Annotated in this window: 53 protein-coding genes and 1 pseudogene (2 of these 54 only partly in view); 20 read left to right on the top strand and 34 right to left on the bottom strand. The window is 45.3% G+C overall.

What is annotated here, in order from left to right; translation table 11 throughout:
- On the bottom strand, positions 1–831 hold the 5' portion of the coding sequence (locus GK047_RS14625; RefSeq protein ID WP_163947788.1) for a Gfo/Idh/MocA family protein. It extends 93 nt beyond the left edge of the window; 831 of the gene's 924 nt are visible here — the first part of the coding sequence; its start codon is at positions 829–831; its stop codon lies off the left edge, out of view.
- Between the two features lie 256 nt (positions 832–1,087).
- Between GK047_RS14625 and GK047_RS14620 the strand changes: the two genes are divergently transcribed.
- A complete protein-coding gene (locus tag GK047_RS14620; RefSeq protein ID WP_163947785.1) occupies positions 1,088–1,645 on the top strand; it encodes a hypothetical protein in 558 nt (185 codons plus the stop codon).
- A gap of 84 nt (positions 1,646–1,729) precedes the next feature.
- Here GK047_RS14620 and GK047_RS14615 read toward each other — a convergent pair whose 3' ends face one another.
- Both GK047_RS14615 and GK047_RS14610 read right to left on the bottom strand, forming a co-directional pair.
- Entirely contained in the window at positions 1,730–3,238 is a 1,509-nt protein-coding gene (locus GK047_RS14615; protein WP_163947781.1) for a leucyl aminopeptidase, read from the bottom strand.
- Between the two features lie 21 nt (positions 3,239–3,259).
- Positions 3,260–4,273 carry an aldo/keto reductase gene (locus GK047_RS14610; protein WP_163947778.1) on the bottom strand — a complete coding sequence of 338 codons (1,014 nt, stop codon included), beginning with the start codon at positions 4,271–4,273 and terminating at the stop codon, positions 3,260–3,262.
- A gap of 241 nt (positions 4,274–4,514) precedes the next feature.
- Here GK047_RS14610 and GK047_RS14605 point away from each other — a divergent pair, with 241 nt between their 5' ends.
- The gene (locus GK047_RS14605; RefSeq protein WP_163947774.1) at positions 4,515–5,678 is read left to right on the top strand and encodes a PepSY domain-containing protein; all 1,164 of its coding nucleotides are present in this window, start codon (positions 4,515–4,517) and stop codon (positions 5,676–5,678) included.
- A gap of 63 nt (positions 5,679–5,741) precedes the next feature.
- Here GK047_RS14605 and GK047_RS14600 read toward each other — a convergent pair whose 3' ends face one another.
- Positions 5,742–7,079 carry an anti-sigma factor domain-containing protein gene (locus GK047_RS14600; protein WP_163947771.1) on the bottom strand — a complete coding sequence of 446 codons (1,338 nt, stop codon included), beginning with the start codon at positions 7,077–7,079 and terminating at the stop codon, positions 5,742–5,744.
- Between the two features lie 29 nt (positions 7,080–7,108).
- Positions 7,109–7,891, bottom strand: a complete 783-nt coding sequence (gene sigI, locus GK047_RS14595) for an RNA polymerase sigma factor SigI (RefSeq protein ID WP_346010341.1) — start codon at positions 7,889–7,891, stop codon at positions 7,109–7,111.
- Between the two features lie 196 nt (positions 7,892–8,087).
- Between sigI and GK047_RS14590 the strand changes: the two genes are divergently transcribed.
- Positions 8,088–8,729, top strand: coding sequence for a helix-turn-helix domain-containing protein (locus tag GK047_RS14590; protein WP_163947769.1), 642 nt, complete (start codon positions 8,088–8,090; stop codon positions 8,727–8,729).
- Here GK047_RS14590 and GK047_RS14585 read toward each other — a convergent pair.
- On the bottom strand, positions 8,706–8,846 hold the full coding sequence (locus GK047_RS14585; protein ID WP_163947766.1) for a hypothetical protein: 141 nt from the start codon (positions 8,844–8,846) through the stop codon (positions 8,706–8,708). The two genes, GK047_RS14590 and GK047_RS14585, sit on opposite strands and share 24 nt — an antisense overlap.
- Positions 8,847–9,264: 418 nt before the next feature.
- Positions 9,265–9,687, bottom strand: a complete 423-nt coding sequence (locus tag GK047_RS14580) for a hypothetical protein (RefSeq protein WP_163947762.1) — start codon at positions 9,685–9,687, stop codon at positions 9,265–9,267.
- A gap of 208 nt (positions 9,688–9,895) precedes the next feature.
- Here GK047_RS14580 and GK047_RS14575 point away from each other — a divergent pair, with 208 nt between their 5' ends.
- From GK047_RS14575 to GK047_RS14545, 9 genes and pseudogenes are all read left to right on the top strand, one after another.
- Positions 9,896–10,402: a DUF4912 domain-containing protein gene (locus GK047_RS14575; protein ID WP_163947759.1), complete on the top strand. Its 507-nt coding sequence runs from the start codon at positions 9,896–9,898 to the stop codon at positions 10,400–10,402.
- A 9-nt stretch (positions 10,403–10,411) separates the two neighbouring features.
- Positions 10,412–13,237 carry a 1,4-alpha-glucan branching protein domain-containing protein gene (locus tag GK047_RS14570; RefSeq protein WP_163947756.1) on the top strand — a complete coding sequence of 942 codons (2,826 nt, stop codon included), beginning with the start codon at positions 10,412–10,414 and terminating at the stop codon, positions 13,235–13,237.
- Between the two features lie 213 nt (positions 13,238–13,450).
- Entirely contained in the window at positions 13,451–15,859 is a 2,409-nt protein-coding gene (locus GK047_RS14565; RefSeq protein WP_163947752.1) for a sugar phosphate nucleotidyltransferase, read from the top strand.
- Between the two features lie 85 nt (positions 15,860–15,944).
- Positions 15,945–16,163 carry a KTSC domain-containing protein gene (locus tag GK047_RS14560; protein ID WP_163947750.1) on the top strand — a complete coding sequence of 73 codons (219 nt, stop codon included), beginning with the start codon at positions 15,945–15,947 and terminating at the stop codon, positions 16,161–16,163.
- 112 nt (positions 16,164–16,275) lie between these two features.
- Positions 16,276–16,803: a DUF4912 domain-containing protein gene (locus tag GK047_RS14555; RefSeq protein WP_163947747.1), complete on the top strand. Its 528-nt coding sequence runs from the start codon at positions 16,276–16,278 to the stop codon at positions 16,801–16,803.
- Positions 16,800–17,558, top strand: a pseudogene (locus GK047_RS30650) (1,4-alpha-glucan branching protein domain-containing protein); the annotation flags it as partial. The gene GK047_RS14555 and the pseudogene GK047_RS30650, both read left to right, overlap by 4 nt.
- Entirely contained in the window at positions 17,512–17,709 is a 198-nt protein-coding gene (locus tag GK047_RS29685; protein WP_240343956.1) for a hypothetical protein, read from the top strand. The pseudogene GK047_RS30650 and the gene GK047_RS29685, both read left to right, overlap by 47 nt.
- On the top strand, positions 17,706–19,838 hold the full coding sequence (locus GK047_RS14550) for a 1,4-alpha-glucan branching protein domain-containing protein (RefSeq protein WP_240343955.1): 2,133 nt from the start codon (positions 17,706–17,708) through the stop codon (positions 19,836–19,838). Before GK047_RS29685 ends, GK047_RS14550 begins: the two co-directional genes overlap by 4 nt.
- A 225-nt stretch (positions 19,839–20,063) precedes the next feature.
- A complete protein-coding gene (locus tag GK047_RS14545; RefSeq protein ID WP_163947741.1) occupies positions 20,064–22,025 on the top strand; it encodes a glycoside hydrolase family 15 protein in 1,962 nt (653 codons plus the stop codon).
- A gap of 214 nt (positions 22,026–22,239) precedes the next feature.
- Here GK047_RS14545 and GK047_RS14540 read toward each other — a convergent pair whose 3' ends face one another.
- From GK047_RS14540 to GK047_RS14520, 5 genes are all read right to left on the bottom strand, one after another.
- Positions 22,240–22,623, bottom strand: coding sequence for a nuclear transport factor 2 family protein (locus tag GK047_RS14540; protein WP_163947738.1), 384 nt, complete (start codon positions 22,621–22,623; stop codon positions 22,240–22,242).
- 244 nt (positions 22,624–22,867) lie between these two features.
- Complete coding sequence (locus tag GK047_RS14535) at positions 22,868–24,541, bottom strand: hypothetical protein (protein WP_163947735.1); 1,674 nt, start codon at positions 24,539–24,541, stop codon at positions 22,868–22,870.
- Between the two features lie 3 nt (positions 24,542–24,544).
- Positions 24,545–25,333: an ABC transporter ATP-binding protein gene (locus tag GK047_RS14530; RefSeq protein WP_163947732.1), complete on the bottom strand. Its 789-nt coding sequence runs from the start codon at positions 25,331–25,333 to the stop codon at positions 24,545–24,547.
- 213 nt (positions 25,334–25,546) lie between these two features.
- Complete coding sequence (locus GK047_RS14525; protein ID WP_163947730.1) at positions 25,547–25,930, bottom strand: glycine cleavage system protein H; 384 nt, start codon at positions 25,928–25,930, stop codon at positions 25,547–25,549.
- A gap of 81 nt (positions 25,931–26,011) precedes the next feature.
- The gene (locus GK047_RS14520) at positions 26,012–26,560 is read right to left on the bottom strand and encodes a peroxiredoxin (RefSeq protein ID WP_163947727.1); all 549 of its coding nucleotides are present in this window, start codon (positions 26,558–26,560) and stop codon (positions 26,012–26,014) included.
- A 123-nt stretch (positions 26,561–26,683) separates the two neighbouring features.
- Between GK047_RS14520 and GK047_RS14515 the strand changes: the two genes are divergently transcribed.
- On the top strand, positions 26,684–26,845 hold the full coding sequence (locus GK047_RS14515; protein ID WP_163947724.1) for a hypothetical protein: 162 nt from the start codon (positions 26,684–26,686) through the stop codon (positions 26,843–26,845).
- A gap of 14 nt (positions 26,846–26,859) precedes the next feature.
- Here GK047_RS14515 and leuB read toward each other — a convergent pair whose 3' ends face one another.
- From leuB to GK047_RS14430, 17 genes are all read right to left on the bottom strand, one after another.
- Complete coding sequence (gene leuB, locus GK047_RS14510) at positions 26,860–27,939, bottom strand: 3-isopropylmalate dehydrogenase (protein ID WP_163947721.1); 1,080 nt, start codon at positions 27,937–27,939, stop codon at positions 26,860–26,862.
- A gap of 152 nt (positions 27,940–28,091) precedes the next feature.
- Positions 28,092–29,210: a Ger(x)C family spore germination protein gene (locus GK047_RS14505; protein ID WP_163947718.1), complete on the bottom strand. Its 1,119-nt coding sequence runs from the start codon at positions 29,208–29,210 to the stop codon at positions 28,092–28,094.
- Positions 29,197–30,306, bottom strand: a complete 1,110-nt coding sequence (locus tag GK047_RS14500) for a GerAB/ArcD/ProY family transporter (RefSeq protein WP_163947716.1) — start codon at positions 30,304–30,306, stop codon at positions 29,197–29,199. Before GK047_RS14500 ends, GK047_RS14505 begins: the two co-directional genes overlap by 14 nt.
- A gap of 30 nt (positions 30,307–30,336) precedes the next feature.
- Positions 30,337–31,455, bottom strand: a complete 1,119-nt coding sequence (locus GK047_RS14495; protein WP_163947713.1) for a Ger(x)C family spore germination protein — start codon at positions 31,453–31,455, stop codon at positions 30,337–30,339.
- The gene (locus tag GK047_RS14490; RefSeq protein ID WP_163947710.1) at positions 31,452–32,552 is read right to left on the bottom strand and encodes a GerAB/ArcD/ProY family transporter; all 1,101 of its coding nucleotides are present in this window, start codon (positions 32,550–32,552) and stop codon (positions 31,452–31,454) included. Before GK047_RS14490 ends, GK047_RS14495 begins: the two co-directional genes overlap by 4 nt.
- A complete protein-coding gene (locus GK047_RS14485; RefSeq protein WP_163947706.1) occupies positions 32,549–34,084 on the bottom strand; it encodes a spore germination protein in 1,536 nt (511 codons plus the stop codon). The genes GK047_RS14490 and GK047_RS14485 overlap by 4 nt, the downstream gene beginning before the upstream one ends.
- Positions 34,085–34,340: 256 nt before the next feature.
- Complete coding sequence (locus tag GK047_RS14480) at positions 34,341–34,610, bottom strand: hypothetical protein (RefSeq protein ID WP_163947703.1); 270 nt, start codon at positions 34,608–34,610, stop codon at positions 34,341–34,343.
- Between the two features lie 207 nt (positions 34,611–34,817).
- Entirely contained in the window at positions 34,818–36,014 is a 1,197-nt protein-coding gene (locus GK047_RS14475) for an aminotransferase-like domain-containing protein (protein WP_163947700.1), read from the bottom strand.
- Positions 36,015–36,108: 94 nt separating this feature from the next.
- Positions 36,109–37,656 carry a 2-isopropylmalate synthase gene (locus GK047_RS14470; protein WP_163947904.1) on the bottom strand — a complete coding sequence of 516 codons (1,548 nt, stop codon included), beginning with the start codon at positions 37,654–37,656 and terminating at the stop codon, positions 36,109–36,111.
- Positions 37,657–37,777: 121 nt separating this feature from the next.
- The gene (gene ilvC / locus GK047_RS14465) at positions 37,778–38,770 is read right to left on the bottom strand and encodes a ketol-acid reductoisomerase (protein WP_163947697.1); all 993 of its coding nucleotides are present in this window, start codon (positions 38,768–38,770) and stop codon (positions 37,778–37,780) included.
- Positions 38,771–38,913: 143 nt separating this feature from the next.
- Positions 38,914–39,402 (bottom strand): acetolactate synthase small subunit, encoded by a 489-nt coding sequence (ilvN, locus tag GK047_RS14460; RefSeq protein WP_163947901.1) that lies wholly within the window; start codon positions 39,400–39,402, stop codon positions 38,914–38,916.
- A complete protein-coding gene (gene ilvB / locus GK047_RS14455) occupies positions 39,402–41,147 on the bottom strand; it encodes a biosynthetic-type acetolactate synthase large subunit (protein ID WP_163947694.1) in 1,746 nt (581 codons plus the stop codon). The genes ilvN and ilvB overlap by 1 nt, the downstream gene beginning before the upstream one ends.
- A 723-nt stretch (positions 41,148–41,870) precedes the next feature.
- Positions 41,871–42,230, bottom strand: coding sequence for a 50S ribosomal protein L20 (gene rplT, locus GK047_RS14450; RefSeq protein WP_163947691.1), 360 nt, complete (start codon positions 42,228–42,230; stop codon positions 41,871–41,873).
- A gap of 44 nt (positions 42,231–42,274) precedes the next feature.
- Complete coding sequence (gene rpmI / locus GK047_RS14445) at positions 42,275–42,472, bottom strand: 50S ribosomal protein L35 (protein ID WP_163947687.1); 198 nt, start codon at positions 42,470–42,472, stop codon at positions 42,275–42,277.
- 31 nt (positions 42,473–42,503) lie between these two features.
- Positions 42,504–43,004 (bottom strand): translation initiation factor IF-3, encoded by a 501-nt coding sequence (infC, locus tag GK047_RS14440; RefSeq protein WP_163947898.1) that lies wholly within the window; start codon positions 43,002–43,004, stop codon positions 42,504–42,506.
- A gap of 223 nt (positions 43,005–43,227) precedes the next feature.
- A complete protein-coding gene (locus tag GK047_RS14435; protein WP_163947682.1) occupies positions 43,228–44,460 on the bottom strand; it encodes a glycosyltransferase family 2 protein in 1,233 nt (410 codons plus the stop codon).
- 334 nt (positions 44,461–44,794) lie between these two features.
- On the bottom strand, positions 44,795–45,973 hold the full coding sequence (locus GK047_RS14430; RefSeq protein ID WP_163947680.1) for a glycosyltransferase family 4 protein: 1,179 nt from the start codon (positions 45,971–45,973) through the stop codon (positions 44,795–44,797).
- A gap of 189 nt (positions 45,974–46,162) precedes the next feature.
- Here GK047_RS14430 and GK047_RS14425 point away from each other — a divergent pair, with 189 nt between their 5' ends.
- Together GK047_RS14425 and GK047_RS14420 are read left to right on the top strand one after the other, a co-directional pair.
- Entirely contained in the window at positions 46,163–46,690 is a 528-nt protein-coding gene (locus tag GK047_RS14425; protein WP_163947676.1) for a phosphatase PAP2 family protein, read from the top strand.
- A gap of 6 nt (positions 46,691–46,696) precedes the next feature.
- Positions 46,697–47,824, top strand: coding sequence for an MGDG synthase family glycosyltransferase (locus GK047_RS14420; protein WP_163947673.1), 1,128 nt, complete (start codon positions 46,697–46,699; stop codon positions 47,822–47,824).
- Between the two features lie 18 nt (positions 47,825–47,842).
- On the opposite strand, the gene trmB is transcribed toward GK047_RS14420, so the two are convergent.
- Both trmB and GK047_RS14410 read right to left on the bottom strand, forming a co-directional pair.
- Positions 47,843–48,586 carry a tRNA (guanosine(46)-N7)-methyltransferase TrmB gene (trmB, locus tag GK047_RS14415; protein ID WP_163947670.1) on the bottom strand — a complete coding sequence of 248 codons (744 nt, stop codon included), beginning with the start codon at positions 48,584–48,586 and terminating at the stop codon, positions 47,843–47,845.
- A 295-nt stretch (positions 48,587–48,881) separates the two neighbouring features.
- Positions 48,882–49,529 (bottom strand): WGxxGxxG-CTERM domain-containing protein, encoded by a 648-nt coding sequence (locus GK047_RS14410; RefSeq protein ID WP_163947667.1) that lies wholly within the window; start codon positions 49,527–49,529, stop codon positions 48,882–48,884.
- A 148-nt stretch (positions 49,530–49,677) separates the two neighbouring features.
- Between GK047_RS14410 and mnmL the strand changes: the two genes are divergently transcribed.
- The 3 genes from mnmL (at position 49,678) to GK047_RS14395 (ending at position 52,317) form a co-directional block, all read left to right on the top strand.
- Positions 49,678–50,649, top strand: a complete 972-nt coding sequence (mnmL, locus tag GK047_RS14405; protein ID WP_163947664.1) for a tRNA modification radical SAM protein MnmL/YtqA — start codon at positions 49,678–49,680, stop codon at positions 50,647–50,649.
- 52 nt (positions 50,650–50,701) lie between these two features.
- Positions 50,702–51,280, top strand: coding sequence for a tRNA 5-(aminomethyl)-2-thiouridylate-methyltransferase MnmM (gene mnmM / locus GK047_RS14400; protein WP_163947660.1), 579 nt, complete (start codon positions 50,702–50,704; stop codon positions 51,278–51,280).
- Positions 51,281–51,351: 71 nt separating this feature from the next.
- Positions 51,352–52,317, top strand: a complete 966-nt coding sequence (locus GK047_RS14395; protein WP_163947657.1) for a type I phosphomannose isomerase catalytic subunit — start codon at positions 51,352–51,354, stop codon at positions 52,315–52,317.
- 94 nt (positions 52,318–52,411) lie between these two features.
- Here the strand turns inward: GK047_RS14395 and GK047_RS14390 are convergent, their stop codons facing one another.
- Positions 52,412–53,911 (bottom strand): IMP dehydrogenase, encoded by a 1,500-nt coding sequence (locus GK047_RS14390; RefSeq protein ID WP_163947654.1) that lies wholly within the window; start codon positions 53,909–53,911, stop codon positions 52,412–52,414.
- 329 nt (positions 53,912–54,240) lie between these two features.
- On the opposite strand from GK047_RS14390, the gene GK047_RS14385 reads away from it, so the two are divergent.
- Entirely contained in the window at positions 54,241–54,594 is a 354-nt protein-coding gene (locus tag GK047_RS14385; RefSeq protein WP_163947651.1) for a c-type cytochrome, read from the top strand.
- Between the two features lie 47 nt (positions 54,595–54,641).
- Here GK047_RS14385 and GK047_RS14380 read toward each other — a convergent pair whose 3' ends face one another.
- Both GK047_RS14380 and GK047_RS14375 read right to left on the bottom strand, forming a co-directional pair.
- Positions 54,642–56,405 (bottom strand): B12-binding domain-containing radical SAM protein, encoded by a 1,764-nt coding sequence (locus GK047_RS14380; protein ID WP_163947648.1) that lies wholly within the window; start codon positions 56,403–56,405, stop codon positions 54,642–54,644.
- Between the two features lie 92 nt (positions 56,406–56,497).
- Positions 56,498–56,722 carry a hypothetical protein gene (locus GK047_RS14375; RefSeq protein ID WP_163947645.1) on the bottom strand — a complete coding sequence of 75 codons (225 nt, stop codon included), beginning with the start codon at positions 56,720–56,722 and terminating at the stop codon, positions 56,498–56,500.
- A 167-nt stretch (positions 56,723–56,889) separates the two neighbouring features.
- Here GK047_RS14375 and GK047_RS14370 point away from each other — a divergent pair, with 167 nt between their 5' ends.
- On the top strand, positions 56,890–57,671 hold the 5' portion of the coding sequence (locus GK047_RS14370; protein WP_163947642.1) for an RluA family pseudouridine synthase. The gene runs 214 nt beyond the window's last position; the window shows 782 of its 996 coding nt (coding positions 1–782); the start codon lies at positions 56,890–56,892; the stop codon falls past the right edge of the window.

The raw sequence follows: 57,671 nt of genomic DNA, 5'->3' as shown, positions 1-57,671 counted from the left end.
ATGTTCAACGACACTGGCGAAGCCTCTTCTTTCCAGTACAGTATCCCAACTGCCAAAAGAACGGAAACTCGGTGCTGCGCCTTTTTCATAAAAAACAGCATGCTCCAAATTGGTAATCTCTACAGATCTGCCGCTTCCATGCAGCTCTACTTTTTCCATATCAAACCCTGCGCGTCTAACCATACTATACGTTCCTACCGCACTACCGAAATCCAGCGTTCCAGATGCATGGAGCAGCTTCCCCTCTGAATCCGCATGTTGGTTGTAAGTTTTCACCTCATAGGGCACTTCTCCTAGCCATATTAGGAGATCTAACATATGAATCAGATCGTCATAGAGCGTTTCTTTGGCGCTATGGCCCTGCTGCTTCGTCCGATGCTTGACCGCTGAAGCCCAATCAAAGCCCCCTGCCTCCTGCAGCCACTGTTTAGCCTCCACATAGCGTGGCGCGAACCTACGATTAAACCCAGTTGCCAATAAGATGCCTTTCTTTTCAGCAAATGAAGCCATCTCAAGTGATTGCTCCCATTGATAGGAAAGTGGCTTATCCACATACACCGCAACGCCCCTTTCTATACTTTGCATCGCAATATCATAGTGCGTAGCTGTTGGACTATGAACGAATACAGCGTCAAGCTCTTGATCGAGCAGTTCATTTAGATCTGTAGTACCGAAAGGAACTCTATACTTCATCATCATCCGATCAACAGTTGTTTGCGTTGAGCTCATGAGTCCCACGATATCAACTTGCTCATTCACAGACAGCAGAGGAAGATACACCTTCTGTGCAATATCTCCCAAACCGATTAAACCGATTCTTTTCTTCGTCATACTGATCACTCCTATGCCCAGCATATTTAATCATGCAGCGATCCCGGTAAAAGCCGTATAGGAAGCGATATGCATGGGTCGTTCCACGTTTTGGCGTATCTCTTAACTTCATTGTCCAGAAATAGTAGAGAGAAAAACTCCTCAATCCACACTTTTGTTGAATGATTGATATTAGAACTTACAATCTATCTGTCGATTATGTTAAAATAGGACTGTCTACCTAATCTATCATGTCAGGCGGGATTATCGAATTACTATGAAATCAAACAAGTTTGGACTTCTCATAAGTTTATTGCTCTTTTTGATTTTTATTGTACTCTCTCTTTTATTTCAGTCAATCACTTATTTGTATATCGCGAGTATTGGCCCGCTTCTCATCGTGCCCTTTCTTCCTGATTTTCGTTCAAATCAGTTTATTAACCCCAATCAAGCTAAAGGCGCGGTTCGTTTAATCAAGATGGAAAATGCCGAAGCTGCGGATTCCGATCTGCTTGTGATCCTTTTTGAACCGGGTTATGTGAAATGGAAGCGTGGCAAGCTATTTTTTAACTTAGAGGACGTTATGAAAGACGTCTATGTCAAGCCCAATCCTTTTGCCGCTTCGTTAACGGTACTAAAGTATGATCTCCAGTATAATGCCAACAAAAAAAACTGGATTGGCATTAACTTGACTCAGCTAGAGCAGCGGACCACACAGCTTTCCTATACGACGAATGAAATTAACCGTCTGGTTATTCGGATGTCGGACTTGAATGAGCTGTTACGTTTACCACAGACGAAGCCTACTTCAGCAGGTCGAAGCCTCGGAGCATAAAAAAGTCACCCTTCATTCTGCGTTTAAGGCTCTCCATGAACATTCATGGAGAGCCTTTGATTTAACTCAGAGCGGGTGACTTTTTTAGTAGATAGCTGAGCCGCATAAATAGCTGGCTAATGTCCGTACCATAACACCTGTTGCGCCTTTAGGCTCGGTACCTTTTTCAGACCACAGCCAAGCGGTACCACCGGTATCCAAATGAATCCAAGGGGTTTCTTCAGCAAAGAAACCGATGAATAACCCTGCTGTAGTCGCGCCTGCCCAGCGGCTTGTCCCTGTGGAGTTCCGAACATCGGCTACATCGCTTTTGAGCATGGCACGATATTCTGGATAGTTCGGCAGCTGCCAAACCTTCTCATCCGCTTGCGCGGCTGCACCCATAAAAGGCTTAAGGAATTCATCATCGTTCGTCACTGCTGCTGTAGCGACATCCCCGAAAGAGATCAGAACCGCCCCTGTCAAAGTGGCAACATCAATTAACCGATTTGCGCCTAGTTGCTTGGCATAAGTAAGACCCTCGGCCAAAATAATACGTCCTTCCGCATCCGTATTCAAAACCTCAACGGAATGCCCGCTAAGCAGTGTAACCACATCGCCAGGACGATAAGCCGCGCCTGAGGTCATATTCTCTGCTGACGGGATGACAACAATTAGATTCACCTTTGGCTTTAGTTGTCCTACGACGTGCATGGCGCCTAGAATCGATGCAGCACCGCCCATATCGCTGATCATTTCTTCCATACCATCAGGGTCTTTCATCGAGATCCCTCCTGTATCGAAGGTCACTCCTTTGCCGACGATTCCAAGCACGTCAGTGGAGTCTGGATCCCCTTTGTATTGCAGGGTGATCAACCGGGGAGGGTTGACGCTGCCAGCGCCAACCGCTGTCAAACCGCCCATCCCGCGGGCGGCAATCTCCTGCTCGTCCAGCACTTCGCAAGCAAAGCCGCAGTGCTGGGCCAGCTTCATGGCTTCCTCTGCGAGGGAAGCCGGAACAAGCTTGTTGCCCGGGAGGTTCGTCAAATCCCGGGCATAGTTCGTGCCCTCCGCAACCGTCTCCGCGGTTGCGATCGCTTGCGCCAGAAGCGCTGCGTCCGCAGCCGCTTCTGTAAGCAGCACGGCCTGACGCAACTCCGCGCGTACAGGCTCATTCTTGCGGTACGACGCGATGCGATACGTACCGAGGAGTAGCCCCTCGGTCAATGCGATAACCGCTGACCGACTGTCAATGCTGCTTGGCAGCTTCAACGCCAAGCGTTCGAGCCGCAGCGCGAGAGCCTCGCGCGCTGCATAGACCGAGGCTGCACGCAGCGTTTCGCGTGAAGTGACGGGGCCTAGCCCCGCCACAAGCACGTAGGCGTACGGCAGCAGCCCATGCGTAGGCAGCGCCTCAAGTTCGCCTGAGGCGCCAGTGAATATGCCCTTCTCTTTTAAGCCTTGAAGAGCCTGATCAAGCTGCGGCTGTCCGAGGACAGCGCCCTGCCGTAGCTCGGATTCGGTTAAGCAGATTACAATTGCGTCTGCCTGCGCCTCATTATTGCTATACGAAGTAAACACCTGTGTGGTTATATCCGTTATCTTAATAAACATATTCGTTCTCCTTGTTTTCATTTAATAGTAAGAAGCAGCCGACTGCACAACCTTTTGCATCGGCAAATGATAAGGACATTTGTCCTCGCAAAGTGGTTTTTCTTTGCAAGGATCATGATCAGCGCAGCCTGTTATCCTATCCTTTTGTTTTTGGAAAAATCCGTCACCTTTCGGCAGCAAACCGAACTTCTCCCTAAACTTGCTAGCGATCATCACATCGGGAATTGAAATTTCAAGCGGGCATGAACAATAATTGCAGCGTCTGCAATCATGCTGACCCAATTCAATCGCCAACTGCTCTAGCTCTTGTCGCTCAGTACTGCCGACTTCTTCTGCCTGAGCGGCCAAATTCTCCTGCACTTCCTTCACGCTCACCATCCCTGAGATCGTCACGTGCACGTCTTGACTGAAAGGATAGCGAATAGCAAGCTCAACAGGCTGGATAAACCCGCCAGATAATGGCTTCATGGCTACCTTCATCAACCCCATTTCGGTTGCTGTAGGTATGAGCGTATCCCTAGCAAACGGCTGTGCCAGGTTCAAATGAAACAGGATTTGGGCGAATTGCCCTTTGGCGATCCACTTCGTCAACAAATCTGGACGATGCCCCGTAATTCCGATAAATCTAACTTTGCCTTCTCTTTGAGCTTCTAAAGCGGCTTCATAAGCGCCGCCTTCCGCCATAATTTCTTGAAACTCGTGCACGTAGTTTACATAATGAATTTGAAGCAAATCTACGTGATCCGTTTTCATTCTTACCAAGCTTCGTTCGATCTCCGATTTGGCTGTCGCATAATCCCTGGCCCCTGTCTTCGTAGCCAAAAAGTAGTCCTCTCTGCGATGCGAAATGCACTCACCGATAATTTCCTCACTGTTGCGATATGCCGCTGCGGTATCTATGTAATTAATGCCATGGTCTAAGGCATAGTTGAGTGTTTCTCTAGCTTGTTCTAGCGGAACACTTGGAAGGTTCATGGCTCCGAATCCAAGTGAGGATACCTTGTAGCCCGATTTGCCGAAAGCTGTGTATCTCAAAGCCAAAGCTCCCTTCCCTCAAAAATGAATGCTCGATTTAAATGCACATGAATGTATTGTAATACAACTCCACCTTTCTTTCCATGAAAGGATGCATATAAGAAGAGTTACCCCTTTTCATGTCATACCATGTTAAGTTACTTGCAAAAAAGTTATTGACATTAGAATTGAGAATTATTATCATGTGAAACGAGACATCATGAGTTTGATAATCATTCTCAAATATTGGGAGGAACATCTTGTGCGCAGAACGCTTTTAAAACTTCATCTTATTGTCAGTTTATTCCTTGGGTTATTCATCGTCGTTATTTGTACGACCGGTAGTATGCTTGTCGTTGAAGATGACATTCAGAAAATGACTCATCCCCTGCTTTATCAAGCTACACCTGGCGATACCCCCATACATACGATCCAGCAAAACGCGGAACAAGCTTATCCTGGCTTTAATGCGGATCGAGTCGATATACCGAATGAAGATGGCCTTTATCATGTTCGTGTAACGAAAGACGTAAATGGTAACACCGCCACACATACCGTTTATGTTGATCCCGGCACAGGTAAAGTTCTAGGACCCGTCGGGCCCGAACGAGATGCCTTTTTTACTAAAGTAGTCCAACTGCACCGTTACTTACTTGTAGGTGACCTCCTTGGTAAAACAAAAGCTTCTTTGATCGGTAGCGTGATGGGACTTGGTTTAATCTTTATTTTAGTTACTGGCGCCTACTTATGGTGGCCAGGCCTTAAAAAATTCGCTAGCGGTTTTCGAATTATCCGTAAGAAGGGTAAGCTTCCTCTCAATCAAGGCCTTCATAAAACCATTGGAATTGTGACGATTCCATTCTTACTTGTATTTGCGATCACGGGTACAGCACTTCATGTAGATAAATATGTGTTTGGTTGGTTTGGCGTAAATACGAAAGCAGAGATACCCGCAGCTTGGACGAAAACAAAAACGAAGGACAAAGAGCCTCTTTCTCTCGATGTGATCGTGCAAAATGCGAAAGAAGCGTTTCCTCAAAATCAACTTATTCGCGTTCAGCTTCCCGTTAAGCCTGATCAGACTTATCAGCTTGCAATGAAAGATGGCTTCAGCCTTAATGGGTCCAACAACGTCACTGTTTATGAAGACCCCTATTCGGGTCAAATTTTAGGTAAAACAAATCCTTATGCAGGTATCACTTTCTATAATGCGTTAAAAAAAGGGCTCCACTACGCAACATGGGGTGGAGAACCCGTTAAAATCTTCAGTGTCATCATGGGGTTAATGCCGCTTTTCCTGATGATCACGGGACTCGTTATCTGGCAGCTGAAAGTTCGCGTCCGGCGGAAAAAGAAAAAAACACCCGCTACTACTCCTGCCTTTCCTCTCAAGGCTCAAATGCCTACTGTCAGTGCGTCTGAGTAAAAGGTAAAATACCCCGTGCCGCTTCTATTTGAAGAAGTGGGCACGGGGTATTTATCTTTTCGGCTAATTTCTTCGATCATCATTAGATCGATCATCTTTGTTGTTATCTCTTCCACGGTTATCTTTAGACCGATCATCTTTATTGCTATCTCTTCCTCGGTTAGCATCCTCATTTTTATCCCGATTATTATCTCTTCCTTTAGAATCGGAATCGTCCCCAGACCCTGGTTTAGTGGTGGGGGACGGCTTTAAGGATGGCTTAGAGGTAGGCTTATTAGAGCTTATGGGTTTGTTCGCAGGTTTTGTACTGGATGGTTGATTTCCAGACGAATCTTTCTTGGGATCTCCGTTATCGTCTTTGTCATCGCGATTGTCGGGTCTCTTCGTTGGTCTAGAATCGTCATTGTTATCCTTACCATCATTCTTGTCGTTCCTCGGTAAAGGGGTTTTAGTTGGCTTCACACTATTCTTGTTGTTATTATTTTTATTGCTATTTTTATCGTTCTTATCATTTTTATCGTTCTTATCTTTGGCTGCTTTATCATTCTGAAGCTGCTCCATTTTTTCATTCAATTTGCCAGATTTCTCATCTTCGACAAGCTTTCTGAGCGTCGTTTTGTCAATTGGCTTTTCTGGCTTCACGAATTTATCGATGCCACCGTTATCTTTGGCAAGCTGATGGATCGATACGGTTTTAATGTCATCAAGCGATACTTTGGTTCCATTGTCCAATGCATTCAGATAGATGGCATATTTGCCCGCTGACACACCGCTCGCTTTGGCTTCCTGCCTCACTTCTTGCGGTGCAGCAAATGCTGTAACTTCATAATTTCTAACCTGGTCAGGATGCGCTTGCTCAATATGCTTGTTGACCTGGACTTTCAGCTTGGTAGCGATCGCCTCATCACTAACAACCGTTTTATCTTGAACGACCGTGCTGCTGATGATAATATCTCCCTCGCCTTTAGACAACGCCCCTTGCTCTGCCTTATCCAGAATCTCAGATGTAACATCTTCCAAAGATTTCCCTTTGAACGCCAACGCTTTAATTAAATTTTCTCCATCCGAATTCAATCCCTGCAGATCCTGAACGACTTCCTGATTATCAATGCCAATTTCTACACTGGGATTAATATCTATCGTAACGTAAGCAACGACTTGACCCCCCGGAACATTTCCTGTCAATGTGGAAACTAATACAAAACATAGAACGATAGCTGCTGCCAATCCCGATGCAATAGCCATTTGCGGTACCTTCAAACGACTATTTATTGGAGCGTAAAGTATTTCTTCCCCAACTTCACAGTTCCGTGTACCTCTTGGAAGCTTATCGAACCGACCGTCTGGACCCATGACGATAATGGAGCTCTCGCTTAATTCCATTACGATTCCCTTGTTCATGCGCTGTTTCTCCCTTTCTTTAACTATAACTAATCGACTCTAATATGTAGATAATCCCGCAAATAAGGGTAAGGACCATTAAAAATAAGTGCTACTGCAATTATAAATTTGCGGTTACGTTCCAGTGTCTTTCTTGAGACCTGTACTTGTTCAAGCAGCTCCTTAATCGGCAGCTGCCGCTTCGTCAGCAGAGTGCGCATAAGCTCTGCGTCCTGTGAAAGGGTAAGACCAATCCCAAACAGCATTTGACGAGAATCATCGTGTTTAGGTGACGTTTCGGTTAATTCAGAAAATGCTATAGCAAAATCTTTCAAGCATCGGGTAAACTCAATAATTTCACTGCGCCGTTCCTCCAGCCCTTTTTGCTTCTCGTAAGCTTCAATGGCTTGATGAACTTCAATTGGATTCATGAAGCTGTCTTCTTCATCCTCCTGATCGAAAGAGCTGTAAGGAATCTGTCCTTTGAATTTCTGCTCTTTTCGCAAGAAATCAATCAGTCTGCGACGAATAACGGTTTCCGCGAAACCCAGGAAGGAGCGGCCCATCACTGCTGAATATTGATTAATCGCTTCATTAAAAGCGCCGAGAGCGATGCTGAATTCATCGTCTCTGGCAGGGTCGATATACCTCTTACAGAACCTGCTTGTGACTTTAGCCACATAGGGCTGATAATCGGAGATGAACTGGTTCCGAAGTCGCAGGTCCCCGTCTTGTATTTGATGTATCATTTCCTCTAATGGAGAGGGTTCAGTATCACTTCGTCCTCCGGCATGCTTCTTGCCGAGAAACTTTTTGAATAGTACAAGTAGCACCGTTCCACCTCGCAATATAGTAATTTCGTCCCTGTTGATAACAATTGGGGGGTACGTTTTTGATATTCAACCAAATAAAAATAAATTTATTATACCATACATGGCTAAATGAGCACCAAATGGGAAATAAAACCTAGCCTACGGTTTCAATTTCATCATTAATCCTTTACAATTATTGAATAGGGAGGTGTTACATTTGGAACCTACAAATAGCTTTGGAAAATTTTTGGAGGAGCTGCGCGGTAAAATATCCTTGCGCAAAGCTGCCGATAAAAGCGGCTTGTCCCATGCTTATATTCGGGATTTGGAGCTAGGACGTAATCGTACCACGAATGATGTGATCAAACCATCCCCTGAAACGTTGAGAAAGCTATCCCTTGCCTATCAATACTCCTATACGGAGTTATTAATGAAAGCTGGTTATTTGGAGGAAAATACGTCCTCGCATACATTTACAGAGATTCAGTTGTCTGACATCTGGTATCTTGAATTTGGCATAAAAAGTGTGCGATATTACACTTATGAAGGTTATTCCGAGGAAATGATAGATTCTCTTGTTGATTTTACTACACTGATTGAAACGTTAACTGACAGGGATTTTGTGAAGTTGGATACAAATTTGTTTGTAAATATGAACAAAATAAATAAGTATGCCCCCGCAGAGGGCAAACTTTATTTTGATTTTAAAAATGAAGAAATCTTTGTCACGATCGCGGCCCTTGCTCAAAAAAAATATCATGAAGCGATTCTTGAATTTGTGGCTGCCAATACAGGTGTGGACATGAAGTTCGAGTCAGAAGCTTCCACTCCATCGTTAAGCTCCCATCTCTTTTCGTAATGTCACATAAATAAAAATTATCGTTGCCATACTTAGCATTTGGTAAGGCATAAGCGTACTAAGCATGTTAGCTTGAAGCGTGTTTCGATAGGCGATACCTAGAATAACCACCAGCATAAATAAGTAAAAACCTGCATTCTCTTTGCACAATTTTCGTATAGTGCGATAAGAAAGTAAAACCAATTCTCAACCTCACCATAGCTACGAGAATGCAGCCATAAAGTGATTATGGTTAGTGGACAACGAATATTGACCATGTGCTGACTTCATTCCATGATCTAGGCTCTCTATACTTTTTAGCAAAACCCGTTCTTTTCCCGAAGTTTCAGATTGCTATCCAGAAAGCAAGGTTTCCCCACTTCACGCAGATTTCTGATTCATATGAAGCATTTGTCTTCGAAAATACCATTAAGCCGGAACTTGCAAAAAGAGTTTGCCAACTTGCTGCAAGACCTCCTGTGTTGATCTTCTACAAAGAAACAGCCGCTTATCCTTCGAATTGGAAGGAAAGCGGCTGTTATATCGAGTGAACCTCCTACATATGCTTGGAGGTTTTTTTATTTTTGAGCCTATCTCTGCGCAAACTAAGCATCTTTAAACGCTTCTTGAGCTGATCTTCCCACTCGGTATCTCCGATTGTTTGAGCAACACTCATCAGGTCCAGTGCCATGTCAATCTGACTGCGTACAATATCTAATGGCTCTTCGCCCTCATGATTTACGCAATTGTCATGCAGCATATGGTCTTTGCCATCTACATATTCAACAAAATCTACCTCGGCTGCCCCATCGCCATGGGCGTATTCCGCTAATATCTCATATTCGTTCTCTACAAGATAATGAACTTCAATGCGGTGACATACCGGGCAAAAGAGTATCGGCACATTGTGGATTTGTGTACGAATGTGCTTCAAAGTTCCTTTCGTTCCGATCATACTGGCTCCACAACAAAAACTCATGGATCTCCCTCCCTTAGAGCTTTCTGTTAAGAAAGCTTGCATCGTAAGCTTAAACTTTTGTTCACCCGGATTACCCCAAATATATTCGTCAGGACACCTTGAAATTCCTTTTTTCCTGTAGGTGTAGATTTTAACAAACAACGCATAAATTTCAAAGCAGAAGCGAATCCTGAAAACAGTCAAATGACTTGAACGAGGAGGACTTCATTTGAAGGCTCTGCCTATCGCCGAATTCGAGATGCCTGATCGCTATCATAAGGACTTGCTTCATCTTATGGCAGTAGATGCTCACACGCTATATGTATACTGGGAAATTAGTGACAGACGGAGATGGCTCATCTCGCAGCACTTTGAATGTGATTATGGAACAATGCCTAAAGTCCTGCGCGTTTACGATGTGACCTGCATCCTTTTTAACGGCAGCAATGCCCATACTTATCAGGACGTAACGACGACACCTGAAGCCCACAATTGGTACCTTCACAATCTTAAAGCCGATCGCACCTATTTGGTCGATATTGGCACTTACTCATGGGAACACGAGTTCATTCCCTTGCTTCGCTCTAACTCCGTGGCAACTCCCAAAGATGCCGTGGCCCTATGGGGGGATCCGATTCAACACGTTGTTACAGAAGCTAATTCAAATCATGTATACAATCGAATTACACCGCATTTCTTCGAAAATATTCAAGCCTATTCTCCCACTATGAGGTGACGATGCTGCATGTTCAATCGGATCAAAAAAAAGCCTGAACTCAATGGCTATTTTGCGCTTGTCCTACATGCGCACCTGCCCTATATTCGTCACGCTGACCGGGATGATTACATCGAAGAACGTTGGTTTCACGAAGCCATGACCGAAACTTATCTACCGCTCGTTGAAATGATGGATCGACTTATCGCTGATCAAGTTGATTTCCGTATTACCTTCTCAATGACACCCACCCTGCTCTCCCTTTTCAGCGATCCCTTGATGCAAGCCAGATATCGTTCTTACCTTGATAAGCTAATCGAGCTTGCCGACAAGGAGCAAATCAGACTGCAAAAAAACAAAGCGCTGCTGCCGCTTGCACAGCGCTATGCTGCGCGTTTCCGGGAAATCCAAGCGCTCTACGAAAGCTGTCATGGCGATGTCATTACAAGGTTCAAACATTTCCAAGATGCGGGTTATATCGAAATCGTCACTTCCGCTGCTACGCATGGCTTCCTTCCTCTCATGAAAACGGAAGAAGCGATCAAAGCGCAAATCGCAACAGCAGTTCGCGATTATGAGCGATACTTCCATACAAAGCCACGTGGCATTTGGCTGCCCGAATGCGGCTTCACTCCAGGCATTGACCGCATTCTGAAACAGTACGGCATTGATTACTTTTTCTCTGATTCCGCTGCAGTCGCTTTGGCTTCTCCGCAGCCTAACCGAGAACTATACGCTCCGCTCATGACGCCTTATGGCGTTAGTGCCTTCCCGCGGGATCCAGAATCAACCAGGCAAATTTGGAGTTCCGAGGACGGTTATCCCGGAGACTTCAATTATCGGGAGTATCACCGCGATTGGGATCTGGGCTGCATCAAATATTATCGCATGACAGTCAAAGGCAGCCACCGAGAGCCCTATCAGCCCGATCGGGCTTCGGAGAAAGTGAGCGAGCATGCCGCCGATTTTCTGTTTAATCGTCAGAAGCAAGCTGAGCATTGGCATCGTTGGCTGGATCGCAAGCCCCTCATCGTGTCACCTTACAATGCAGAGCTGTTCGGCCACTGGTGGTATGAAGGTCCTCTTTGGATCGAAAGGCTATGCCGTAAAATCTTTCACGAACAGCAAACTATTAAAATGATTACGCCCAATGAATATCTTCACGAGTATCCGATAGCTGATGTTGGCAAATTGAATGAGTCCAGTTGGGGGCGAAACCATTCAGCCGAAGTATGGCTGCAGGGAAATAATGATTGGATTTATCGTCATTTGCATCAAGCAGAGGAACGTCTGATTCGATTGGCAACGAAACACGAACACTTAATCAATCATGCGCACCTTCAAGCAAGCTTACTCAAACGGGCTCTAAATCAAGCGGCAAGAGAGCTGCTGCTAGCACAGAGCAGTGATTGGGCGTTCATCATGGATGCACAAACCGTTGTCGATTATGCCGTTAAGAGGACGAAAAACCACTTGGCTTGCTTCCACCATCTATGCGATCAAATTGAGCGAGAACAAGTAGACGAGGTTGATTTAGCCGCTTTGGAAGCGAACGATAACTGCTTTCCTGAAATCAACTATCAAGATTACGTAAGCCTCCATCGTGCCTCTCCGATTCCTATTATTCCAAATCTGGACGATTGGGAAACGCTGTTAGAAGAAACAAAGCACCGCCCGAACGTGTTCATGCTCTCATGGGAGTATCCGCCTAAGAAGGTCGGAGGTCTTTCACGAGCTGTACACGAACTATCCGAAGCACTTGCGGCTGAAGGAGAAGTCGTACATGTGCTCACAACGTCCCATTATGGCGCACCGAGCTTTGAAAAACTAAATGGAGTATACATTCACAGACTCCCTATCGACTCTTCTGGCGATACGCACTTTTATCATTGGACGTTCGAAATGAACCTTGCGATGATTGATCACCTTCTGCTTTGGAAAGAGCACGGAGGGCGGATTGATCTCCTGCATGCGCATGATTGGATGGTTATGCATACGGCCAGAGAAATCAAATTGAGCTTCGACTTACCACTCGTGGCGACCATTCATGCAACGGAATGGGGCCGAAATCAAGGGCGATTAACAACCGACTTCCAACGCAAAATTCATCAGATCGAATGGCAGCTGACTTACGAGGCCAATCGGGTTTATGTATGTAGCACTTATATGAAAGCTGAGGTTCAACACATTTTCAGTCTGCCGCACGAGAAAGTAAACGTGTACCCAAACGGCATTCAAATACCAAGTTCAAATATAGACTTAGTCAAAAATGTTGATTTCTTGAATCATCACGACCGAGTTATTTTCTACATTGGACGCCTCGTGTATGAGAAAGGAATTCAAGTCCTTATCGATGCAATGCCGGCCATTCTTTCTCAAATACCATATGCTCGTCTAGTCATTGCCGGTTCAGGACCTATGGAACAAGAGCTTCGCAAACAAGCGGCTTACTTGGGCGATCGAGTTTGGTTTACAGGTTTTGTTGATGATGCTTACCGCTCTCAGCTTTATCATGCAGCTGATGTATGTGTGATTCCAAGCCTATACGAACCATTCGGAATCGTAGCTTTAGAGGCAATGGCGAACCATAAGCCCCTCGTTGTTTCTGATACAGGCGGTCTAGCGGAAATCATACAGCATGGCATCGAAGGCTACAAAGCACTCCCTGGTCACACCGAATCTTTGGCGTGGCACATTACAGAAATTCTACTGCACCCTGCTCAAGGAGCCAAGATGGCGGATGCCGCCTACTACACCTTACAGGAGCACTACCAATGGAGCAATATCGCAAAGAACGTGCAGCAAGACTATCATAACCTGACATCTCATCAATCAGAATGGGTTGGGAGCACCTGATAGGCAGAAAACACTTGCTAAAGCAATACTAAAGCTCAGTTCATGCTTACGAAGAAAGCTTTCCTAAAGGAAAGCTCAGTGCATGCTTACGAAGAAAGCTTTCCTAAAGGAAAGCTCAGTGCATGCTTACGAAGAAAGCTTTCCTAAAGGAAAGCTCAGTGCATGCTTACGAAGAAAGCTTTCCTAAAGGAAAGCTCTTAGGAGGTTTAACTAATGAAGGCTGTGATTATGGCCGGAGGCAGAGGAACACGACTTCGGCCCCTAACTTGTCATCTCCCCAAGCCCATGGTGCCTCTTATCGGCAAACCCTGCATGGCGTACATTGTTGATCTATTAAAGAAATATGGAATCCACGATATCGCCGTCACGATGCAGTATAAACCTGATGTTATTCGCGACTATTTCGGAGACGGACATGCCTATGGTGTGAATATACAATATTTCGAGGAAACTACGCCCCTTGGTACAGCAGGCAGTGTCAAAAATGCCCAAGCCTTTCTTGACGAAACGTTTATCGTCATAAGTGGCGATGCCTTAACAGACTTTAATTTGGAACAGCCCTTGGCTTTTCACAAACAGAGGCAAGCTAAAGCGACCTTAGTGCTCACACGCGTGAATCAGCCCTTGGAATATGGGGTTGTCATGACCGACGACGAAGGCCAGATTATCAGATTTTTAGAAAAACCAAGCTGGGGAGAAGTATTCAGTGATACCGTTAATACCGGCATTTACATTTTAGAACCAGAGACGATAGAACGAGTCCCGCATGGCAAAGAATTTGATTTTAGCCAACATCTCTTCCCTACATTACTGCAAGAACAAAGTGGCCTGTACGGCTATATTAGCTCTGGCTACTGGTCGGATATCGGTAATCTAGAGCAGTACCGTCAAACCCAGTTTGATATGCTCGATGGAAGAGTCCAGCTCAACATGCCTGGCAAACAAATTCGACCTGGCATTTATCTTGCAGAGGGCGTTGCAACAAACGAGAGCACACGACTAATCGGACCCGCTTACATTGGAGAGGGATGTACCCTTGAGGAAGATGTAGAAATCGGTGAGTACTGCATCATTGGTAAAAACAATCGACTTTCCAAAGGCAGCGTCCTGACTCGAAGTGTTCTATGGGATAACAATCATATTGCTGAGCATAACGAACTGAGCGGCTCTACATTGACTAGTCGAATTATTAGTCATAAAGCTTCATTTTTAGGGGAAGGTTCCGTTATCGGAAACCATGTTGTTATCGGAGCTGGCAGCCACATACAACCGAATGTGAAAATTTGGCCCCATAAACAAATACGCCAAAACACGCGGCTTCATACTTCTTTTATTTGGGGAGATAATGCTTCTAAATCTTTATTTAAGACGCACGGGATCAGCGGAGTGCCCAATCTAGATATAACGCCGGAATTCGTGGCGAAATTCGCCACCGCTTACGGAGCTGGCTTAGCCATTGGCCAAACCTTAACGGTTAGCTGTTCACCGCATCCATTCACCCGTCTGCTGAAACGAACAATCGCAGCTAGCCTTCAATCGGTAGGAGCTAATGTCATAGACTTGGGGGATGCCATTGCTCCAGCAGCCAGCTTCGCTATCTGCCGATTAGGCACAGCAGGAGGTATTCATATCGATTGGTCAGGCTGCAAAAGCGAGCTATGCTCGATTGCCTGCATAGATGCGGAAGGACTGCCGATTACAAGATCAGCAGAGCGTAAAGTAGAGAATAGCTATTGGCAGGAGGACTATAGAAGAGCCTCGACGGAGCAAATCGGAAGCTACAAGCAAGAAGAATATTGGATTGGGACCTACCTCGATGCATTAGCTAGCGAAATTTCGAATGAACAGGATCGTAAGAAGGCTCCCCCCCTTCGCGCCGTCATCGAAGCAAGTCCATGGCTGCAAACATTCCTTGTTCCCTTCTTTGAAAAATTAGGCGTTGAAGCTATACATGTAACGACATCGAGCTTACAGGAGTCGCTTCATGCCTTCGTCCCCCTTTCCGAAGCGCACCTGGGTCTGCGCTTGAACGATGACGGTCGAGGTATGCAGTTACTAACAGAGCATGGAATAACGGTTGATGATGATCTACAAACCGTCTTCCTCTACTTGTGTTATTTGCACAACCGTCCCGGAGCAACCATCGGTGCACCAGTCAGCGCGCCGCATCTTTTGGAAAGCATGGCCGAGAGCCTTGGAGCTACTATCATTCGAACGAAAGAATGGTCCCGCGCCATATTGGAAGCAACGGAACAAGCCCGCATGCACCCTTTGTTCGATTCCTTATTTGCCGTCGGATTGGTCCTGCTGTATTTGGGAAGAACCGGAGTCCCCTTCTCTGAGCTCCTTTCCTTGTTTCCAAGCTTTCATCTCCACCGGGCACGAATCGATTGTCCTTGGGCTAACAAAGGTCAAGTGATGCGAAGCCTAATGGAACGCACAAAAGATACGCGAGTGGATGTAGTCGATGGCATCAAGTTTTATCACGAGGATGGATGGGTGCTTCTGCTGCCTGATGCGGACGATCCCGTCTTTCGGTTAGTCGCTCAATCAACGAGTCCACTGATCGCCCAATCTCTTGTGGAGACCTACCGGGAACACATTCTAAATGAGCTTCAGTAAACATATATTGATAACAGAAAATCCGCTCTTTTCAGGAGACCTGAAGACGGATTTTTCGGAGTCTTAAGATGAAGGAGAGAGCGGCATGAACATGATTCCTATCGTTTCCAGGCAAATCGCTTATGTGGAGTATGACGATCAATCCTCTAGCATGACTGTCCAATATCATACCGGTTTTAAGGCATCTTACAGCAATGTGAAAGAGGATGATTATCTATTGATTGTAACCTCGACGAATCGGTACGACTCTCTAATGCGACTTACGGAGACCAGGTACATAGAAGGGCGTCCCCCCGCTCAGTGAAGGATACAACCCAATCTCCCCTTCTAGAAGGCGGAGATTTTTCGTTTACCTGATGCATATGCTACAATGTTGCTCAAAGTGAGCATGAAATTACAACCTCTCTAGAGAAAAGGTGAGTCCGATTTCTACCCAAGCCCTCTCCCTCGATCATCCGGATCGGGATACGCTCCATCTGCTTGTACAATCACCTTCCGTACTATTTGTGTATTGGCAGCTCTCTGCGAGGAAACGCGACATGATTCAAGAGCATTTCGGTTTCACTTGGCAGTCGCTTCATCCTACTTTACGTGTGTATGACATCACAGGACTTCATTTCGATGGGAGCACCGCGTGCGAAGTATCCGAGCTTCCGCTTCCACAGGGAGAATCCTGCTTTCTCCATGGATTTCATCAAGGGAGGGTTTATATCGCAGATTTGGGCATTTTGAATGATCGCGGACAATTTCTGCCGATTCTGCGTTCTAATAAGGTGGAGTCTCCTCTTTCTGCTCCACATGTCAACCAAGACCAGCTTCGTATAGGCCAGCTTCCCCCCTTAACTTTCCGGGTTATTACACCCGAAGCTTATGAACATTTCTCAGCCTATTCGGTGTATATCCCGAAGGCGATAGATAGAGAACCTGGAGGCGATTCGGATTGAGCCCAACCGCTCATGGTTATGTTGCTTTGCTTCTGCATGCCCATCTTCCCTATGTAGGGCAAGAAGAGACACGCGTTACGTTAGAAGAGCGTTGGTTCTTCGAAGCGGTTATCGACAGTTACTTGCCACTCATAGATATGCTGGAACGACTTCTTGAGGATGGTGTTCGCTTTCGTTTGACGCTGTCTCTCTCCCCCCCATTGCTCGCGATGATGGAGAATCCGCTTCTGCAGGAGAGACTTCGCAAGCATCTTACTGCGTTGAGCGAGTTGGCTAAGCGGGAAGTATTTCGCTTATGGGGGGACGCGGACTTCGTCCCTACGGCCATGCTCTATCAAAGCCGTTATCGTCGGCTTGTGAAGCTCTACGATCGCCTGGGCGGCGATCTCATCACGAAGTTCCGCAGCTTGCGAGACACAGGCTGCATCGAATTAATCACGTGCGCTGCAACACATGCGTTCTTGCCCCTGATCAAGAACGATACCGCGCTGCGCGCCCAGCTTGAAGCCGCCGTAGCCGAGTTCCGGCGGCACTTCGGCTCCGCCCCGGCAGGGATCTGGCTGCCGGAATGTGGCTATACGCCTGCGGTGGAGCCCCACCTGCAGGCGCTAGGCCTTCGCTACTTCGTCGTCGACGCCCATGCGCACGCGCAGGCGGTGACGGCATCAGACGCGAAGGCCCGGACGGGCACGCCCCTGCGCACCCAGGGTGGCGCCTGCGCCTTCGCTCGGGACCTTGAAGCCGGCGCCCAGGTATGGAGCGCCGATTCGGGATACCCGAGCGATGCCGACTATCGCGAATATTATCGCGATATCGGCTACGACCTCGGCCGCGCAGGCGGGGCCGAGTGGGACTACATCAAGCCCTATGTGCTGCCAGATGGCGAGCGTATTCATACGGGCTTGAAATACCACCGCGTCACTGACACCGCCACAGGCAGCGACAAAGCGCCCTACCACCCGGAGCGCGCCGCTCAGAAAGCTCAGCAGCATGCTGAGCATTTCGTAGCTGCCCGGGTGACACAGCTTCGCCGCCTCGCTAGCGAGAGCGAGGCCTGGCATACGGCCGCGGGCGAACGCCAGCCACAGGCGTCAGAGCCACCAATCATCGTATGCCCCTACGATGCTGAGCTATTTGGCCACTGGTGGTACGAAGGCCCTCAGTGGCTGGAAGCCGTACTCCGCGGGTTCGATGCCGCGCGCAGCAGCAGTTCAGACGTAGTTGTGTCTACAACTACGTTAGGCGACTACGCCACCGCCCATGCGCCCACCACGGAAGCGGAGCTTCCCGTGTCGAGCTGGGGCCGCGGCGGCTATGCCGAAGTCTGGCTGCAGCCGCGCAGCCAGTGGGTGCAGCCACAGCTTCATGCAGCAGAAGATCGCATGATTCTTGCCGCGAGGAAATATCGCGACGACTCTCTGCTCTCTGTATGGCAGAAGCGCATGCTCAATCAAGCTGCGCGCGAGCTCATGCTTGCGCAAAGCAGCGACTGGACATTCATCCTAGATGCAGGAACTGTGACCGCTTACGCCGAGCATCGAATTAAAACGCATTTAGAACAATGCCATCTACTACTCGAACATATAGATAACAGCGCGGACAACCACTCTGAATACCTCTCAGAGACACTGAATCGCTTAGAAAGAAGATCACCCGTTCTCCGACAGATTAGCTATCAATTTTATAAAGAATACAATGAACATGCGTTTTCTCTGCAAGAGGACTTTCAAGAATCTTCTCAAGCTTCTGCCGACAAGATCCTTCAAGCATCATCTCAGCACTCATTAGCCCGGAACAAGCCCTTACGCATCTTGATGCTCGTTTGGGAATATCCGCCGCGCGTAATCGGCGGCCTTGCCCGAGCTGTCTGCGACTTGTCCAAACAGCTTACTTTATCGGGACACACCGTACATGTCATTACGTGCCATGCTCCCGACAGTCCCTCTTACGAAATATCGGACGGGGTGCACATTCATAGAGTACAAGTGCTTCAATCCATTCAAGCCATAAATTTCTTGGACTGGGTCTTTCAAATGAATATGGCTTTCACAGATACGATACTTCGTTTATCTCAACAGAACGTAGCATTCGATATCGTCCATGCTCATGACTGGCTCGTTGTTTACGCAGCCAAAGAAAGTAAACAAATGCTTGGTCTTCCGCTCCTTGCCACGATCCACGCTACCGAATTTGGGCGAAATCAAGGAAATCTGGAAGGCGACATTCAGCAGCGAATTCATGAACTTGAAGCGAAGCTAACCCGCGAAGCCGATCAAATAATAGCTTGCAGTCTATACATGCAAGCTGAGGTGTGTCAGCTGTTTAAGCTGCCGATCTGCAAAGTGACCCGAATTCCAAATGGCATCGAGTCTTATCGCAAACCAGAACCTTATTCGAAAACGGCAAACCCGCTTCTATTATTAGCGATCAGTGAAGCTGCTGGTCAGGACCGCATCATCTGTTTTCTTGGACGACTCGTCCACGAAAAAGGTGTCCATATCCTCATCGCCGCCATGCGTCTCGTGCTCAAACGCTTCCCTACTGCTAAGCTTGTCATTGCAGGAGCTGGCCCTGCACAAGATTCACTGCAGCTCCAAGCGGAACACTTAGGCGACCGAGTATACTTCACTGGCTTTCTCGATGAGGATGACAAACAGATGCTGCTTCAAGCAGCTGAATTTTGCGTATTTCCGAGTCTTTACGAGCCGTTCGGCCTCGTCGCCTTGGAGGCCATGGCCAGCCGTACTCCACTCATCGTTTCCGATATTGGAGGTCTTGCCGAAATTGTGGAACATGGCATTGACGGTTGTAAAGTACCTGCTGACGATGTGAACGCACTTGCTTGGAAAATGGCAGAATGGCTGGAGCATCCCGAACTTGGTGATCAACTCATAGAGGTTGCGGCCGCTAAGGTTCTCACCGTTTTTAACTGGCGAGATATCTGCGATTCAACGACAGCCGTCTACAGCGAAGTAATGAACCGATGGGTACCGAATTCAGGTATATTCCCTTCACAGCAGGAAATAATAAAATAATATGTGAATTGATACCAATTTGTAAGCGCCCACACTTTAAATATTCAGAATTTTTTCAAAGAATCATTGATTCCTTGGTAATAATTAGGTAACCTAGTTGCAAGCCCTGTGCTGATCATGTTCGATCAAAAGTCATACTAGAGACGCGATAGCGATAGTAACCATCGATGATAAAGGGAAGGTTTGCCGCATCGTAATCAAACAAACGAGTAGGGAAGTGATTTTTTGCCTAGACATCTGGTCATCGGAAACGGAAAATTTCTCATTAACCTCGATCAGCATTCCTACATGCGCGATCTGTACTATCCTTTCGTAGGCCAGCTTAACCATATCGGCGGATATCAGTGCCGTGTAGGTATATGGGTGGATGGTGCTTTCGCATGGCTTAATGCCCCAGAATGGCAATTTAAGCTTGGATATGTAGAAGATTCTCTCGTAACCGAGGTAACGGCTACACATCCTGGCCTTGGCGTCACCCTGCTCATGAATGACGGCGTTCATCAGCGCGAAGATATTTACTTAAAGCGCATTCAAATTACGAATCATAAAAACACCGTACGCGAAGTACGCATGTTCTTCAATCAAGACCTGCTGATTAATGAAACAGAGGTTGGGGATACCGCCGCTTACTATCCTGCGACGAATACCGTTTTTCATTATAAAAAGGACAGATATTTCATGTTTAACGGCAGTACCGGAACGGAAGGCATTTATCAGTACTCAACTGGTGTCAAAAGGTTCTATAACGCCGAGGGTACTTGGCGCGATGCGGAAGACGGACACTTGATGGGCAATGCTATTGCGCAAGGGTCCGTGGATAGTACAATTTCCTTCCGGCTTTTCGTACCTCCTGAAGCTAATCAAACGATGTATTATTGGATGGGTGCAGGTAAAAACCTGGAGGAAGTTAAGAAGTTAGACACATATGTCAAAGACAGTCACCCTGGTAAACTGCTGGACCGTGTAACGGTCTATTGGCAGCGGTGGGCTAACAAATCAGAACGCGATTATGGTGATTTGCCTTTAAACGTTCAACGTCTCTTCAAGCAAAGTCTTCTGATTGTTAGGACGCAAACCGATGTGAACGGCGCCATCATAGCGGCTAACGACTCGGACATTATGCAAAGCAATCGCGACCATTATAGCTATATGTGGCCGAGGGATGGCGCGCTCATTGCTTATTCCATGTCTATGGCTGGCTATCAGGGCATGATTATTCCGTTCTTCAACTTCTGTGCCAACGTGCTCTCATCCGAAGGATACCTGCATCATAAATACAATCCCGACGGCACGGTGGGCTCAAGTTGGCATCCTTACATTCATTCCGGACGTGTACAGCTGCCCATCCAAGAGGATGAAACAGCCCTTGTCCTGTTCGCGCTCTGGCAAGATTTCCAAAAAAACGGCTCCCTTGAGTTTGCGCAATCTCTCTACCGTAACCTGATTCGCAGAGCGGCAAGATTTATGTCCACTTACGTGGATCAGGAGCTTAACTTGCCAAAGCCGAGCTATGATTTATGGGAAGAACGTTACGGTATCTACACATTCACAGCCTCAGCTGTATACGGCGGACTTATCGCCGCCTCGAACTTCAGCAATCTGTTTGGGGATGAAGAGCGAAGCAATCGTTACAAGCATACGGCTGAGAAGATTAAATCGGGTATTCTTAAACATTTATGGGATGAAAATGAAGGCCGCTTCGTCCGTGGTTTATATATGGAAGATGGTGAATGGGTCAAAGATATGACGTTGGAAAGCTCCGTTTATGGCATTTTCGAATTCGGTGTCTTACCTGCGGATGATGATCGTGTCGTAAGCACAATGAGAGCGAATAAAAATGGCCTCACGATCAAAACCGAAGTCGGTGGATCCGCCCGCTATCAACACGATTATTACTTTCAACGTTCCACCGATATCGATAATGTTCCAGGTAACCCATGGATTATTTGTACGCTGTGGATCGCTGAATGGGAAATCGAATACGCCAAAACGCTTGCTGATCTTGAAGCCCCTCGACAAACACTGGAATGGGTTGTCAAGCATGCTATGGAAAGCGGCGTTCTGCCGGAGCAGTTAGATCCTTTCACGGGAGATCCCGTTTCCGTAGCTCCGCTCACTTGGTCGCATGCCACTTATGTTCTTGCCGTTGTGAAGTATTTAAACAAATACAAGCAGCTTGCAAAGTAACAAGTAAGCCAATCTAGAACGGCCTAGAATACCAATGGCCTTCTATAGAAATGACCCGGAGGGTGAACACTTTGACAACAAGTGCTCACCCTCCGGATTCTTTTTTATAGAGACCATTTTTGTCGAAGCTTACTGTTTGTTGAAAATAAAGTCATAGACTGCCGCTGTTTTGTTGTCATTATTGAGCTATCGTGTCCAGTCTAACGGTGGTCACTTAACTGTAATCTTCAATTAATGATATTTTTCCTTCATGAATCCCAAATACTGACTTCCCTTTTAGTTGAATCTTATCTCCAACCTTTAATCCGTTAGGCAAATCAACAGCCACTATTGCATCATAATCAATATGTACTTCTACTTTATCGCCTACAGTACTGTATTTAGTAACTGTCTGATGACGGCTAGAGAAAATCTTTATCGATTTTTCCGCCAGTTCTCTAAACTCATGTATTCCTCTCGTTTCTGTGTCAATTTTACCATTCGAAAAATTCCTAAACTGGATATCTTTATGTAGGTGCTTAACCAAGCTTTCAATATCAAATGAATTGTAAGCCTCAATATATTTTTCGATGATTTCTTTGTTCTTTATACTAATCATGGTCATGCTCCTCTCATCCATTTTTATTTGCATAATACCTATATTCGTTAAAACATAAATTTATCCTTTATATGTAATACGGTCATGACAGCCCATCTGAAGAGCATCCATCGCCCAACGGAAGGCGAGTACCTTAGAGAAGGTTGATCAGGCAATTAGCCTCTTACGAGCCAACAAAGCATCAATTTCAATAGCGTGTCAGAAGAATCGGGGGTGTTGACTTTTTTATCAATTGTGCACAACCCTATTCAGAAGCTGAAGCAGCAGCTCTCTTAACAGTCTGTACTCGGAATGCATAACGCCACAATAGCCCATTCAAAACCGCCGAAATAAGAATGAATATATACGTGCCGTAAGGAGCTGAGGTGCTGAAATAGTGCACCGCGCTAATTCCGACAATAAGGAACAGGAGGAGAAATACTTTCCAAGTGTCTCGCTGCTGTGCCCATTGGAACGATTCTGAGAACGGGAGTGCTTTATTCATGCTCAGAAAGCAAATAATGGCGTAAAGCGAAGCATTTAATAAGACAAGACACAAATCAGGAACAACTTTCCATCCAAATATCCCCACATAAATAATACTTTCCCACAGAAACATTGGAAAAAAAAGTTTGATGATAAACGCCTTCATCGTTCCTTTGAAGATAGATGAGGTTGACGCAATCGGCGTAACCTTGTAAATCCATGCCCCTTTGTAAGTACCTGAATACCGCAGCATTAAGATGACTGTAGGGATAAGCGTAAAGGTGAAATAAATGGTCAAATACCATTTGCTCGCGCTTAACGCTGCCCAGGATGACGTTCTGAGCTCATTGAAGATGAAAATAAACGGAAATACCATCGCAAATCCGAATGAAGGGTACACTTTCAGCTTGAATTCCCTTTCATTTTTCAACATATTAACGGCAAATCGGAAGAAAGTCCACTCCATAGGTTCTCTACATACCCACTTCAGGTATCGATCGGGAATGAAACTACCGCTTCTCCTTCCTCCTACTCCTTCGTGAGAGAGTTTCAGAAGGTTACGTTCAAAGGACGGAATGAATTGAATATATACGATAATAGCGAGAATTGGGACGACTAGCGCTAGAATGGAAAAAGCAATATGAGAACCATCTATCTTTTTTTGAAACAACATCTCCGTGAAGGCTCCATACCATAGGGGCGGTATGAAGATTTGCCACCATTTGAGTTGAAAAACAATATTCATTCGAATAATTTCGAACGACCTAGCAAGCAGTTGATAAGCAAGCATGATCATGATGCTTAGGCTAATTTGGACATAGTTAATAATATCCTTGAGTTTTTCCCCATCAAAAAATTGCAAAATAAACAAATACAGCATCGCCGTTAGCACTAAAAAAAATAAATCCAGCAGGACAATCTCCATTATAAAAATGAACGTAAACCAAATACCCTGGCGAAATAATGAGGCTAACAACGGGGCAGCCATTAGGGCGCTCGTCAGATAGAACAAGTACATACTTACATGCACGGTTTTGGCCAAATTCATCGTTCTTCTGCTGATCGGCTTCGTAAATAAGATGTTTTGGTCTCGCACATCTAACAGGACAGAGGAAAAATCAGAGATCATGGTCGTCATGATAAGAAAAGAAAAGATACCAAAAACAAGGCTCATTTGAAACAAGTAATGTTTACCCATGAGGAGAAAGGGAACCATGATAAGCCCCATAAGCGCATAAATCCAGAGCGATTTGATGAACTGATTACTCTCATCGTTGTGCTGCTCAGCGGCTTTTTTGTTATTGAAGGCTCCTTGAAGAATCGTTGTACTTCGTCTTCCATCCATCGTCAGCTTAACCTGAAGGATCCGCCTCATCACTGGATAATCTGCCCCCAGCTTGTTGAATATCGCTTCAAACTTATCTAATACTCGTAGGGATCTGTAATCTTTCATGCGTTACTCCTCACGTACAATAGATACGAATTGTTCCGCTATTTCTTGGTGCTCATGAAACCCAGTCAGCTGATTGAAAATTTGCTCCAAGGTCCCTTCCTTACATTGCTCTTTCAGATCCTCAAAGCTGCCATCCGCTACGAGTTCGCCTCCATTGAGCAATACGATGCGAGAACTGATTTTCTCCACGACGTCCATGATATGGGAAGAATAGAAAATCGTCTTGCCTTGTTGGGCTAGCTGCATCAAAATTTCTTTGACAATCATGACACTGTTCGCGTCCAAACCACTTAATGGTTCATCCAAAAACAGCAAATCCGGGTCATGCAGCAAACTTGAGATGAGCATGACCTTCTGCTTCATCCCTTTGGAGTAGGAGGAGATTCGGGCATGATACACGTCTTCCAGCCCTAATTTGCTCATCAGTCTTCGTGCTTTATAGTCAGCGTTGTCATGCGTCATGCCATAGAGCTCCCCGATAAAAGAGAGGTACTCGCTAGCGGTTAAGTTGTCGTACATCTCCGCAATTTCTGGAACATATCCGATTCTTCTTTTATAAGCTGTATCACCATCCGCGATATCTTGACCAAATATGCACACCTGCCCTGAATAGCCTGTAACAAGACCGAGCATAATTTTGACTGTCGTACTTTTTCCTGCCCCATTCGGACCAATATAGCCTATGATTTGTCCTCGCTCTACCTCTAGGTCAATCCCTCGTAGGATAAATCTGTCCTCATATTTCATTCTAAGCTCCTTAATCGATAGCACATTGCCTTCGGAATTTCCCATTTCCCCACCTGCTTTGTCGGATTCTAAGCTTCCATGCCTACCCATCATACCAAAAATGGATTGGAATTATCTACCTTTTAATGGTGATCATAGACTTCCTAGCAGGCTATCCAAGTCAAAACAAATTCTAAAAAAAGAGCCGAAGATGCTCGCTCTATCTAAAAAAAACGCAAAACCCTATGTAAGCGGTCTTACGTTTCTTCATCATGCAGCTCATTCTAACGATGTATGCAACTTATAAGCCTCTGCATCCAATAATTGTTCCAGTTCTGACTCCCGGCTCCACTGAATGGCGTACAACCATCCTTTATCATAAGGAGATTCGTGCAGTAGCAGCGCTGCTCTCTCGATTAACCGATTGACTGCCGTCACACGACCTGATAAAGGTGAGCGCAAATCGTGCTCTCCATCCACGTTCTCGACCGAACCCAGATACTCGCCTTGATCCACGCGCATATCCATCTCCGGCAGATCAATGTAAAGGATCATCCCCCATTCGGTAATCCCAGTATCCGTCAAACCAATTACGGCCACTTCATCTTCGAGCCTAATCCAGAAGTGATCTCTGCTATATTTCAAATGTGTGGGTACTGACACGCCCGTTTTCCTCCAACTAAGAAAAGCTCCTCCGCTCGCATTCGCATGCCAACAAGAGGAGCCTCTTCATTTGTTAAAACCTTATTTAACAACCAGGTTTTTGTCGCCTGGTTTCCAGTTCATTGGGCACAATCCGCCGGATTGAAGCGCTTGAAGCACACGAAGTGTTTCTTCTACGCTACGACCTACGTCGTTGTGATTAACTACTTCGTATTTCAATTCGCCTTCTGGATCGATGATGAACAGACCGCGAAGCGCGATACCTTCTTCTTCAATCAGAACGCCGTAGTCACGAGCTACGGATTTCGTGATGTCAGCAGCAAGCGGGAATTCCAATTTGCCAAGACCATTGTCATTGATTGGTGTATTGATCCAAGCTTTGTGAGTGTGAATGCTGTCGATGGAAACACCAAGAATCTCAGTGTCCAGTTCTTTGAACTGACTAGCAGCATGACTCAAAGCTGTGATTTCTGTAGGACATACGAATGTGAAGTCCAATGGATAGAAGAACAATACTAACCATTTTCCTTTGTAATCAGACAAAGAAGCTTTACCAAACTCTTTACCATCACCTGTAGCTGTCTCCATTGTAAAATCTGGAGCTTGTTTACCAACTAAACGCTCTGCCATGTGTATAATTCCTCCTCATATCTATCTTCTTCGTATAAAATGGTAACATCCGCCTACTTGAAAGTCAATAATTAGATCCTATATTAAATAATAATTATTATAATAAAAGGAGGCTTCATGAACATGAGCGAAATTGCATCTCTCCGAACATTTCTCAGCGCGCTGCTTCCCTTATCCGAAGATCAACAAAATCGCTTCTGCCGCTTATTTTCACCCATTTCCATCGCCAAAAATGAAGCACAAAAAAAGAGCTTGTCAGCAGCATGTATCACATGCTTCAGCTGACGAGCTCTTTTTACTTATTTGCGCATCGCGTTAACGATCAGTTCGCCCATCGCAACCGTGCCGATGGCTTTGCTCTTATCGACGGCGATATCGCCTGTGCGGTGACCCGCATCAAGCACTTCTTTCACCGCGCGCTCAATTGCTTCCGCTGCATCGTGATAGCCGAATGTCAGGCGGAACATCAAGGCAACTGAAAGAATCGTTGCGATTGGATTGGAGATGCCTTGTCCTGCGATATCCGGAGCAGAGCCATGTACCGGCTCATATAAACCAAAGCTGCCTTCGCCTAGGGAAGCAGAGGACAACATGCCGATGGAACCTGTGAGCATAGCTGCTTCATCGCTCAAAATGTCTCCGAACATGTTCTCGGTTACGATAACATCAAAGCTGGATGGGCGGCGCAGCAGCTGCATCGCACAGTTGTCCACGAGAACATGTTCCAGTTCTACATCTGGATAATCGACTGCAATCCGATTAACCGTTTCGCGCCAGAGACGGGAAGTTTCCAAAACGTTCGCTTTGTCGACCGAAGCCAACTTTTTACGGCGAGTTTGGGCGATTTCGAACGCTTGGCGAGCAATTCGCTCAATCTCCACTACATTATATGCACAAGTGTCCACAGCCTCTTGACCGTTAGGCGTTTCACGACGGAACTTCTCACCGAAGTAGATGCCTCCTGTCAGCTCGCGTACAACGACCAGATCTGTGCCTTCCAGAACTTCAGGCTTCAGTGTCGAAGCTTCTTTTAAGCAGTCAAAAACGACAGCTGGACGAATGTTCGAGAACAAGCCCAACGCTTTACGAATGCCGAGCAATCCTGTTTCCGGACGAAGCTCTTTCGAGTTGTTGTCCCATTTGGGTCCGCCGACTGCCCCAAGTAGAACAGCATCTGCCGATTGGCAAACTTTCAAGGTTTCTTCTGGAAGCGGCGTGCCTTTCTCATCGATTGCAATACCTCCGAATAAGGCATGCTCTGTTTCAAATTGATAACCGAATAATTCTTCGGTGCGCTTCAATACTTTTTCTGCTTCTGCAACGACCTCGGGTCCGATTCCGTCCCCAGCGATTACAGCGATTTTTTTAACTTCTGCCATGACTATCCTTCACTCCTTAGAGTTTCCCTTAGGAAAACTAGCTATGTATACACTTACAACGGTTATAAACTGTTTTTATTGTACCATAACTTGGTCACTCTCACTTAGATATAAAAGCTATCGCATTTATAGGTATAGCCTATCAACATTTACTATTCAGAAACCCCGATACTTTTGATGATAACTTTAGGAGAAACATTTACGGTTGCTTCAGATAGGACTTTTTCCCAGTTATCCTCTACCTTCTTCCAATTTTTATAATCGTGTGCCCGCACATAAACCCCAAAACCAAAGGGATCAACCTGATATTTTTGAGCTTTCTTAAGTAAAGCCGCACATTGTTTTTCCAGTTCTTGTTCAATGGCTAGTACTAGCTGCTTTCTCTTCTTCTCTAAGTCTAAAGCAAACATGCGCTCCGTCAAATCGATCGGAACCTTCATCTCGATATCGAGGGTAAGATGGTCATCTTCGAAATTTATCTTGAACTTATACTTTGCCTTTTTTATATTGAAGCTCACATAAGACATCGCTTCATCCGTATGAAACATTTCAGGAGGAAAGTGAAACGTTAACGGTATCATATTTTTCGTATCGCGCTGCAATAAGATGAGCAGAGAACTTTCTTGATTATTCAAAAAAGTCGCATAGGTGCCGTCTTTATGCAATAGAGCAGTACCTGCAATAACGATTTCGTTTTTCTCTGTTTTCATTTCAGATAAAGAAGGCGTCACCCCTTTATCCTTCATTTGTTGATGAAATTTCTGTAGTGAAGTTTGCACGGTAATACTGCTCTTATGTGAGCTTTCTACCAGTTGTTTGATCACGCTGGAGATTCGGCCTTTATCACTCGTGTTCGTATACATGACATCTTTAACGGTCCCATTAACCACAATCACATTCGCATTAATCTCATTTCGAGAATCGCGGAAGAGAACATCTAAATAGGGAAATGCGTCCCTTTGCTGCAACAGTTTTTTTCCTATTAGCACATTTTGCGATTTTCCGTAAGCAAGGCTGCCGCTCGTCTTACTATCAATTTGCCCTTTTGATTTGCGCATCGTATTTGACCCAGTGGATGTGATTTTATATTTATCTGTGGCTTCTTTGTTGAAAACAGGCGTTGCCGTGTACACGACTAGCTTATTATTCTCATCAAAATCTATAGCCTCTGTAAGAACAAACTGTTGATTCTCTATATAAACGGCTTTACCGCACCCGGTTACAAGCAATAAGGTTGCCAACGATAGACCTATAAAATTACACTTTTTCATGTTTCCGTTCCTTTCTAAAGGAATGATAAAGCCATCCGTAGATCCCAAATAAGATGGGAAATACAAAAGTAAAACATATACCAATCATCGATACCCCTTTGTTCAATTGTGTTATTTGGTCAGAAGAAGGGATAAAAAAGAAGGATACTGCGATCCAAAAGAACAAAGCAATGAGCAATAAATTTCGATGATCTTGCTTGCCTAATAAATGACTTGCTCCAAACACAGACATATAGAGGTAAGGAACAATCGTCATAAATGGCATAAACAAATAAAAGGGGAGAAAGAGGATCTCCAATCGTTCTATGACTGGAAGTTGGATGGCCTTCATTAAGTTTAATGTGGGATACAAATAGTCTGTGATCTCTTCAGGAGCAAACTTGACAAAACTGACTATCGTCACCATTAAAAATATACTCATGGATAACGAATTCGCAATGATGATTCCCTTAGACGCTGATTTCTTATCCTTTAGAAATGGATATAATAGGAATGCCATTTCAAATCCAAGGAAAGAAAGGAGTGTAGACTTTGCGGTAGACAGAATTGGAAGAATGCCTTCTTTACCGATTGGAAGAAGGTACAACCATTCTGCATCCTTTAGCGCATATAACAACAAGAGGGGAATCCATAATACGGTAATAAAAACAAGCTCTGAGACGATTCCAATTACTTTTATTCCATGCTTAAGAATCAAATAGTTAGGAATGATAAACAGAATGATCAATATAAAATTCAGCGTTCTCGGTAATATCCATATCGTTATGATATGAATCGCTGAAAAAAGGGCTATGCTGGCTATATACATGGCATACAGGATCCATAGTACGGATAAACCTTTACCTACCCACTTACCAAAGTAATTGGTCAAAATTTCAAATAAAGTATATCCAGGGTTTTTCTCCATAATTTTTATAATGACAAGACTGAGAAGATTAGCCAAAATCCAACCTAATATAATAGATATCCACCCGTCGGTACCGGCGGTTTTGGCTAAATCGCCAGGAAGAGAAAGAACACCAACCCCCACTTGCGTTTCAAATATAATAAAAATGAATTGTTTCAAAGAAATTTCATTAAACGAATATTTGCTCATCGTGAAGTCCTTCCCCCTTTCTACTCATCGCTACTCGGAAACTCCTATACTTTTGATGGTCACCTTAGGAGAGACTTTAACTGTTGCTTTGGATAGCGTTGTTCCCCAATTACTCTGAATTCCCTTCCAGTTTTTGTAGTTGTACGCCCTCATGTATATCCCAAAATGAAAGGGATCAACCTGATGTTTTTGAACTTTTTTGATTAAAGTCTCGCATTCCTTTTTCAGTTCTTGTTCAATCGCATATTCCAACGCTTTACTCTGCTTCTCCATGTCTAAGGTAAACAAACGTTCCGTTAAATCGATCTGAACCTTCATAGGAATCTCGATGGCAAGACGATCCCCCTCGAATTTCGCCTTAAAGTTCAGCTTTGCTTTTTTAATGTCGAAGCTTACATAGGACATTTTTTCATCTGTTTGAAAGATTTCAGAAGGAAGATGAAAGGTTAGTGAAATCCTCTTTTTCAAATTGTGCTGCAGCAAAAACAGCAGAGAACTTTCTTGATAATTCAAGGAAGTAGCATAGGTGCCATCTTTATGTAAAAGAGCGGTTCCTGAAATAACGAGATCATTCTTCTCTACTTTCATTTCAGTTATGCATGGCGTCATTCCGCTATCCATCATTTGCTGATGAAATTTCTGCAGGGTAGTCTGCACGGTAATCCTGCTTTTATATGTGCTTTCTACCAGTTGTTTAATCACGCCTCCCAATTCGCCTTTATCACTCATATTCGTATACATCACCTCTTTCACAGATCCATCGACCACAATCATATTTGCATTAATATCATTTTTAGGATCGCGAAAGAGAACATCCAAATACGGTAACACATTCGTTTGCTGCAGCATTTTTTTTCCTATAAGAATACTTTGCAATTTTCCAGGTGCAAGACTACCGTTTATTTTCGATCCGAGTTTTTTTCTCGATTCTCGTATTGTATCCACCGTTGCGGTTGTGACTTTATATCTCTTCGTAGCTTCACTGCTAAAGACAGAACTTGCAACATATATGACCAACTTCTTTTCATCATTAAGGTCCATCGCATGAGCAAGAATAAACTGTTGATTCTCTATATAAACCGCCTTGCCGCACCCGGTTACAAACAATAAAGCTGCCAATGCTAAAAAAATACCACACCTTTCCTTCATTGCTTCTGCTCCTTTCTAGCGAGATGAAACAGCCATCCGTACATCCAAAGGAGAAGGGGAAACACCGCAGCGAAATATAAACCTGCCATTCCCCATGATTTGCCCATTTGAGATACTTGGGAGAAAGAAGGGTGGAAAAAGAATGACAAGAAGATCCATAGGCACATGAGTATTCGTAAAGTATTGCGATGATCCTGCTTGCCGCTTAATTGACTTGCTCCCAACACAGCTGTGTAGATGTAGGGAATGATCGTCATAAATAATATAAACAAATAAAAAGAAAGAAACGTAATCTCTAGCCGTTCCAAAAACGGCAATCGGATGAGCTTCAATAAGTTGAGCGTGGGATAAGCGTAGTCTTTGATTTCTTCCGGAGAAAACTTAACAAAACTGATCACTGTCACCATTAAAAAAGTAATCATGGATAAAGAATTTGCAATCACAATTCCTTTGGACGCGGATTTCTTGTCCTTTAGAAACGGATATAGGATGAAAGCCAGTTCAAATCCGAGGAAGGAAAGCAGTGTCGATTTCACGGTAGACAATATGGGAAACAAGCCTTCTTTAGCAATTGGAAGAAGGTAAAGCCACTCAATATTCTTTAATAAAAATAATAACAAGAAGGGCATCCACAAAGAGATAAGAAAAACTAACTCAGCAAAGAGTCCGATCACCCTTATTCCTTGCTTCGTCATCATATAGATGGGAATGATAAACAGGATCATCAAGATGAAGTCCCATATATCCGGTGCGATCCATACCTTTACAATATGGATCGTTGAAAACATGACCACGCTTGCTGCATATGCCGCATACAGAATCCAAAGAACAGATAAGCTTTTGCCCACCCACTTGCCGAAGTATTTAGATAAAAGCTCGAATAACGTATATTCAGGGTTTTTCTCCATAATTTTTATAATCACTAAACTGAGAAGAACTGACAATAACCAACCCAATACAATGGATATCCATCCATCCGTACCAGCAGTTTTAGCTAAATCGCGGGGAAGGGATAGGATACCGATCCCTACTTGGGTTTCAAATATAATAAAGATATATTGTTTTAAGGAGATTTGATTAAACGAATACTTACTCATGGTTGATCTTCACCTTCTCTGTTTACCCCCTGTCTTTGTAGCTGAGTTGGATTGGCCGAAAGCGGGCGTTTTTTCATTTTCCACATCGGAACACGAATCCATACGTCCTTCCAGTCAGACAGACGGATGGGAGCAATCGGACTCCCATACGATATTCCAAAAGACTCCATCGAGATTAGGTGCGCACCAATAATCATCAGCCCAATCACAATGCCCACCATACCGAACAAAGCGGCCATAAGCATCATTGGAAAGCGGAGCAACCTCAGCGAGGAGGACATATCGTAATCAGGGATAATGAAAGAGGAAATTGCCGTGATAGCAACGATAATAACCATGATATTACTTACGATTCCCGCTTGCACCGCCGCCTGACCGATGACAATACCTCCCACGACACCTATCGTTTGTCCAATAGGACCAGGAAGGCGCAACCCTGCTTCCCTTAACATCTCTAGGGCTAGTTCCATTAGAAGCGCCTCTATAATCGGAGGAAAAGGTACTTTTGCTCTGGACTCCCCAATCGATATCAACAAATCCAAAGGAAGTACTTCATAGTGAAACGAAACAATGGCTATGTACACAGCCGATAAAGAGATCGTCGTAACTAAGGCTATATAGCGTAATACCCGTAGAAAAGAGGCTATGATCCAACGATTGCTGTAATCATCGACACTTTGAAAGAATGCCGAAAAGGTTACAGGAGCAATGATCACACTGGGCGAATGGTCAACAATAACTGCTATTCTTCCTTGCAAAATATGGGCTGCAGCAGAATCCGGACGTTCCGTCATGATTAACTGTGGAAACATACTTATCGGATGATCTTCGATAAATTCCGCTAATTCACCCGTATTTAAGATAGCATCCACTTTCACTTGCAGTAGACGGTCCTCCATTTCTTTCACGTAATCAGGTTGAACAACATCTTCCAGATACATGATAGACACTCTCGTATTTCCTCGAGACCCCACCGTATACTCTTTGATTTTCAGCTCACGATTAGGCAGATATCGCCTGATAAGGGCAATGTTCTGTCCGGACGTCTCTACAAATCCTTGGTGCGACCCCTTTAACGTCGATTCGATTTGCGGCTCTTTAATCGCTCTTTGAGGCCAGCCTTGCGTATGCAAAACAAGCGAGCGCGTCTGCCCATCAATCAACAGGATGCTTTTACCTTGGAAAATCGAGTTTTCAATATCTGACCATAAGGTTACAATTTCTGTTTTTGCGATGGTAATGGAAGAGTTCCAGATATCGTTAACCGAATCAATTTCATAAATGAGCGGGGTTAAGATGTTATTGTTAATTGCTGATTTATCAATAAGCCCTTCTAAATAAACAAGTACGGCATCGTCCCCTGTTCTCAATTGAAACTGACGAGTAACCAGATCTGGGGCGTGGCTAAATAATGCTCGTAGGTTAACTAAATTATTTTCAAGAGTACCTGAAATCGGTTGATTAAGTTGATCGGATGATTCCTTGATTGGAACCGATCTCATCCCATTTAACCATCTCCGGATCGTCCCCATCCTTGCACCACCGTTCCTAAGTCCTGTACTAAAAAGTTTCCCACATTAAGGTAAAATTATTCCGAAATTAACTTTATGAACACAAATGCAAAAAAACCATCCGGATGTATCATCCAAATGGCCTTGGGTGTCGCAAATCCCACTAGAAAAAATCAGATATTCGCGTAGTCGAAGGTCGAGCCGATTAACCAGATTTGCATGGAAAAGAGCCACCCAGCGTCAGTATATCTCTGGCTTGATGACTCTTTGTTCTCACTTATAATTTGGTTATGACTATAGAAACCAGTAAACCAACTATTGAAATCCAGAATAAATAAGACTTTATGATCCTACCTATCAAGGAATCTTGCAGTTGAAATATTTTTTTGCGATTATGTTCCATATTTAAATCTGTAGCTGCTCCACTCGTGCCATCCAAACTTGTGACACCAGTAAATCCTTGGCTCAATGCACCCTTTGCAACAAAAGTAATGAGGAGTAACAATAATGATCCCATGAACAAATAATCGGATATTAGCCTCAACATGACGCAATCTCTCCTTTCAATTGTCCTCCCCTTGAGTTTATATTGAAATATTTACCAAGTCAATTCCAAGTTTGTTCATTAAAATCGAGCCCTTGAGCTGCTGGAACAAGCTGATGAACAGCTGAACAGCTGGCTGAGAACGATTGCTCCTCTGCATCCCAAATAAAAAACACCCACAAGTTTTAAAACGCTTGTGAGTGTTGCTTTTCATGCATTTTGCAAATAAGATTCCATCGCCTTGGCTAGCTTCTGCATGCCCAGAATCGTATTCTCACGATCCGTATGCGTGTAATTAAGGCGCATCGTATTATACTTCGGATTTTCCGCGAAGAACGTAGACCCTGGTACGAAGGCTACACCTTCTTGAACGGCAATTTTAAGCAGATCTTCTGCTCGTATTTGCTCAGGAAGTTCCACCCAGATGAACATGCCGCCTTTGGGTTCTTCCCATTTCAATCCAGGCCAGTTGAGTTCAGATAGCAGATTCGCCATGAACTTCATCCGCTCCCCGTAATGCTCACGGATTAATGAAATATGCGCATCCAAATCAAAATGCTCCAACAAATGATACAGCGTCTGCTGATCGATCGTACTGGAGTGCAAATCTGCGGATTGTTTAAAACGCGCAATTTGACGAATAACGGCTTGATCCGCCATCACCCAACCTGTGCGGAATGCAGGAGCGACCGTTTTGGAAAAGGTGCTCGTATACACGACACAGCCGCCCTCAGACGAACCGCCTAACGAAAAGATCGTCGGATAGCTCTCCGCCTCATTAAACTGGATCTCCCCGTAAGGATCATCTTCCAGGATAAGCACTTCAGCGGCGCTGCAAATGTCGAGCAACCCTTGGCGGCGCTCCAAACTCCACGCACGGCCTGCCGGGTTGGAGAAGGTCGGGATCACATAAACCATTTTCGGATTATGCGCAGCGATTTTCGCTTTTAGATCTTCAAGAACCATCCCGTCGCTATCGCTTTCGACGGAATAGACTTTAGCCCCTTTAGCCTGAAAAACTTGAATCGCGGCAAGATAAGTCGGACTCTCGACAAGGATAACATCATCTTGATCAATATAAGCGCGCGTGAGCAGATCGATAGCTTGCTGTGATCCTGTCGTCAGCAGCATATCATCGGGAGTTACGTGCATATTCTTCGCCGCCATACGACGACAAAGAGATTCGCGAAGCGGTTTATATCCTTCAGTTAATCCGTACTGTAAAGCTTGTTTGCCTCCACCAATCACACGCTGAAAGGCTTCGCTCACAGCATCCAATGGGAAAAACTCTTCAGCCGGTAATCCGCCAGCAAAGGAGATGATGGAGCTGCCTTGAGTCAGCTTCAAAATTTCTCTTACCGCCGAAGAAGAGAAGCCTTCCAACGATTTAGAAAAACGATATTTCATAACGGACGCATCCTTTCGTATTTGTAGAAAGCACCCCACTTCTCTCAAGTAGGGAGGTGAGGTGCTTATCAGTTGAGTTGTGCATGCAAGGCCGTTAAATTAACGTGACGTTGCTTCTATTGCTCGTTGGTGTTTTGCGTTTCTCAATGAGTCTATTCACTGCGTCCAAATAAGCTTTGGCGCTTGCTTCAAGAATATCAGTGGAAATGCCTCGTCCTTGAACGGATACACCCTTTTGTTTCAACACAACATGTACTTCTCCAAGTGCATCTTTGCCGTGAGAAACGGATTTAATCGAGTAATCATCAAGCTCGACTTCTTCCTTCGTTGCCTTATCAATGGCGTTGTAAATCGCATCCACGGAGCCATTGCCGACTGCGCTTTCAGCGATATCACTACCATCTTGTAAGCGAACATGCACGGTAGCGGTTGGCGTCATTTGGTTGCCATAGGCAACTTGCAGCGTGCCAAGTCCGAAAACCTCCGGCGTCTCAATCAGTTTCTCTTCGATCAGCGCGCGGATATCTTCGTCTTCCACGTTTTTCTTCCGATCCGCCAAATCCTTGAACTTGGCGAAAGCAACATTCACCTGCTCTTCACCAAGCTCATAACCGAGGTCGATCAGCTTCTCGCGGAATGCATGGCGTCCGGAGTGTTTACCCATGACGAGCTTACTCTCCTTGACCCCGATGGTCTCCGGTGAGATAATCTCGTAGGTTGTTTTCTCCTTCAGCATCCCATCCTGATGGATGCCTGACTCATGAGCGAACGCGTTAGCGCCGACAATCGCTTTATTGCCTGGCACCACCATGCCGGTCAGCTTGCTAACCAAGCGGCTGGTGCGATAAATCTCGCTCAAAACAAGCGATGTTTTCGCTTCGAAAAACTCTTGGCGCGTTTCGAGCGCCAAAGCCACTTCCTCGATCGAAGTGTTACCTGCTCGTTCGCCAATCCCGTTAATGGTGCCTTCGATTTGATCGGCGCCATTCAGTACGGCCGCAAGCGCATTCGCAGTCGCCATTCCGAGGTCGTCATGGCAGTGCGCGCTCAGCTGAATCTTCTCAACACCAGGCACAGTCTCCTTCACCATTTTGAAAATGTTTCCATAATCATAAGGTGTCATATAGCCCACCGTATCCGGGATATTAACAACCGTTGCGCCTGCGCGTATAGCCATTGCCGTCACTTCGGCGATGAAATCCAGTTCCGTACGACCTGCATCCTCAAGCGAGAACTCAATTTTGCTAAAATACTTCTTGGCGTATTTAATCGCTGCCTCAGCGGTCTCCAGTACCTGATGCTTCTCCATCTTCAGCTTATACTGGCGATGAATCGGAGATGTCGCCAAGAAAAGATGGATACACGGATCCTGTGCACCTTGCAGCGCTTCTCTCACCGCTTCGATATCCTGTTCCCGGGATCGGGAAAGACCGATGACGGAAGCGTTCTTAACAGCTCTAGCTACCGCATTAACAGCCGCTAAGTCACCTGGTGACGCTGCCGGGAAACCAGCCTCCATACGATCGATGCCAAGCTTCTCGAGCTGTAGGGCAATCTCAACCTTTTCCTGCACGTTCAGGTTCACACCCGGTGATTGTTCCCCGTCTCTCAGAGTCGTATCAAAGATATAAATTTTACGCACCATGTCACCTCCTAAGATTTTTATAGCAAAGTCTAAATAGTATTCACAGGGAGTGATTGGGAAATTCGCCCCAATCACTCCCTGTGGAATGAAATACCTATGAAGTTAAATAGTGCTTATCCTACTTCTTGATCCAGTGCATCATTTCACGAAGCTGAGCGCCAACCACTTCGATCGGGTGTTCTGCTTCGTTGCGGCGAGTCGCGTTCATGAAAGCATTGTTGGATTGGTTTTCCAAAATGAAGTCACGAGCGAATTTACCTTGTTGAATATCGGAAAGTACAGCTTTCATCGCTTTTTTCGTTTCAGCTGTGATGATACGAGGTCCAGTTACATAGTCACCGTATTCAGCTGTATTGGAGATGGAGCTGCGCATGGAAGCAAGTCCACCTTCATACATCATATCAACGATCAATTTCAGCTCGTGCAGACACTCGAAGTAGGCCATCTCAGGTGCATAACCAGCTTCAACCAGCGTTTCGAAACCTGCTTTAACAAGTTCAGATGCACCGCCACACAATACGGCTTGCTCACCGAACAAATCCGTTTCTGTTTCTTCGCGGAAAGTCGTCTCGATTACACCAGCGCGAGTACAGCCGATACCTTTGGCATAAGCAAGACCGATTGCTTTTGCGTTGCCAGTAGCGTCTTTCTCGATTGCAATCAAGCCAGGAACGCCGAAGCCTTCAACATACGTGCGGCGAACCATGTGACCAGGGGATTTAGGTGCCACTAGGAATACATCTGTACCTTCTGGAGCAACGATTTGTCCGAAGTGAATGTTGAAACCGTGGGAGAACATAATTGCTGCGCCTGGTTTCAAGTTCGGTTGAATAGATTCACGGTATACACGAGCTTGTGTTTCGTCAGGCATCAAGATTTGGATCACGTCAGCGCGTCTTGCTGCTTCTTCAACGGAAACAACTTCGAAACCATCATTTTTTGCAGTGTTCCAGGAGCGACCTTCACGAAGGCCGATAATAACGTTCAATCCACTATCACGCAAGTTTTGTGCTTGTGCGTGCCCTTGGGAACCATAACCAACAACTGCGATTGTTTTACCTTTTAATACCGCTAAGTCTGCATCTTTTTCATAGTAAGTAGTAACTGCCATTCGAATAAATCCTCCTTTGGTATGATGAATCCGTATTGTCTACCCCTTGAGTGGGTGTTTCAACGGTTTACCCTTTTCAAGCGCTAAAGAATTAACCGCTGAAAGCCCCACTCAAGGCGGCTTTGCCTGCTTTTCAAGCTTAATTATCTCACTGAACCACGAATCATTGCCGTAGCTCCCGTACGGGAAAGCTCACGAATGCCATAAGGACGAAGCAATTCGACCATTGCATCTATTTTATCTGAATCTCCTACAACTTGCACGATAATTGAATTAGGCCCGATATCAACAACCGCCGCGCGGAATGTTTCAACAATTCCAAGTATTTCCGGACGCATGGTAGGCTCTGCATTTACTTTAATAAGCGCAAGCTCTCTGGCAACCATCGGATTCGAGCTTAGATCGATAACTTTAATCACATCGATCAGCTTGTACAGCTGCTTGGAGATTTGCTCCAACGTATTGTCGTCTCCCGTTGTTACAATAACCATCCGGGAAAGCCCGATTTCCTCGGACTCCCCTACCGTGATGCTTTCAATGTTAAAGCCTCTGCGTCCGAACAAGCCGGATACACGCTGCAGGACACCTGGCTGATTGTTTACGAGTACGGAAACCGTATGTTTAGTTATCATCATTCCGAATCCCCCATTAACATGTCGCTAATTGTGTCGCCCGCTTTAACCATAGGGAACACATTCTCGCCTTTAGGAACAACGAAATCAATAACGACCGGTCCTGGCGTATCAAGCGCTTCTTGCCATACTCTACGAGCCTCTTCCTTGGTTGTGGCGCGCAGGCCTTTTACGCCATAAGCTTCCGCCAACTTCACAAAGTCTGGGCTTCCGGCCAAATCAATGTGGCTGTAGCGGTTGTCATAAATGATTTCCTGCCACTGACGAACCATCCCAAGCACTTGGTTGTTAATGATAACAACCTTAACCGGAATATTATTGATCGCGCAGATGGCCAGCTCTTGCGCACACATTTGCACACCGCCATCGCCGTTAATGGAAACTACCAGCTTATCGGGATTACCCATTTGAGCCCCGATCGCTGAAGGGAATCCGAAGCCCATCGTGCCCAGACCGCCGGATGTCACCATCGAGCGAGGATTTTTGAAACGATAGAATTGGGCTGCCCACATTTGGTGTTGTCCAACGTCCGTTGTTATAATCGCTTCGCCTTTGGTCGTTTCACTAATCATTTGAACAACGAACTGAGGCTTCAGCTCATCGCTCGTTTCGTTATATTTCAAAGGGAATTTTTCTTTACTTTCCTTAATTTCTGCGATCCAAGCTTCGCTCTTTGCAGACTTTGCTTTTGTGTTCGCGTACTCCAGAACAGCCTTGATATCCCCTACACAAGGAATATCTGTTTTTACGTTCTTGCCAATCTCGGCGGGATCAACGTCGATATGCGCGATTTTCTTCACCTTCGGCGCAAATCCATCCAATTTCATCGTTACGCGATCATCAAATCGGGAACCAATGGAGATCAGCAAATCCGCGTTCTGAATCGCTTGGTTAGCCGTGTACGTTCCGTGCATACCCGGCATTCCCATCCACAGCTCGTGCGCGCTTGGGAAGCCGCTTAATCCGAGCAAGGTCGTTGTAACCGGGATACGCGTTTTATTTACGAACTCGATCAATTCTTCGGAAGCATTCGCGTATACAACGCCGCCACCTGCAATAATAACTGGACGTTCAGCTTCTTCAATCGCCTTAATCAGCTTATCCACTTGCAGTTTATTCGGTTGTACGGTCGGGTTGTAACCCCGAATACTTACCTCAGTGACTGGTTTAAACACAGTCTTATGAGCGGAGACATCCTTTGGTATGTCAATAAGAACCGGGCCCTTACGACCTGAATTGGCAATATGGAAAGCTTCGTGAATAATACGCGGCAGATCCTCTACATCTCTAACAAGATAACTGTGTTTCGTAATCGGCATCGTAATACCGGTAATATCTGCCTCTTGAAAAGCATCCGTACCGATGAAATTTGTGGCTACGTTTCCTGTAATAATAACCAGTGGAACAGAATCCATATAGGCTGTAGCTATTCCTGTGACAAGGTTCGTCGCCCCCGGTCCGGAAGTTGCGATGCATACACCAACTTTACCAGTGGAACGTGCATATCCATCAGCAGCGTGAATGGCTCCTTGCTCATGTCGTGTCAATAAGTGGTTGAAATCCGAAAAGCCATGCATGGCATCGTAGATGTACAATACAGCGCCGCCTGGATAACCAAAGACGCACTCCACACCCTCCAGCAATAAGCTTCTGAGCAAAATCTCAGATCCTGTAATAAGATCTGGTTGCGTCAGCTCTTTAATCAATTCTTCTTTTGACCTTTTTGGTTCAGTTTGAACATTCATTGTGATCCTCCTCTCAAAAAGTCAGTCTCTGTGAATCGTCAAGCTTCTTTGAAAACAAGAAAAACCCCTATTCATCCCGAACACGCACGTAACGTGTTAAACGGGACGAAAGGGGTTAAAGCTTCCGTGGTACCACCCAAATTTGCTACGCACTTCACAGCACATAGCCTTAGCAGGTATGATCCGTTAGGAACAATACCCTCAGCACAGTAACGTGTGCTATTCCGATTCTCCCTACCATAGCGGCCTTGCCGCATGTTTCAGGAAAACAGCTCCGAGGTGACCTCGTACTTAAGGGATTAAGGCGATGGTTTCAGCAAGTCCAACGCTCTCTGCGCATAAGTGCCCTTACTACTTCTTCCTCTTCATAGCCGATTAGATAGTGTTGATTCACCATATAGAATATGATTTGTAGATAATTATATGCATCCCCTGAACAATAGTCAATAGTCTGACAAAGAAACTGTCTGAGAAATTATTCCGGTAACCGTTTAGGGGGCGAGAGAAAGTCCATGAACAAGCATTGATGACAGCGATTGCCCAGGACATAAAAAAGATTGCCAACCACCTAGCCAGAAAGGCAGGATAGTAGGCAATCTTATTTTTTACTAATGTTGGGTGGCTCATTTCCAATGATGACTACATTTTCCAACCAGAAATGGGGTTCCCCAACAATCTGAAGCTTGCCCCACGATGGGGCAAGCTTCTTGGAACGCGAACGATTTACGCGTTTACTTTTGTTTTTGCTGCTGTTGCCAGATCGTTGAACGCTTTGGAATCGTTCACTGCAAGGTCAGCCAAGATTTTACGGTTGATGTCGATACCAGCCAATTTCAGGCCATGCATCAATTTGCTGTAGCTCAGGCCGTTTTGACGAGCGCCTGCATTGATACGTGTAATCCACAGTCTGCGGAAATTACGTTTTGTTTGACGACGGTCACGGTAAGCATAGACCAAAGATTTCATTACTTGTTCTTTGGCAGTTTTAAATAATCTATGTTTAGAACCGAAATAACCTTTTGCTAGTTTTAAGATTTTCTTGCGACGATGAGCGCGAACGAATCCGCCCTTGACTCTTGCCATTGTCAACTACCTCCTAGAATGTATAAATAATAATCAAAGCGAAATTAGATGTTAGCTAGTTGTTGTTTCAGGCGTTTGAAATCGCCTTTTGCCATAACTGGGTTTGTTCCCAGAACGCGTTTTTGACGTGCGGATTTACCAGACAACAAATGGTTCTTGCCTGATTTATATCTTTTCACTTTACCTGTGCCGGTAACTTTGAAACGATCTTTCAAGCTGCTGTGTGTTTTCATTTTTGGCATGTTGGTGTTCCTCCTAATTTAGTAAACTCGCCTAGGTCGTAGCTTTCGGCGTTAAGATCATGATCATGCTTCTTCCCTCAAGCTTAGGAGCGCGCTCCTGCGAGGAAATTTCAGCAGTTTCGGTAGCCAGTCGTTCAAGCACTCTGCGACCGATTTCTGCATGGGCGATTTCACGACCACGGAAACGAACGCTTGCTTTTACTTTATCCCCTTCACCGAGGAACTTCACTGCATTGCGAAGCTTCGTTTGGAAGTCATGCTCATCAATTGTCGCGCTTAAGCGGATTTCTTTGATGTCAACGATCTTCTGATTTTTACGAGCTTCTTTTTCTTTCTTCTGTGTTTCATAACGAAATTTACCGTAATCCATAATGCGGCACACAGGCGGCTTAGCCGTCGGAGCAACATTCACCAAATCCAAGTTGGCATCGACTGCAATTTGAAGAGCTTCGCGAATCGGTGTAATACCGAGTTGTTCTCCATCCGCCCCAATCAGGCGTACTTCTTTCACGCGAATCTCGTCATTGATCATATGGTCTTTGCTAATCGTGTTCCACCTCCACAAAATATGTAACTATCCATATAAAAAAGATGCGGGCCCAAGGGCCCACATCTTCATCAACAACAGGTTTATACAAACCTATCACACATACTTGATGATCATTTCGGACCAGCCAACAGTTGTCGGTCAGGTGAGAAGCGGGCGCCTCTGCTTTTACTTGATATACTATATCACTTCATTTTTCGAATGTCAACTAGCTTGCTTGTTTTTTCATTTCGTCCATACGAATGACGCGTGTATGCTCTGTGTGGCTCCATTGCTTATTGTTTTGCGTGAAGAACGCATAGAACGTGATCGGCCACCAGGACAGCATAAATAGAGGATATAGAATCAAGTATTTATACGTTTTCCCATTCGCTTTTTCAATCAGCATGGACAACGGTAGAAGCACGTAGATCGCAATACTTATTGTGTTCAAAAATATAGGATTTATATCGAACAGTAAGGACGAATTCGCCCAACCTGGCATTATCGCTCTGATCCAAAGCAGAATAGTGAGAATTGAGCCAAAAAAGAAGTTGTAAACGTTAGCGGAGTAAATCGCAGCGTCAATTTTGACCCAACTGCCTTCTTTAATCCCTTGCCACAATAACGGGAAAAAGAAACGTTTGGCTACTTCAAAATGCCCTTGCATCCAACGCAAACGTTGTTTAGCCGAAGCCGTGAAAGTCAAAGGCTTCTCGTCATAAACCTTCGTGTCATAGTTATAAGTCGGTTTGATACCAAGCTGAATGCATCGCATAGAGAATTCTAAATCCTCTACCAAACTCGTTGCTCCCCACCCAATCTGCTTAAGCAAACCGGATTCAAAACACATCCCTGTGCCGCCAAGAAAATTCGCAAGCCCTAAATTCGTACGAGGCGTTTGCACAAAACGGTTTGCGTAGAAGTACGAAATGGCAAAGGAGCCTGTAACCCAAGAATCATTTGGATTCTTCGTATCGAGATAAGCTTGAATCACGCGGGAACCCGAACACAAATCGTTGTTCATATGGATTAAAAAATCGGGACTAACGAGGTTATCGGCATCGAACATGACGATCCCATCGTATTGACGCTCACGTTTCCATAGCTCTTTGAGCATCCATTCAATGGCGTAGCCTTTACCTCTTAGATTGGGATTATGGCGTTCCATGGCGTACACACCGTGATTGCGCGTGATGTCTGCTGTACGATCCGTACAGTTATCGCAAATAACAAAAATATCATAAAGCTCTTTGGGGTACTCTAACGACTTGAGGTTTTCGATAAGCGCTCCAACGACTTGCTCCTCATTGTGAGCGGCGACCAACACAGCAAATGTTTTTTGCGGTGGGAATTGCGGCTTGTTTTTAGGGCGATACCATCCAAAGAATGTCAATAGCAATTGATAAGCTCCGATAAAAGCTAAGCATAGTTGTAAAATAAGCATAGTTTTGTCCAGCATGAAACAAAGTCCCCCTTTTTGTTTAAGCACATTAGCTCTCTATTTGTACGCCGTATGCGCAGTTATGTACAGGTGAATAACCGTTCTTGATTTTCCTCTCTTTCCCCCGATTTGTCAAAGTCTACAAAAGCGAGAATAAGCCAGTTCTTTCAGGTTTAAGGGGAAAGCGCAAGAGTAGAGCAGTATGTGCTCGATATCAGATCGTTAAAGTCCTGTTTTCATCGTTTTTCATTATATTGTGTACCAAAACTTCACCGTTTAGACGAACAAATGCGGTCGGAAATTATTATAATGCAGTTCTAAGGCGAAAAACAACTTCTGTTAAACCGTTAGATTACCTAACCATTCGCGATGAAGCGCCATGTAAGTCATTTGGCAATAAAGGGTTACTCGCCTCTTGGTAGCTTTCGTACAGCTTATTAAAAATTTGATCCCATGATTGCTGCAGCGCATAAGCTCTACCTGCTTTTGCCAAAGTAAGACGCGTTTCGAGCGATTCATACAACCTTCTCACCGCGACAACAAAAGCTGACACATCGCCAGGGGGGCAGAGTAAACCTGTCACTTCATCCTCAATAGTATCCATTACCCCGCCTGAGGCGACTCCTATGACAGCAGTTCCAGCTGCCATGGACTCCAGTACAACATTGCCAAAAGTTTCCGTTGCCGAAGGGAAAATGAAAAGATCCGCAGCCGCATATAGGTCAGCCAGTGCTTTTCCCTCTACAAAGCCTGTGAAGGTAACCCCTTCTTGGTCTCCGTAACCTTCGCGCAGTGACGCGGCTGATGGTCCGTCACCAGCAATGATCAAGTGACAGTTACTCCGTATAGTTACTGGTAGTGCCGCAAAAGTCTCAAGGGCAATTTCAACGCTTTTCTCCGGCGCTAGTCTCCCTACATAGAGTAAGACGAATTTGGAAGCCTCTACCCCTCGCGAAGAAAGCACCTCATGCCGTTCAACCTCAGGATGAAATCGGCCGGCATCTACGCCACGACTCCAAATTTCCAAATTCCGCAGCCCTTTGGCTTCCAAATGATGCAAAGTGGACTCTGAAGGCACATACACCTTGCGACAGCTTTGGTGAAACCACTGCATATACTTCCATAACGTGGGTTCAACCCATGGGATTTTATAATGGCTTAAGTACTGATCGAAATGAGTATGATAGGAGGCGACCAAGGGGATTCCGTGCTTACGCGCATAGTACAAACCAAAAAGTCCCAGGTTAAACGGTGTTGCGCAGTGGATAATGGTAGGTTGGAACGCATGGAGAGATTTACGGATATACAGGGGGTTGGGGATAGCAAGCCGACATTCGGGGTACAATAAAAAGGGAATACTGTAAAAACGTTCTACACGGAACGGATCAGGGTCTCCCTCTGTCATACTAGTAGGAGCAAAAACTTTACACTCTACACCTTTGGATTCCAGAAACCGCGTCCATCTTCCGAGCGTTTTCGACACGCCGTTCACATCCGGAAGGAACGTATCTGTAAACAAGGCAATTCTCATTCCGTCAGCCCCTTTACCTTCAATTCCCTTATCCCCCCCCATGCTAGCATGGAATTGTTAACGTTAGATCAAAGGAAAGTAAAATTGGAATTTCGAAAAATTTGTTATAGCGTTAATGTTCTTTTAATAAATGCACTCTACAATATTAATTATGAAAGTATCAAAAAGCTTACGAAGGAGGCTGCCATCATGAGCAAAGTCGTCCACTGGCTTCAGCATCATGAAACGCGAATGTTCTGCTTTGTGAATCAACGTATCCAGCACTCTTTCCTCGATCATTTATTTTCTAAAATCACACATTTAGGCGGAGCTACAGCAACGATTGTTATCTCTCTGTGCTTTGCTTTATTCGGTCAAGGAACAATGCGCACGGCTGGCATTCAGGCGTTAATCGCCCTCACAATCAGTCATATCCCAGTTGCCATTATTAAAAAGAAATATCCGCGACTGCGCCCATATCTGGTGCTCCCACAGACAATCATTGGGAAAAATCCACTGACAGATCATTCCTTCCCATCAGGACATACAACGGCCATTTTTTCCATCCTCATTCCTTTCGTTGCAGCTATGCCGATTCTTGGACTTATTCTCATTCCCATTGCTCTAATCGTTGGAATATCGCGTATTTACTTAGGGCTGCACTATCCTTCCGACTGCCTGGCAGGCTGCTTCATCGGAACGACTGCTGCTCTGGGGACAGTAGCTTTCTGGGGGTAAACCGAAATGGATGTTACGTACGAAAAAAAACGAATTCTTATTTTATCCGAAGGTTTCGGGGCTGGCCATACACAGGCCGCTCTCGCCTTATCGGTTTCTTTGGAGCAGCGCTGCTCAGATATTGAGACACGCGTGTTGGAGCTTGGCGCATTCCTGCATCCAACGCTGGCGCCTTGGATTTTCCACGCTTACAAGAAGACGGTCATCTCACAACCCAAACTCTATGGAAAACTGTACAAATCCCAATATAAGAAATCATTAAATCGTTTGACACAGATGGCTCTTCATCGCATTTTCTATGCACAAACAGCAGCGATTATTCAGCAATGGGCCCCGCAGGCCATCGTTTGTACACATCCATTCCCCAATGTCGTCGTCTCCCGACTGAAAAGAGCTGGTCTTTCCATCCCTCTTTGCACGGTTATAACGGATTACGACGTTCATGGCACTTGGGTAAGCGATGAAGTCAATAAGTATTTGGTCTCTACAGAAGATGTCAAAAACAAGCTGCTTGGACGAGGCATAGCGCCTGCTCAAGTCGAAATAACGGGAATACCTGTACATCCCAGCTTTCGCGAAGCGCATGATAAACCAATGATTCGAAAAGAATTTCAATTACTGCCTATGCCTACTGTACTTGTCATGGGTGGAGGATGGGGTTTAATCGGAGGCGATTCACTTAGCGAGCATTTGTTGGCATGGAGAGAAAAGATTCAGTTCTTGTTCTGCTTGGGCAACAATGAGAAAGCTATGAAAAAGCTCTCCACAGACCCTCGCTATCAGCATCCCAATATAAGACTGCTTGGATTTACCAAAGAAATCGGCAAACTCATGGAGGTTTCCGATTTACTCGTTACCAAGCCTGGGGGAATGACCTGTTCGGAAGGGCTAGCCAAATCGATTCCTATGTTGTTCTACGATCCGATTCCCGGTCAAGAGGAAGAAAATCTACATTACTTCACGGTGCAGGGTTTAGGAGAGCGGATTCGCTCCTCGGTTACAATCGAGAATTGGCTATCCATGCTCGCTGACAGATATTCGGATGTAGAAGCGCGGCGTGCTTCCATTACGCGAAAAATGCGGACATTGCCAACAACGGATTGTTCAAATGTGATCCTACAGCTATTAGGTTAAAATAAAAAAAGAGCAGGTCTAATTAGACCGCTCTTTTTTCAGATTATCCAGATGTGCTGCCAGCACTTGCTCGCCGATTACAACCTCACAACGATGAATATTCATTCCTTGCCCTGCGAATTTGGTTTCGTATTCTGTCATTACATGATCCGGATGAATACCGTCTACATGTAAATTCAGTGAAATATTGCGCATTCGCAATCCCATATCGGCAAATGAATTTAAGGAGAATTCAAACAGTGACTGCGAATCCGTTTTCAGATGAATTTCGCCGTTACTGTTCAGGATCTGTTGATATTTCTCTACAAAGCCTGAATGCGTTAATCTTCTGCGCGCATGCTTCTTCTTCGGCCAAGGATCGCTAAAATTCAAATAAATGCGTTCTAACTCTCCATCGGCAAAAGCTTCTTCAATCTGCTCGATATTAAAGAGCATTAGCTTCAAATTCGGAATATTTAGTATTTCATCTTGGCTATCATTCTCACTACCAGTATCGCTGATTTTGTGAGCGATTTTGGCCTTTTCACTAGCTTTGCGAATGAGTTCATCGTACATATCAACACCAATAAAATTAATATTCGGATACTTTCGGCTCATCTCACTAATAAAACGACCTTTGCCCATGCCTAGCTCAGCATGGATAGGATTATTATTTCCGAAAAGCTCGGACCATTTGCCTTTGTAATCCTTCGCATTCAAAACGACAAGTTCTGTCTGCCGTTCAATGTCTTCGCGAATCCCTTTTCTTCCCCGTAACCGCATCTATATTTGCCTCCCTAGAGTGTTTTGCGTAGCAAAACTGGCTTCGTAAGCATACGCTGAGTTTTCGCCTTGAAAAACTCACATCGTAAGGATAAGCCTTCACAAGCTATCGAATACAAATCATAGACGATTCTCGGCAAAAAATCAAAAAAATTTACATACGCTTAGTTTGACGATCTAGCCATTACTTTATGAATGCTAGATAACAGCAGATCAAGTTAAACAAAGAAAGAAGCGTCCCCCTTGAAATGGAAGACGCTCTTCATGTTACCTACAGCTTAGGGCTTCTTATAGCTTAGTCTCTAGTTCTTGTTCTATTATTTCCTCGTAAGCCAGCAAGACCCAGCAAACCAACAAGACCTAACCAACCCCAATTCGTACCTCTGGTGGTAGCAGCAGTGTTCGCGTAGGCACGATAGGAGGAAGTATCATAATTACCATCGTGGTTTTTAACCCCTGCCCCTGTCGTACTCATTCGGTCTAGCATGTTATTACTGTAACCTTTGATTTGATCCTTAACACCTGTGTTGTAAGGAGTCGAATAAGTGCTTGTGCCTGTTCCATTGTACGCGTTCCCTTTATACGTGCCTGGGCTCGTTTTACCCGTCGTATCGGTACCGGCACTATACCCTGTTCCCGCAGTGCCTGTACCATAACCTGTCCCCGTTGTTCCCGTACCATACCCTGTCCCCACAGTGGCGTCGTAATTGCTCCCTGTATACGTCGATGGTGTCGTAGTCCCCGTTCCGTAGGTTCCTGTCAAACCTCCCGTTGTTCCTCCTAATCCCATGTTGGACGAAGACGTACTAGTCGTCCCTGTGTAGCTATTCATCCCCGAGCTTCCGCTTGACGTGCTGGCAGTATTTGCATGTGCGCCGACCGCGCCAAAACTCAAAGCCGTAGTTAAAGCGACTGCTAATGTTACCGTACGAAGCTTTTTCATGGAGAATCCCCTCTCGCACTTGTAATGTGATACAAAGTTATCATGCTCCTTAGATGCCGCTTTTAACGGGGGACTTACTGGAAAGGCAGGGGGTCGCTTTCATGAATGATTTTCGCTACAATAGTTTAGGAAAGGAGCACGACCTTAGATGAATACTCTAACTCAGGAATCTCCTCTGTTATGGGGGGACAAACGTTTCCATACATGGAATTATGAAATGCGTGATGTCTTTGGCGGAAAAGTGTTTAAAGTCATGCTCGATGCAGGCTTTACATGTCCGAATAGGGACGGAAATATCGCAACAGGCGGATGCACCTTTTGCAGTGCGCGGGGGTCTGGGGATTTCGCGGGAAGCCGCCGCGATGATCTTGTCACACAGTTTAATAACATTCGAGACTCACAGCATCAAAAATGGCCGGAAGCCAAATATATCGGTTACTTTCAGGCTTATACCAATACTTATGCGCCTGTAGAGCAATTGCGCGAATATTATGAGGTCATCCTCCAGCAACCCGGCGTTGTCGGTTTATCCATCGCGACCAGACCTGATTGCTTGCCTGACGATGTTATCGAATACTTGGCAGAGTTAAATCAGCGTACTTACCTTTGGGTCGAGATGGGTCTGCAAACCGTACACGAATCCACTTCAGAGTTGATTAACCGCGCCCATGACACGCAGTGCTATTTGGATGCTGTTGCTAAGCTCAGGAAGCACAATATTCGCACCTGCGCACACATCATATATGGTTTACCCGGGGAAACGCATGAAATGATGCTGGACACTGGACGCGCTGTCGCTCAAATGGACGTTCAGGGTATCAAAATTCATTTGCTTCATCTAATGCGCAAAACGCCTATGGTTAAACAATACGAAGCAGGGCTGCTTCAATTCCTTGAAAAGGATGAGTATGTAGACCTAGTCATCGACACGTTGGAGACATTGCCCCCCGAAATGATTGTCCACCGTCTTACAGGGGATGCCCCTCGTGACTTGCTGATTGGCCCCATGTGGAGTCTTAAGAAATGGGAAGTACTGAACGCTTTTGACGCGGAATTAAAACGCAGAAGTTCTTGGCAAGGCAAACATTGGAAGGGTAAACAAGAGGGCTTCTTCGCTTAAATTGTCCAGGCCTTGAAGAAAAATGATAAATCGTATGGAGGCCATTCGTAGTATGGGGTTTGTTTCTGTTTTGAGCTTCGCTCATCAATTGATTAGTCAGCGAGCACAATCTGGCGATACCGTTGTCGATGCGACACTAGGCAACGGGGTGGATGCTTTATTCTTGGCGAAGCTGGTCGGGCGCCGCGGCAGTGTATACGGCTTCGATATTCAGCAGCAAGCGCTGGATCAAACAAGGATGCGTCTGGAGAAAGAGCTTTCAGACGCATCTTCTTGCGTTCACATGAGCCTGTGCAGTCACGAGCTTATGGAAAAGGTGGTACCACTGACGCAGCATGGCAAAGTCGCCGCGGTAAGCTTCAACCTCGGCTATTTGCCCGGCGCCGATCCACATACCATTACTACGCAGGAATCAACGATCCCTGCTCTTGAATCCGCCCTTCGTTTACTGCGTAAGGGCGGTGTAACAACCATCGTGCTGTACAGCGGGCACGATGGCGGAGCGCAAGAAGCCAGCGCTGTTGAGCAGTGGGCGCGGGATCTTCCGCTAGCGTCTTTTCAGGTGCTGCGCTATCAATTTGCTAATACCAACCTGAACGCTCCCTACTTGTTAGCTGTAGAAAAAAGATAGACATGATATAATGCAAAGGAGCTTGTATAAGCTTTTTAGGATAGGAGAACTTATAGAAAGTAGGGAGAGCATTGAAATCATACCCGCTTCAATTTCAACCTGAAATGAAAGAACGTGTCTGGGGAGGGAGAACCCTAGAGAAGTTTGGTTTCCAGCTACCAGAAGGAGCCATTGGCGAAGGCTGGATGATCGGCGACCATCCGAATGGGACAACGAAGGTTATCAATGGAGAACTTGCAGGCCTTGGACTTGACGAAATTCGTGAGCAATATGGCAGCACACTGTTTGGTTCCAAAGGATTTTCTGAAAAAAATGGCCGTTTCCCGCTTCTAATTAAATTATTGGATTGTGAAGATGACCTTTCCGTTCAAGTACACCCGAACGATCATTATAAGAATCTTGCGGCTGGCGAGCTAGGCAAAACCGAAATGTGGTACATCTTGGACGCAAAGCCCGGCGCTAAAATTATATATGGGATGAAGGACGGCGTCACGCGAGAAAGCCTTGCACAAGCAATTGCCGAGAATCGCATCTTGGACTGTTTGCAAGAGGTTCCTGTTGAAGCAGGGGATTCCTTCTATATTCCGGCTGGAACGGTTCACGCGTTAGGCGCAGGCGTTCTTGTTGCCGAAATTCAGCAAAACTCCGATACGACATATCGTTTATACGATTATAATCGTCCAGGCCTCGACGGTAAGCCTCGCGCACTTCATATTGAAGATTCCTTAAATGTAATTGCCTATGAAGGTTCCGGCTCTACCTTTATGAAAACAGATATGAGCGAAGCTAGCACATGGCTTACTCTTGCTCAATCTCCCTTTTTCACGGTGGAGAAAGGACTTGTAGGACCAAAATGGGAACTACAAACATCCCCAGAGAGCTTTGTTATTCTTGTCATCGCTGACGGCAATGGCACACTGGCCTGGGCAGATGGCAGCATCTCTACGAAGCCTGGCGATTGCTTCTTGCTTCCTGCCAATCTTGGCAGCTATTCGCTTGAGGGAAGCATGACGGTTATTCGCAGCTACCTTCCTTAACCGCTGTTACATCATTTGTACGTAGAAAAAGGCTTCCTTCCACATCTTTCAAAGATGCGAGAGGGAAGCCTCTTACTGTTTGCTAAGTTTATGCTTACTCTTCGGATAAACTACTTTCCTTCAGAATCACGTCATGCGCTCCGCCTTCAACAAGGCTTGTTCCGGAAACGAGCGTAATTCTTGCATTTCGTTTCAGCTCTTCAATGCTAAGGGAACCACAGTTGCACATTGTAGATTTCATTTTACCAATCGTCTTGTCCAAGTTCTCCTGCAAGCTTCCCGCATAGGGTACGTAAGAATCAACGCCTTCTTCGAACAAGAGCTTGCCTTTACCGCCAGTGTCATAACGCTGCCAATTGCGTGCGCGATTCGAGCCTTCGCCCCAATACTCTTTCACGAAGTTATTGCCCACACGCAGCTTTCTTGTCGGGCTTTCGTCAAAGCGAGCAAAATATCTGCCAAGCATAACAAAATCAGCGCCCATAGCCAAAGCAAGCGTAACATGGTAGTCATGTACAATACCACCATCGGAGCAAATTGGAATATAAGTCCCTGTTTCTTTAAAATATTGATCGCGCGCTTCCACGACTTCCATCAATGAAGAAGCTTGTCCACGACCAATCCCTTTTTGTTCACGAGTAATGCAGATGGAGCCTCCACCGATGCCTACCTTCACGAAGTCGGCACCCGACTCTACCAAGTAGAGAAAACCTTCGCGGTCAACGACGTTACCGGCTCCAATCTTCACATCGAAATTCGCCTTCACGTATTGAACCGTTTCCCGCTGCCACTCGCTGTATCCATCCGAAGAATCGATGACAAGGATATCTACGCCCGCTTCGACGAGTGCAGGCACTCTCTCCATGTAGTCCTTGGTATTGATTCCAGCTCCGACGATATAGCTTTTATTCGAGTCCAAAAGCTCCAGTGGATTCTCCTTATGCTCGTCATAATCTTTACGAAAAACGAGATACTCCAAATTCTGATTCTCATCGACGATTGGCAAGCAATTTAATTTATGTTCCCATATCAAATTGTTTGCTTCCGATAACGTAATACCCGATGCGCCATACACTAACTTCTCAAAAGGCGTCATAAAAAGCTTGATCGGTCGATCCAGCGAATCTCGGCTGATCCGATAATCGCGACCTGTTACAATGCCAAGCAATTTCCCATTCGCCGTTCCATCATGCGTAATTGCTACGGAAGAGTGACCTGTTTGCTCCTTCAACTCCAGCACGTCGCTGAGTGTATGATCTGGCGTTAAATTCGAACGGCTAACAACAAATCCGGCCTTATAACCTTTGACCTTCTTTACCATTTGAGCTTCTTGCTCAATCGATTGAGAACCGAAAATAAAAGAAATCCCCCCGGCACGTGCCAAAGCAATGGCCATACCGTCATCCGATACAGCCTGCATCACAGCAGAGGAGAATGGAATGTTCAAAGAAATAGGTGGTTCCTCACCTTTGTTAAACTTTACTAACGGTGTTTTCAAATTTACATTCGTTGGTGTACAATCCTTCGTCGTTAGATTAGGGATCAAGAGAAACTCACTGAACGTACGGGATGGTTCCATATAATACGTGGCCACTTTTAAACTTCCTCCTCATTAATTTGCGTCTGTGGGTAAATTTTTTCAATCTTATCACTGAAGCCCTGGCCGGTCAATGGATTTTTTTTACAAGCCTATGCGAATAAGGACACCGAATATGGCTGCCCTTATCTGAAATCCTTCATTTGATTCCATTACTTACTTACAAAAGCGAACAAGTTGCTACAGCAGCTCTATGTATAAATTGATTGTTACGAATATGATGATCGATGGCTACCCTTATTATTCATCCAGTTGCATGAAAAGGTAGCGTGCCGGGAAATGTAGTACTAACAGTGACCTTAATGATGTAAAAGGAGAGTCTTTCAATGAAAAAATCGCTTTTATGCCTTTCTCTCTTGCTTGCTGTCTCCCTGTCTGGCTGCGGGAAAAGCAAGTCGACACCGCCTCCGGCCGCTTCTGCAACGCCAGCGGCAACTAGCAGCGGAGCAGCCTCCAAAGTTGATGCTCAAGCCCTCTTTAAAGCAAATTGCGTGAGCTGTCATGGTGTTAACCTAGAGGGCTCCGTGGGACCTAACCTGCAGAAAGTCGGCGGTAAGCTTTCGAAGGATCAAATTACTGCAATTTTGAACAATGGTAAAGGCGCCATGCCTAGCTTCAAAGGCAGGCTTTCTGACGATGAAATCAATTCCTTGGCTGCTTGGCTCTCCGAAAAGAAATGAGTTAAAAAAGCTTCACTTTCCCTGTCGGAAAGCGAAGCTTTTTGGGGTTATAGGGCCACCACTTGGTGCAGCGGCATGGTGTAGTAGCTTGCCGATTCCTTGGCATCCGGTGGAAAGTGCACGACAAGCAGCTCTTTGCTGCTTTCGTCGATCTCCCCGCTTTGCAGATACGTCTGCAAAGCGAACGGGAGCACCTCCAGCATGACATGCTTATGGAGGTCTTTTTCAGTGATACGGAGACGATGAAAGTCGCCGTCCACGAGCTCCGGCTGGTCAGCAAGCAACCGAAGGTAAGCGGACTGCTCGGATTTCCCCAAAGTGAAGTCCCACCAAATTTTGCGGGGTTTATATTTATGACCCAAGAAATAGTCCAGTTTCATAAGTCCTTCAATGACTTGCCAGTTAGGTGTTCCTCTGAAATGCAGGAAATCGCGCAAACGAGTGAACAGATCCTCGAGCTGATGCCCGATCCTTTGCCAGCCACGCTCTTCCCAGTAATCGCCGAATTCTTGAAAGAAATCAAAAGCGGATGCGAACTCGCGAGCGATCAAATATTTGACCGTATGATCCATGCGATGCGCGTTCCAGAATTTCTCAAGCACATCTTCGACCCGTTTGATCCGAATAATATCCGTAAACGGCAAAATGTCATTGCCCAGAATTTCGTAAGGCGCATTGTCCATATAAACGTAGCCGTATTTATGCGCATCGTTACGCATGCCAGTGCCACGCAGCATTTTAAGGAATCCAAGCTGCAGTTCTTCAGGACCCAAAGCAAAGACATCATTAAACGTCTTCCGGAATGAATGATAATCCTCTTCGGGTAAGCCAGCAATCAAGTCGAGATGCTGGTCAATTTTCAAGCTATCTTTTACCTTAGCTACGGTACGGCTCAGCTTGAAGAAGTTTTGCCTGCGTTGTACAAGATCATTGGTTGTATCATTCGTAGACTGTACGCCAATCTCGAACCGGAATGTGCCTGGCGGCGCATTTTCAGCCAAATAATCCAATACTTCTGGACGCATAATGTCCGCGGTAATCTCGAACTGGAACACGGTGCCTCGATGATTAGCGATAAGAAACTCGAAAATTTCCATCGCATAATCCCGCTTAATATTAAACGTTCGATCCACGAACTTAATCAGCTTCGCGCCCGAGTCGATTAAATACAGGAGATCCGCCTTCGTTCGCTCCATATCGAAATATCGCACGCCCACCTCAATACTGGAAAGGCAAAACTGGCAGGAAAACGGACAGCCCCGACTCGTTTCAAAGTAAACGACACGATTCGCTAGACTAGGTAAATCTTCAGCAAAGCGATGCGGAGATGGAATATCGTCCAGCTTCAGCTTCGGTCTGCCAGGCATAAGTACGATTTCCTCGCCTTTGCGGTAAGCTAACCCGTACACAAAATGGTATTTTTTCGTCGTAGAAATTTCCGTCAACAATTGGTGGAAGGTCTCTTCCCCTTCGCCCATGACAATGAAATCCACCTCAGGAATACGCTTCATCCAGTACTCAGTGTCGTAAGAAACCTCAGGTCCTCCAAGCATAATGAGGATATCAGGTCTAATCTTTTTAATCATTTTAATAATCGTAATCGTTTCTTCAATGTTCCAAATATAACAGGAAAAGCCCAGTACATCTGGGGCTTTTTGATAAATATCTGAAACAACGTTCATGACGGGGTCTTTAATGGTATATTCCGATATTTCCACATCAAAATCCTTCTCGCAGAACGCTTTCAAATAGCGTAAAGCTAAGGATGTGTGGATGAATTTCGCGTTAAGTGTGGAAACAAGCACCTTCATCTCAAAAAAACCTCGTTCTCTTTTCGGGTTATAGTTCTACCTATTCTACACGGAAAAACTAGGAAATACAAAGGGAAGCCCTGCCAAAACCGCTAAAGAACCATATCATCATCAAGATGTGGGGCTTCATAAGGGAACTTCAAATAAGACGATTCTTCGATCGATTTCTTCCAACGCTCCGCTTGAGAATAAAGCTGGTCTTCGACCTCTTGAATTCTCAACTGCAAGTCGCCTGATCCATCAGCTCCCCCCACTTGTAAAGCCTTCTGCAGAGAGGTTCGCTCTTCAAACCATTGCGTAAGTTGATACAGTAGCATTCAGGGTTTCCACCTTTCCCTTGAGATACAGAGTTTTTATGTGTCAGTCTTCCCTTTTGGCATATAAACCATACGGCAGCGTCATTTCCTGCATCCGGTTAGGAAAGTCTCCTTTCACTTGCTTCTCTCTACGTGGTATATTGATTAGCGAACAGGAGGTCTTTACCATGCAAAAGAAACAAAATAAACCGAACCATAAACCAACTCAGAAACCAAACGTAAAAACAAACACAATAACGAACCAACTTAAAGGTAATCCAGCGTCAAATAACCGTATCTATACGGTAAAAGAACCATCCGAGCTGCTGCCTTTTTTAATAAATACGCTATCCGGCCTGGGACGAAATTCCGTCAAATCCACCCTTGCCCGCGGGCAAGTATCCGTTAATGGCAAAGTAGTAACCGCCTACAACTTTCAGTTGGAAGCCGGTCAATCTGTAACCATCAGCAAGGATAAAATCATTGAGGAAGTTCCCTTGATCGGTATTGCCATTCTTCACGAAGATGAAGATATTATCGTTGTAAAAAAAGATGCCGGACTACTTTCTATTGCAACGAACACGCAAGAAAATGAAGTGACTGCCTATAGACAGCTAACAGCGCATGTGCGAAATCATGATCCGAAGAGTCGGATTTTCGTCGTACACCGCTTGGATCGAGATACGTCAGGCGTCATGATGTTCGCCAAGAGCGAGAAGGTTCAACAGCATTTGCAGAACACCTGGCAGGATTCCGTGACGGAACGCACCTACGTAGCCCTTGTAGAAGGAACCGTTAAAAAACCAACAGGCACCATCACCTCTTGGCTCAAAGAAAATCCGAAATCGCTGAAGGTTTACTCTAGTCCCTATCCGAATGACGGCCAAAAGGCTATTACCCACTACAAAACGATGCAATCCGATCGAAGCTTTTCGCTTCTTGAGGTTAATCTAGAGACTGGAAGGAAGAA

Source organism: Paenibacillus sp. SYP-B3998 (assembly GCF_010820665.1).
Lineage (GTDB): Bacteria > Bacillota > Bacilli > Paenibacillales > NBRC-103111 > Paenibacillus_E.
Note: the sequence above shows the minus strand (reverse complement) of the source record. Positions and strands in the feature narration are given on the sequence as shown.

Excerpts from the sequence above, each read along its gene's own strand:
- GK047_RS14620 (WP_163947785.1), top strand. The coding sequence starts at position 1,088 with ATGAAATCAAACAAGTTTGGACTTCTCATAAGTTTATTGCTCTTTTTG.
- GK047_RS14615 (WP_163947781.1), bottom strand. The coding sequence starts at position 3,238 with ATGTTTATTAAGATAACGGATATAACCACACAGGTGTTTACTTCGTAT.
- GK047_RS14600 (WP_163947771.1), bottom strand. The coding sequence starts at position 7,079 with ATGAACAAGGGAATCGTAATGGAATTAAGCGAGAGCTCCATTATCGTC.
- GK047_RS14585 (WP_163947766.1), bottom strand. The coding sequence starts at position 8,846 with ATGCTGGTGGTTATTCTAGGTATCGCCTATCGAAACACGCTTCAAGCT.
- GK047_RS14580 (WP_163947762.1), bottom strand. The coding sequence starts at position 9,687 with ATGAGTTTTTGTTGTGGAGCCAGTATGATCGGAACGAAAGGAACTTTG.
- GK047_RS14570 (WP_163947756.1), top strand. The coding sequence starts at position 10,412 with ATGTTCAATCGGATCAAAAAAAAGCCTGAACTCAATGGCTATTTTGCG.
- GK047_RS14565 (WP_163947752.1), top strand. The coding sequence starts at position 13,451 with ATGAAGGCTGTGATTATGGCCGGAGGCAGAGGAACACGACTTCGGCCC.
- GK047_RS14560 (WP_163947750.1), top strand. The coding sequence starts at position 15,945 with ATGAACATGATTCCTATCGTTTCCAGGCAAATCGCTTATGTGGAGTAT.
- GK047_RS14540 (WP_163947738.1), bottom strand. The coding sequence starts at position 22,623 with ATGATTAGTATAAAGAACAAAGAAATCATCGAAAAATATATTGAGGCT.
- GK047_RS14535 (WP_163947735.1), bottom strand. The coding sequence starts at position 24,541 with ATGAAAGATTACAGATCCCTACGAGTATTAGATAAGTTTGAAGCGATA.
- GK047_RS14530 (WP_163947732.1), bottom strand. The coding sequence starts at position 25,333 with ATGGGAAATTCCGAAGGCAATGTGCTATCGATTAAGGAGCTTAGAATG.
- GK047_RS14520 (WP_163947727.1), bottom strand. The coding sequence starts at position 26,560 with ATGGCAGAGCGTTTAGTTGGTAAACAAGCTCCAGATTTTACAATGGAG.
- GK047_RS14515 (WP_163947724.1), top strand. The coding sequence starts at position 26,684 with ATGAGCGAAATTGCATCTCTCCGAACATTTCTCAGCGCGCTGCTTCCC.
- leuB (WP_163947721.1), bottom strand. The coding sequence starts at position 27,939 with ATGGCAGAAGTTAAAAAAATCGCTGTAATCGCTGGGGACGGAATCGGA.
- GK047_RS14505 (WP_163947718.1), bottom strand. The coding sequence starts at position 29,210 with ATGAAAAAGTGTAATTTTATAGGTCTATCGTTGGCAACCTTATTGCTT.
- GK047_RS14500 (WP_163947716.1), bottom strand. The coding sequence starts at position 30,306 with ATGAGCAAATATTCGTTTAATGAAATTTCTTTGAAACAATTCATTTTT.
- GK047_RS14495 (WP_163947713.1), bottom strand. The coding sequence starts at position 31,455 with ATGAAGGAAAGGTGTGGTATTTTTTTAGCATTGGCAGCTTTATTGTTT.
- GK047_RS14490 (WP_163947710.1), bottom strand. The coding sequence starts at position 32,552 with ATGAGTAAGTATTCGTTTAATCAAATCTCCTTAAAACAATATATCTTT.
- GK047_RS14485 (WP_163947706.1), bottom strand. The coding sequence starts at position 34,084 with ATGGGGACGATCCGGAGATGGTTAAATGGGATGAGATCGGTTCCAATC.
- GK047_RS14480 (WP_163947703.1), bottom strand. The coding sequence starts at position 34,610 with ATGTTGAGGCTAATATCCGATTATTTGTTCATGGGATCATTATTGTTA.
- GK047_RS14475 (WP_163947700.1), bottom strand. The coding sequence starts at position 36,014 with ATGAAATATCGTTTTTCTAAATCGTTGGAAGGCTTCTCTTCTTCGGCG.
- ilvC (WP_163947697.1), bottom strand. The coding sequence starts at position 38,770 with ATGGCAGTTACTACTTACTATGAAAAAGATGCAGACTTAGCGGTATTA.
- ilvN (WP_163947901.1), bottom strand. The coding sequence starts at position 39,402 with ATGATAACTAAACATACGGTTTCCGTACTCGTAAACAATCAGCCAGGT.
- ilvB (WP_163947694.1), bottom strand. The coding sequence starts at position 41,147 with ATGAATGTTCAAACTGAACCAAAAAGGTCAAAAGAAGAATTGATTAAA.
- rplT (WP_163947691.1), bottom strand. The coding sequence starts at position 42,230 with ATGGCAAGAGTCAAGGGCGGATTCGTTCGCGCTCATCGTCGCAAGAAA.
- rpmI (WP_163947687.1), bottom strand. The coding sequence starts at position 42,472 with ATGCCAAAAATGAAAACACACAGCAGCTTGAAAGATCGTTTCAAAGTT.
- infC (WP_163947898.1), bottom strand. The coding sequence starts at position 43,004 with ATGATCAATGACGAGATTCGCGTGAAAGAAGTACGCCTGATTGGGGCG.
- GK047_RS14435 (WP_163947682.1), bottom strand. The coding sequence starts at position 44,460 with ATGCTGGACAAAACTATGCTTATTTTACAACTATGCTTAGCTTTTATC.
- GK047_RS14430 (WP_163947680.1), bottom strand. The coding sequence starts at position 45,973 with ATGAGAATTGCCTTGTTTACAGATACGTTCCTTCCGGATGTGAACGGC.
- GK047_RS14425 (WP_163947676.1), top strand. The coding sequence starts at position 46,163 with ATGAGCAAAGTCGTCCACTGGCTTCAGCATCATGAAACGCGAATGTTC.
- GK047_RS14420 (WP_163947673.1), top strand. The coding sequence starts at position 46,697 with ATGGATGTTACGTACGAAAAAAAACGAATTCTTATTTTATCCGAAGGT.
- trmB (WP_163947670.1), bottom strand. The coding sequence starts at position 48,586 with ATGCGGTTACGGGGAAGAAAAGGGATTCGCGAAGACATTGAACGGCAG.
- GK047_RS14410 (WP_163947667.1), bottom strand. The coding sequence starts at position 49,529 with ATGAAAAAGCTTCGTACGGTAACATTAGCAGTCGCTTTAACTACGGCT.
- mnmL (WP_163947664.1), top strand. The coding sequence starts at position 49,678 with ATGAATACTCTAACTCAGGAATCTCCTCTGTTATGGGGGGACAAACGT.
- mnmM (WP_163947660.1), top strand. The coding sequence starts at position 50,702 with ATGGGGTTTGTTTCTGTTTTGAGCTTCGCTCATCAATTGATTAGTCAG.
- GK047_RS14385 (WP_163947651.1), top strand. The coding sequence starts at position 54,241 with ATGAAAAAATCGCTTTTATGCCTTTCTCTCTTGCTTGCTGTCTCCCTG.
- GK047_RS14380 (WP_163947648.1), bottom strand. The coding sequence starts at position 56,405 with ATGAAGGTGCTTGTTTCCACACTTAACGCGAAATTCATCCACACATCC.
- GK047_RS14375 (WP_163947645.1), bottom strand. The coding sequence starts at position 56,722 with ATGCTACTGTATCAACTTACGCAATGGTTTGAAGAGCGAACCTCTCTG.